Raw genomic sequence first — 57,671 nt, 5'->3', positions numbered from 1 at the left:
TACAGGTAGGGGATTTCTCTTCTATCACAGGAAAGGGTATAAAGGGTATTGTAAACGGGACCACTTATTATATCGGTAGCCCGAAACTCTTTAAGGAATTATTGACTACTGATTTTGATAAAGACTTAGAGAAAAATGTTACTAAACTTCAAAATCAAGGGAAAACAGCGATGATTATTGGGACCGAAAAAGAATTACTTGCAGTTATTGCAGTTGCTGATGAAGTTCGTGAATCAAGTAAGGAAATCATTCAAAAGTTACATCAACTTGGCATCAAAAAAACAATTATGCTTACAGGTGATAACAAAGGTACTGCGAATGCTATCGGAGGACAGGTTGGAGTTTCTGATATAGAGGCAGAATTAATGCCACAAGACAAATTAGACTTTATTAAACAGTTGAGATCCGAGTTTGGCAACGTAGCTATGGTAGGAGATGGTGTTAATGATGCACCTGCTTTGGCGGCCTCAACAGTTGGTATTGCAATGGGTGGAGCTGGTACAGATACAGCTCTGGAAACAGCAGACGTCGCTCTTATGGGAGACGATTTAAGAAAACTACCATTTACTGTAAAACTTAGCCGGAAAGCTCTAAATATCATCAAAGCTAACATTACTTTTGCAATTGCTATTAAATTTATTGCCTTACTATTGGTTATCCCAGGTTGGTTAACGCTCTGGATTGCCATTCTTTCCGATATGGGCGCAACCCTTCTAGTAGCTCTAAATGGTTTGCGACTAATGAGAGTGAAAGAATAAAGGGAAAAGTGCTAAAAAGGGATTTTCCAGAAAGATAGAAATTCCTTTTCTAAAATGGTCTCATTAATAGTATAACTTCTAAATATAGTAAAAAATCAGTTAGTGGGTTGATGTAATTGACTTTAATTTTGAACGTTATTTCTGCAATAGGGGCATTTATAGTTACCAATATTGATGATATTTTTGTTTTGATGCTGCTATTTTCACAGGTAAAAGCACAGGTGAAAACGAGTGAAGGTTTAAAAGGTAACCAGACAGAGAATAAACCTATATCCCCTAAGGATATAATTATTGGACAATATCTAGGTTTTACCTTGTTAGTAGTAGTTAGTCTCTTAGGAACTTTTGGAGTTATGTTAATTCCAGAGAAATGGGTAGGATTACTTGGACTAATTCCAATCTATTTAGGGATTATGTTGTTTATAAAGGGAGAAGATGAGGATGAGGATGAAAATGCAATTCTTTCAAGTTTAAATTCTGGAAAGTATAATAGTGTCTTTTTAAGTGTAGCATTTATAACATTTGCTAATGGAGGAGATAACATTGGAATATATGTTCCTTTCTTCTCTACTTTAACCATGAACCAACTAGCAGTATCGGTTATTACTTTCTTTATTATGGTTGCAATTTGGTGTTTTATTGGATATCGTTTGGCAGCTTTTAAACATGTCTCTGAAACCTTAGAGAATTACGGTAGGTGGATTATACCCATTGTCTTTATTGGTTTAGGAATCTATATCATGGTGGAGAACGAAACTTTCGGTGCCCTTTTGAGTTTAATAAATTATTAAAAAATAATCTTCAAAAGTCGCTCTAGTTAACAGTTGGGACTTTTGTTTTTCTTCTTTCAAATAATAGAACCTACCTTAACCAACTAACTATTGGATATAAGTAATTGCTTGTCTACCCAGTTGCACCCATGCAGCTTCAAAGTCTGCTATTTTTGGCCTTTTTATTCTTTGTGTTTGCTAGTGGATCATTAAAGTAAATATAGTATTGGTCATATCCTGTCACTAATACAGAGTGCAGCTTATGAAGCCCTATTATATTAATTTGCAACACAGGGGCTAACTACCATTTCAATAGAAAAAACTGAGGAGTTACCACAAAGGAACCCTAAAATTGGCAAGTACCAGCATGTTTGGATTGATTATCATGAATAACCAAATGGAAAATGTCTGGATTTATACAGATAATAAAACGACTAGAATAGTTACTAATAAGCCGATGATTCCTTAGCGTAGGGAATCATCGGCTTATTTTATGTCGAAATTTGCTTAGCGTGTGGTTTTATGACAAACTGTTGGTGGTACCCCTATATGGAGTCGGTTATTGAGAAGAAGAACGTACTTTTACTTATGACGGTAAGAACGTGCATAGAAAGTATATCTAAATAAAATTTACCAAGGTACAAAAACTAGAGGAGCCACCTTGATTAAGACAGGTGGCTCCTTTGTTTTCTATGAGTGTCAGTACTTTTATGAGTCGGTATCGCGTTGAGGTTTTTTTTCATCCTCATCCATGAGGCCCTGTGTTGACTTTTTAAATTCCCTAAGCGTTGTTCCAACTGCTTTACCTAATTCGGGAAGTTTTTTCGGTCCGAAGATAATAAGAGCAGCTGCTCCAACTAATACCCAGCTTCCAGGTCCTAACATTACTATCCCTCCTTAAAATTTTACGAAAAATGCGGTAAAGTACATGATAAGCATCCCTGCAGAAAATGCAGAAAGGTTTAACCAAGAGACAGAAGGTTCTCTGAATTTTTTATGGTCTTCAACTAGCATCTTTGTGATAACAAAGATGACTTGCAGGATAGCACCTGCTCCAATTCCTAAGAATAACGCTCCCCAGATTGGTGAGAAGACAAAGCCTCCAAACCAAGTACCCAAGATTGCTGGTGCACCAGCAATCAATCCTAAGAGAACGAAGTCCCTAAATCGTGGTTTCGTCTTTAATAACGGTGCTGCGATTCCGATTCCTTCTGTGATGTTATGCAATGTGAACCCGATAATTAAAAAGGTTCCGAGTGCTGCTTCCCCTAGGGCAAAAGAAGATCCGATGGCAAGACCTTCACCGAAGTTATGGAGTCCTATCCCTGTTGCCATGAGTAAGGCTATGGCATAAGGAGAATATCCTTTAGACTCCAGTTTCTTTTGTTGATACTGATCAAAGCCGATCAGTAGGAGGAATGTAAGAGCGGCTCCGATGATGACCACCATGTTTCCTTGAAATACAGAAGGTGCTTCAGCTCCTATCTCAAACCCATCAGCTAACGTTCCTACAAATAAAAAGAGCAGTAATCCAACGGTTAATGCTAAAATTGCATTGATCCATTTACGCTTAAAGCGTTTCATGAACGGATACCATAACAATCCTAATGTGATAGGAACAATTCCCACATAAAATCCAATAAAACCGTAATTCAAAAAGTTTTCCCAAGTGGGCAATGGCGTTAAAGCTGCAACAGGAACCTCACCTTCTGTGATGATGCCATTTTCCGTAATCAGTTTTATCAGATGGGGATCTCCTTTTACCCATGGGTAGTTGATCACGATATTCCCATCATCAAATCGTTCAAGTGTTTGACTAGGAGAGACAGTGAAATCCCAAACCGAATCATCCACCATAACCTGTGAAATCTTTAATGTTTCAGGTCCCGTGTTGCTCACGTCAAGCTCGAACCCAGAGACTGTTACTTTTATTCTCTCAATGTTTAATACTTCAATTGGAGCAGCAGGATCTTGTTCAACGCCTGCTCCATTTTTTAACACCCAACCAAGTACGCCGACTAACAAAATTAATGGAATAAGTCCAGCAATCAACCATTTAATCTTCATCTTCATCCCTCCTTTTACTCGACCTCAAAGAATCCCATCCAACCCAGTTCAGCGAATTCACTGACATGAGCATGGAACATATATTTCCCTTTGTATGGGAAACGGACTTCAACGATTCCACGTTCACCTTGACATTGCATAATCGTATCAGTGAATTGGGAGGGGTTGTCGTCTCTTCCAGTTGGATAATACGTAAAATAGTTAGCATGAAGATGGAACGAGTTCAATAAATCAAATTCCGTTAGATTGCTCAAATAAATTCGGACGAGTTCATCTTTTTTTATCTTTATCGGATGATTCATAAATGCAAACGCATAGCCGTTCACAGTGTAGAATTCGTTCGCTCCGTCTAAGTCCAAGTCATAAGCGTTCATGACCATGTTAAGCTCTTTCGCTGGTTTTCTAGGTGTCTTAGGATCAATGATAAAATTCCCATAAAGTCCTTTGTGAATATGACGAGCCAAAGGGAGTACATGGCAATGATAGACTTGTAGTCCGTAAGGTTTCGCTTCAAATTCATACGTGAAAGATTGACCTGGATAGATTGGTTCTATTCCATCCATTTCAGGTGGGTGGATGCCATGAAAGTGAATGGAGTGTGGATGGCTGCCTTGGTTAATAAAGTTGAATCGCAGCATATCACCTTCTGTACACCGGAAGGTTGGTCCTGGAATGGTTCCATTGTACGTCCATCCAGGAAACTTGATGCCCTTAGCGATTTCGATTTCTTTATCAATTGCAACGACTTCGTATGTTCTGAGAGTTTGACCATTAGGCAGGGTACTCACTTTTCCATAATCAAATTCAGTGAGCAATCGCTCAGCCATCTTATAACCGCTCGTTTTGGAATTATCCGTCATGTTCGCATGATTGGCATGACCATTGTTCTTCTTGTGATTATTGTGAGAAGAAGCGTTGGCTGTTCCTGTATATGGAGCAACCTTGTTTAAAAAATAACTCCCTGCAAGTCCTACGGCTCCAACTGATCCAATCTTCAAAATATCACGACGAGATATTTTTTGCTGTTCTTCCTTTTCGTTATCCATACTTTACCTCCTCTTAAAAAATTGCCTATATGCAACTTTTATGATAAATAACTACATTGAATGCCTATTGGGACTATCCTTTTAATAGAAAATTTAAAGATAATTTCTAATTTTTTACTATTTAGGTTTCACCTCGCGCTAATAAATTGGTATAAGCTCATAAAGTTTCCTTAGGACAACTTTAACTTCATAATATGTGCATATGTTCATATTGTCAACCATATAAAATAATAAAGAAATAAATATTTTTGAAACCGAATAGGACAATTTGAAGGTGAATACACTACTAATTTAGTAAAGGATGGCACTCATGGAGCAATGGACAATTGGAATGTTCTTATTGGTTTGTTTAGTAGTCGGGGGAGGTAGTGCGATAGGAATTTTCTATCTGTTCCAACGATCTGTTTACGGTATCTTTCTTCTATGTGGTGCATTATTAATTGGAGTAGTCTGTATAGAGATAATTCCACTAGCTATGAATGAGAGAGATATAGAAAGCTTAGCAGTTGGCAGTATGATTGGTCTGTCTTTATTTATAACACTCCATTTTTTCCTGCACTCTTTCGAGAAAGCAAATCATTCTGTATTGCTTATTTTTCTGGCAATGATTTTACATACCATTCCTTTCAGCCTTACTCTTGGGGCTATCATTCATAAAACTGAAATTTTCACATCGCTTACGATAATGTCCGGAATTCACCATATTCCAGAAGGGTTTGCAATTACCCTAGCACTTTTATCAAAAGGAGAAGCATCTTGGAAATCCCTCCTGTACTATGTACCTTTTGCTCTTCTTTTTATTAGCTTTATGTCATTAGGAAATTATTTTTCCATAACAGACCGAGTTCAAAGTGTGTTAATTGCTATGACTGGCAGTCTTATCTTTTTTACTTCCTTACACGAATTTATTCTTTCTTACTGGAACATGTTGTCCAGAAAACAGGCATACTTCTTTTTATTGACGGGAATTATTTTAAGTATTACTTTTCATATTATTGTGGAAAAATAATGAAAAATGTATTGATGTTAACTAATAAGTTTGTAATAATGTATATATGAACATATACACATATAAAGAAAGGATGATTCTTGATGGGAGCTCATCATAGCCACAGTCATGACCATGGACATCATCATCATGGCAGTAAGAATAAAAAAGCACTGAAACTTTCATTCATCATTATTGCCACCTATATGATCGTAGAAGTAATCGGGGGAATACTGACCAACAGTTTGGCCTTATTGTCCGATGCAGGACACATGTTAAGTGATGCTGTTGCCTTAGGATTAAGTTATTTGGCGTTAACATTTGGAGAAAAGCAGGCAACACTTTCGAAAACATTTGGATATAAACGGTTCGAAATCCTCGCTGCTTTCATAAATGGTGTCACATTAATAGGCATTTCCGTTTATATATTCTGGGAGGCCTACAAAAGAATTCAAAGCCCTCCTGAAGTGATCAGTGGCGGGATGCTAATTATCTCTGTGTTAGGATTACTTGTGAATATTATTGCTGCATATATTCTAATGAGCGGAGATAAGGACGAAAACTTGAATGTCAGGAGTGCCTTCCTACATGTATTGGGGGATCTCCTTGGATCGGTGGGGGCTATAACGGCGGCTTTACTCATCATGTTTTTTGGATGGAATTTGGCTGACCCGATTGCAAGCGTAATAGTAGCAGTCCTAATAATAATTAGTGGTTATCGCGTAACAAAAGATTCCTTTCACATTCTGATGGAGGGGGCACCAAGCAATATAAATGTGAAGGAGATTAAAGAGTCGTTGCTCCAGATTACGGGAGTAAGGGATGTGCACGACCTGCACGTTTGGTCCATCACATCCGAATTCCCTGCATTAAGTTGTCACATCGTTATCGATGCAGACGTGAATCAGCAGGATATTTTAAAAACAGCACAAACACTTTTACACCATAATTACCATCTTGAGCACACTACCATTCAAATTGATTTGATTGGAGAGAATTGTGAAGGGGATCTTTGCAACTGATTTATAAAAAATAAACGCTCGTATTGGGAGCGTTTATTTTTTATGGAGTTACACACTCCAAATTAACTATGTTTGGTATGTTGTATGGTCTGCTGCAATATGTCAATGACATGTTGATCATCATGCGAGTAATAAATAGTTGTTCCTTCTCTACGGAATTTCACCAATCGCAGACTCTTCAGTAAGCGGAGTTGGTGTGATACTGTGGACTGCAAGAGGCCTAAGTTCTCTGCGATATCGTTAACCGAAAACTCTCCATCAAAGAGCAGGTGAAGAATTCTCAGTCTTGTAGGGTCCGATAGTGCCTTGAATGTCTGAGAAACCATGTTCAATGTTTCTGAATCTAACTCAATGTTGCTCTTACTCATAACATAAACTCCTTAAAGTTAATACCTTTATTATATATGATTGTGCTGGGAAATACATAGAATCGGAATTATTGTTATGTAATAAAAGATGAGAAAAAATTGAAGGATTAGTTATTTTCTAATATTTTTTGATGAATAAAACCGGCATCACTTCCAACACCAAGTAACAAAGCGGAACCGCGTTGGGACTGCCAAGGCATTCCTAGGAAGAAAAGCCCCTTGATACTTGTAACTCCCCTTTCATGTAACGGCCTCTCTTTTTCTTGGATAATGTTAGGCATATCTATCCAGGAATAATCCGGGGTATATCCTGTAGCCCATATAATATTATCTGGATTAAGGGTAGTTTGATCAGCAAAGAGAATGGTTTGATCAGTTGCCCCCACGCTTCTTTTCTTAATAGTGATTTTCCCTTCTGCAACTGCATCATTTAACTCTGTACCAAAAATGACATTCCCTCTTTTTCGAAAGGCTTTTCCAACTAGCGTATTTTTATTTGCTCGAAGAATTTTGGTTCGATCTAGCCACCAAAAGATGCTTTTATTCGCAATGGTTAAGGGTAAGTGAGTTAGACTTTTACTTACAGAAAGGTAGGTGTCATAGCCTTGGTTTGCAATTTCTATTGCAATTTGTGCACCTGAATTTCCTCCACCTACTACCAACACAGAACCTGATGCCAATTGGGATGGGTTACGATATTCAGAGGAATGCATCTGGTTTATGGTAGTGGATAGTGTTTTAGCAATTGAAGGAATACTGGGAGTATGGAAAGGCCCAGTGCATACTATAACATTTCTTGCCCTAAGTGTAGAAGCATTGGTCTCTACAACAAAAAGATCCATTTCTTTCGTTAGTTTTTTCACTTGAGTGTTTAGCTGGATTGGAAGCTGGTAGTGGGTAGCATAACTCTCTAGATACATGGCGATTTCCTCTTTTGTAGGAAATTGGCTGGGACATCCTTCTACTCCCATGCCGGGTAAAGAGCTGTACGACTTTGGGGTAAATAGCACGAGGGAATCGTATCTTTTTCTCCAGGATTCCCCGATTCGAGAATGTTCATCTAGGAGTAAAAAGGATAGCGAAGTCTTCTTTAAATAGTAACCTAAGGATAAGCCTGCTTGGCCAGCTCCAATTACTAAAGCATCATAAATCATAATAAAGACCACCTTTATATATGCATATATACTCATATTTTAATGTTTATAAAGACTGAGAGCAATGAAATTTTGAATATATTTCGCTATTCAAGACATTTCTATGAACAAAGTTTAGGTAATCTTTCTTTCTTCTTCGGAGCATGATACGATTCCGTTGTTGTTACTTATTTTACAGTAAAGGATGAAACAGATTGCGAAACAAATCTACTTTTTTAGGAATGCTTAGCGTCCTTTTATTAATTCTTTCTTCATGTGGTTTTAGTAGTGAAAAGATTCCGGACCAGACAAATTGGAAACTAGAGGAGTTCTCCGCTGTCAATCAGGACGAAAAAGAGTACAGTTTAGAAGACATAAAAGGGAATGTTACTATTGCATCTTTTATCTTTACAAGCTGCACGACAGTTTGTTCCCCGATGACAGCAAATATGTCTAAACTGCAAAAGAAAACAGAAGAAGAAGGCTTGGATGTCCAATATCTCTCGTTTTCAGTAGATCCTGAGGTAGATACTCCAGAAGTGCTGAAAGAGTTTGGCAGCCGTTTTGATATCAATTATTCGAATTGGAATTTTGTTACGGGCTACACACAACAAGAAATAGAAGCATTTGGCCAGAAGAATTTTAAAACAATAGTAGCCAAGCCTAAAGGGGGAGGAGAAGTTGTACATGGTACGAGCTTCTATCTCATTAACCAGGAGGGAGTTATTATCAAGAGTTTTGACGGTTTAGATGTGCCTTTTGAGGAAGTCATCGAGCATGTAAAGATTGTGAATGAGAACTAGTTACATTAAGAAAGACACTTGCCAAAATGCTGCAAGTGTCTCTCTTAGTCTTCCTTTATTTTTGTTTCCTTTGTTTCATACTCAATAGAGTGAGTAAAAGAATAATTAATGAAAAGGCCGTTAATGCAAGGAATGGTATCGTAACGAATCCAAACCAATTAATATATTGTGCGTTACAGGGAACACCATTGACACACGGTTTAATCTCCGCAAATCCAGGAACCTTTTGAATTAAATAGTGATACAGCGAAATGCACCAACCTATTATTGCCATCGGAAGAGCAAATTTCTTGCCGGAGCTATCATTCTGGAAGGTTGAAATTCCAAGGATAAGGGCCATTGGATACATCAGAATACGCTGGTACCAGCATAATTCACATGGTATAAAGCCTCGTATTTCACTGAAATACAGGCTTCCTAGCGTAGCGACGGTGGCAACAAGCCAAGCCAAATATAGATAGATCTGGCCAGATGCCTCTTCGACCTTTTTCATTATTCATCACCTTCAAGCTCAGACTCAATTAATGACTTGATTTTCTCATAGTCAAATGGGTCAGCCAACACTTTATCATTCACCATGATGGTTGGAGTCTGACTGATTTTAAACTCCTCGGTGAGATCATTATCATGAGTTACAGCATCTATAATTTCCTGGCTTTTCAGATCAGTTTTAAATTGTTCCATATCAATGCCAGGTAGTTCACTAGCCACTTCCATCACCTTATCTGTTGTAATCCATAATCCGTCGTGATTAGCTGATGGCTGTGCATTGAAAAGCTTTTTATGAAACTCCCAATATTCATCCGGGTTCTGTTTTCTAATTGCTTCAGCAGCTGCTGCTCCTAAAGCGGACTCTTCGCCATGAAAAAGAACATTAATATAAACGAATTTAACTTTTCCGGAATCTACATAATCCTTGATAAGTTGAGGGTAAATATTTTCCCCCCATGCTTTGCAAGCAGGGCATTTAAAGTCCCCGAACTCTACAATCGTTACTGGTGCATCCTCTTGGCCAAGAACAGGTTGCCCTTCAATGGAAGGGGTGTTTTCCACGTATTTTTCTTCATTGTCATTATCTTGGTTTGTAATGATTACAAGAGCCGCAATAATTCCAATGATAAGTAGCGTTACGATAACCATTAACTTGAATGGTGATTTATTGTTTTTGGACATGTTAATTTCTCCTTTTCCTACTGAATACTAACTAAAATGGTAAGATAACTGGATATAATTAAAAACACTCCCAGTATAAACGTCAGTAATGGACCAGCCTTTTTCATGAATGAGTATATCATTAAGATGAAAAAAGTCGTCGCACAAATTAACAACAAGACACTTGTTAAGGACATTTCTAAACCTAGTACCATGTTCTCCGTGTACTTACCTTGATAAAAATAAGTAAACAATGTTGAAACTGTATCCTTTGTAATATCTGTTTCGTGGGGTGGAGATTGTTGTCCTAATGCGGCAGTTGCAGCAAAAATAAAGCCGATAATAATTCCCTCCACTTTTGTCCATGGTCTTGGATCAAAAGATGAATCTTTTCTTAAGATATTTTTTATTAAAATTCCATTAATAAAAGCGTAAGCTAACAATGGTAAGACCAAAATGTGCTTTAAAAGTAGGGTTTGTCCATATGTCAGCATCCAGGAGTTCGTATAGAACTCGTAATCTATTACATAGTTCATTAGATAAAGCCCAGAGAGAATTGTCACACTTAAACAAAGGATTGATAATGGAGTGTACCATTTTAAGAATGAAAGCCAGTTTGCATAATTAGTGGACTTCCAACCTACAACAAACAATATACCTACCCAAACCGTTACAGTTGTAAAATGGGTGGAGTGGGTGAGAAAACCAGTTATGGGATCATAGGAACTGGCATGACTTGCATAACCCAGAGCAAGTATCAATACAAGGGTAAGAGCAATTCCAATAAAAGCAAAGAGTGCACGCTTTCGAATATCGAACCACACAATAAAGATAAAGAGAAAGGTAGCTATAAAATAAGTGATGACCCAGGCTTTCCCTACTTCAAAAGTAAATAGAACATTCTGTAAGGTGTTCCAAATTCCAATATCTTTATAGAGATAGAGAACCAGAATTGCCACTGGGGTAAAAGATAGAATCGCAATCCCACCTGTAGCAAGTAGCATGACGTTTCTTGGAACGTAAATAGATGGACGGTATCGTTCAGGCACCGCATAAAGAATGAAACTTCCCATTAGGATCGAGAAGCACAAATAAAGAATGGTTTCACTTATTACTCCTAAGAAAAACATTGATTATTTTTTCCTCCTCAATAACCACCAGAGGCTAACAAGTATCGATATGGAGAATATACCAACGATAGATGGGAGGATATAGGAAGGCAAAGTATTATGCTCAATCCCTTCAATATTGCGATCCACTTCTTCAGTATGATTATCTTCCTGTTGCTCAGTTATTGTTTCGTCATTACTTACAGAAAAAGTAACCTCTCCTTCAATCGGATGTCCGTCAGCTCCAATTATTTTCCACAGTACTTGATAGTCGCCAGCTTCCAATGGCTGAGTCAATATCCCCTTCATTTGCTGCCCGCTAATTTCCACTTCTACAGGAACTTCTGTTTCTTTTGGATCGAGGACTGTCAATGTGCTATTCGCTTCTACTTTTGTTTCAAAATTAAGGATGACCTCTTCCAACTCATCACTTACTGTGTCTCCTTGAACAGGATCGGAACTTTCCAGACCTGTATGAGCTGAAACTTGATTAAAGGAAAAAATCGATAAGATGATCGTCAGGATAATTGCTTTGTTCATAAGGATGCCTCCAATATTATTCTTTATCGGATTCATTCTAACAAAGTAAGAACATTTATTCAAAAGGGTATTTGAATAAAGTTTTGACAATATTAAAAACATGGCATAACATAATCTTAGAACTAATAATCAAATGAACGTTTGAATAGGAGTGGGGAAACACATGTCAGAAAAATTGATTCAAACTGCTGAAAAGGACACTTGTGAAACTTTTTGCTTTGATGAACCAAAGGTTAATACCCTAAAAAATAGAATAGAAGAAGTAAACGGAGTGGAGTTGATTTTTAAAGCACTCTCCGATTCCACCAGAATAAAGATTGCTTATGCTTTAACTTTGGAGAAAGAATTGTGTGTTTGTGATGTGGCGAATATCATTGGATCTTCCACTGCCACTGCGTCCCATCATCTGAGATTGTTAAGGAGTATGAACCTGGCGAAGTATCGTAAAGAAGGAAAATTAGTGTTTTATTCATTGGCTGATGATCATATTCACCAATTAGTATCTATTGCATTAATACATTCCAAAGAAGAAGTGGTCAAGGAATAGAGAGTATTCCATACTTAGATATGGATGACAACAGGAATACCGGACGAAGGGTGAGAATTATGTCAACAGATCAACCAAAATCAAATAGTTGTTGTTCCAAGAATGATAGTATGCAAGATTCCTCCTCTTCCATTCCTCTTTTTCAGGGGAATTTGGAAAAGGACTCATGCTGCAATAATACAACACATCACAATGAAAATGTCCATCCTGCCTCATGCTGTAAGGAGGAAAAAAGGGATGATAAAAAGGTTTCAGCTTGTTGTAGCGGAAAATCAGATAATTCCCTAGTCGAACATCTTTCAGCTACACCAAATGTAGTCGAGAAACTGCAGTATGAAGTCAAAGGGATGGACTGTCCCTCTTGTGCAGCCACAATCGAGAAAAGTATTTCCAAAATAGAAGGCGTGAACAAGGTAAATGTCAACTACAGTGCAGGTAAGATGCAGGTGGAAACCGGGGTATCTTCTCTAAACGGGAAAATTGAAAAACAAGTAAAAAACCTGGGTTTTCATGTTGTATCGTATCAAGCTTCCAAACAAGTTCATACCTTTCAAGTAGAAGGGATGGATTGCGGTGCTTGTGCAGCAACCATCGAAAAACACCTTAGCTTGAATCCAGCGATTAAAGATGTTCGAGTGAATTTTTCAACTGGGAAAATGCATGTTGTACACGAGACAAATAATCAAGAGATTATGAAAGAGGTAAAAAGGGCTGGATTCGTTGCTTCCCCTATTTCCAAAGATGGTTCCACTCCAAATAAAAAGAGAAAAGAAGTGCCTTTAACAGCCATTTCAGGTGGATTCTTAGCAGTTGGTTTTTTTGGTGCCTATGCAGGATTCTATCCCATTCTTGTCACTCTTTTATATGCAGCGGCAATTGTTGTAGGTGGATTCAAACCGATCAGAAGTGCTTACTATGCAATCAAAAGTCGTTCCCTTGATATGAATGTTCTCATGTCAGCTGCGGCAATCGGAGCTGCTCTAATTGGAGAGTGGTTCGAAGGGGCTACAGTAGTGTGGCTATTCGCATTAGGGAATACACTTCAAAATAAGTCCATTGAGCGTACTAGAGAATCCATTCGTAGTTTAATGGATTTGGCACCATCAGAAGCAGTAGTGAAAAAAGGAAATCAATTGTTAAAAGTTCCTGTTGAAGACGTTTCAGTAGGAGACATAATTATCGTTAAACCTGGCGAAAAAATCCCATTGGATGGAGACGTTGTATCAGGTATTTCCACTGTTAATCAGGCTCCGATTACTGGCGAGTCCATTCCGGTTGATAAAGAAGTTGGAGACTCCGTTTTTGCTGGAACGGTAAACGAAAATGGATCGTTGGAAGTCCGAATAACTAAGCTTGTGGAAGATACAGCAATCGCTAAAATCATTCATCTTGTGGAAGAGGCACAGGAAAAGAAAGCCCCTACCCAAGCTTTTGTAGACCGGTTTGCAAGCATCTATACCCCGATAGTTTTTGTAATAGCATTACTAATCATAATAGGACCACCTTCACTTGGAATCGGAACATGGTCTGAATGGGCCTATAAAGGATTAGCATTGCTTGTTGTTGCATGTCCTTGTGCTCTCGTGATTTCTACACCTGTTGCGATTGTTTCGGCAATTGGAAATGCTGCTAAAAATGGTGTTTTAATTAAAGGAGGTACCTTCCTTGAAAAAGCTGGAGCCATTAATGCTATAGCCTTTGATAAAACAGGTACGTTAACAGAAGGGAAACCAAAAGTTTCTCAGGTCATCCCTTTAAACAGTACAGAGGAAAATCTGCTTGCAATAGCACGTACAATTGAAGAGCATTCTAACCACCCTATTGCGAAAGCCATCACCACTTATGCTGCCGAGAAAGAAATTCAAGTATTAAATGGGGAAACTTTCAAAACAATCGTAGGAAAAGGTGCTCAAGCTACCATTAATGGTCAAGAGTATTTTGTGGGGAATCCAAAATTGTACGAAGAATTTAATTTATCCCTTTCCGAACTAGAAAAACAAATCAAGCAATTACAGCATGAAGGAAACACGCTGATTCTTATTGGTACACGTACCGAAGTGCTCGGTATTATCGCGGTTTCAGATGCAATCAGAACCATCACTGTTCAAGCTATCGATAAGCTAAAACAAGTTGGAATTGATGAAATGGTGATGCTAACAGGGGATAATGAAGGAACCGCAAAGAAAATCGCATCCCAAACAGGGGTGAATCGCTATTTTGCAGAATTGATGCCTGAAGATAAAGTGGAAGCTGTGAAGAAACTTCAGCTTGAAGGGAAACGAGTAGCCATGGTGGGAGATGGAATCAATGATGCTCCCGCCCTAGCAACTGCTGATTTGGGAATTGCGATGGGTGGAGCAGGTACGGATACTGCCATGGAAACAGCGGATATTGTGTTAATGGCCGATAACCTTGAGAAACTTCCTCATACCATACGACTGAGTAGAAAAGCGTTAACCATCATCAAACAAAATGTGTGGTTTTCTCTTCTTACAAAGCTTGCGGCATTATTACTGATCTTCACAGGTGATCTTACTTTATGGATGGCCGTTCTAAGTGATACAGGAGCAGCATTGATTGTAATATTAAATAGTATGAGGTTGTTAAGACAAAAATAAGGAAGGTAATTCACCCTTATTTTCAATATATTCATACCATTATTGTAACAGTGAAAGAGGAACTGGCTGTGGAGTCAAATTACAAGTTCTAAGTTATTAATTTTCTCTACTCGCTTATAAGTCATAGACCTATTGCATTATGAAACAGATTTTTCACTCTGACGACGGATGCTTTTTTACTAAAAGCCCAATTAGCAATCGGGAACTTTCGTGGAACAAATTAACGCTCGTTTTTAAATTGGCCGAGGAAAATATCTTATTAAAGGAATTTTTAGATTATGAAATAATTAGAATTAATGCATTAAGGTAATCCAATTTGAAAGCACACATCATTAAAATAAATTGATGTGTGCTTTTTAGTTGTTTATGCACTTTTATTTTTTGAAATAAATAATAAAATCTGTGTAATGATAGCCAGAATAGGTAATTCCAATAATGGTCCAATAACTAATGTTAAAGCTATTAAAGGTTGGTCTGGAAATGCAGTCATAGCGATTGCTAAAGCGATTGGCGAGTTTCTTGCTAAAGTCGTTAAGCTTAAACTTGTTCTGTCGGAGTTCGAAAAGTTCATAAGCTGTCCAATTTTCTGACCAACTAAGAAATTTACAATAAAGTACAAAAGAATAGGGATGGTAATTTGCCACATTAAATCTAGATTATTAAAAAGTATTTGGCCTTGTGAAGCAAACATAGCAACAATTGCAAGGCTGAGAAAAATTATCGGCATCACGCTGAGATTGGATATAAGATTTTTTCTTAACTGTTGTTTACTTCTCAAGAACAATTTTGTTAGAAAAGCTAAAATCAATGGTATGAATAGTACAATTAAGATACTTTCGACTAGAAACGAAAGCTCTATAACACCTGTTGTTCCGCCAAAAACCAGAAGGTAGATAGGTAGCAAAATGACTTGTAAGATTAAGTTTAATGGTAAGATTGCAGTTGATAATGCAACATTTCCTTTTGCTATCCCTGTAAATATCAAGTACCAATCAGTGCAGGGTGTAACCATCAGCATAATAAATCCAATATACAAGGCTGGGTTATCACCTAAAAATGCCATCGCTAGCAGCCACGCTAGGATAGGTGTCCAAATGAAGTTTATGATGACTGAAATGTATGTAAACTTGATGTTTTTAAAAGCTTTTTTTATTTGCTCAATAGGAATTTGTAAGAAAGTAATATAAAGCATTGCTACTAATAAAGGAAAGATAAACCTTTCTGCATTTTCACTTATTAGTTCTACTTGTCCTAAACCTATATCAATAATCACTGCTAAGAAAATAATAAGAGTATATAGTTTTTCAAGTAAGTTCATTCTGTATCACAACCTAAAGAATAATAAAATGCACATTAGTCATAGCATAGCATGACTGTTTTGCTTATCAAAGTAGAGGGGCGTTTACTGATCAAGTAGCGGCTCTGCATTTATTTCGTCAGAGAATCTTCGGCTAACTGTGCAGGTTAATTCACTAGGAAATGATATAGTCAAGTAAAAAGTAGGTGTTGAAATGGTAATACAGTCGAATATGTCCCCTGAAGCAATTGCAGATGCTTGGGTAGAAACAGAAGAGATATTTATAAAAAATAATATACCTCTTACAAAGCAACCGTTTACCTTCATTACTGCAAGAATTAAATGCAACTGTTGGAAGTTCAAGTCTCACTTGTATAGAAGGTGGCTGACAAATGCCAGCTAAAAAGGAGTAGGTTACTCCTTAATTGTATATCTTCAACAGTTGGGAGCATTTGCGGGAATGGCAATCGCCCTTTGTTCAAGTTATGGGAGGTTACTTAAAGAAGATACGTCGGAAGATGGGAGGGGAATATAATAAATAAATCGTTAATTGCAGTGTTATTTATAACTACTTTAGCAATATATATGTTTACTAGTTGCGGTGTAGCTGACGGGGGAAGAGTGACTGCCAGAGATGTATTGAAACAAAACAAAGATGCAGACATTATTGAGTATGACGGCAAAATTTTTAGCAATGTGACAAATTTGGGTTGGTTCGAAAATGATAGGGAGAATATATCTTTTTCTAAAGATAACTACGTTGGTAAAATTCAAAAACAGACTACCAGTAGCTTGTTGTTTAATAATCTTAGTGCAACTAAATTACCAAAAGGGACAAAAGTTTATTCAATAGATGAAGAAGGTAGTGGAATGTTACTTGTTGAGTTTCAAGGAGAAGAACTTTATTATAGGGAACTTCTTGAAGGATAGTGAGGACTATTCAACTATTTGGGAGCTTTAATTGAAGGTCATAATACAAGTTATGTTGAATTCAATTCTTCCGCAATCGGGCGCCATTCTTGAAGAAGAATTGGCGCTCACTTTTTATTTTAGGGCCAGATTCTGGAATAAGGTAGGAATCGTAAGGCCACATCTGGAATTATAAGTTAAGTCAGTATACAGGTAGGATTTTGAAGCGAAAATGAAAGGGGTCGATTTTTTGAAGCTAAGACAATTGGCCGTCACTTTTATTATAAACAAAGAAAATGAAGTGTGGGGGGAATGTTGTAGGCCAAGCAATGAAAATGAAGGCTCAATAAAGGTAAATTTGATTATAAGAATAAAGGATAAAGTGCTTCTTTACGCACCAGTGGTTAAACAATTTCCCAAACTTCCACGAGAATGTGAAGTAACTAGTCTTGCAATGTTACTTCAATACAATGATATTGATGTGGATAAAATGGAATTAGCTTCAGGCATTAAGAAGAATCCGGTGTTGCTCGAGAAAAGAGAGGGTGTACCTAACTGGGGACATCCAAACGATGGCTATATTGGGGATATGTATACCTATAAGAAACCCGGATTTGGTGTTTATCATAGACCAATAGCTGAGCTGGCAGAAAAATACTTACCTGGTAAAGTAAAGGATATAACGGGAGCTGACTTTTCCGAAATTAAAACCTATTTATCCTTGGACCTTCCCATATGGGTGATCATTAATACAACCTATAAAAAGCTGCCGGCATCTTATTTTGAGGAATGGATAACGCCATTAGGACCTGAATCAATCACTTACAAAGAACATTCCGTGCTAATTACTGGATACAACGATGACCATATATATTTTAACGATCCTATCACTGGTATAAAAAACAGGAAAGAATCATACAGAAGTTTTAAGAAGAACTGGGAGCAAATGGGCAAGCAGGTCATAGTCCAGGTTCTCACTATCTTCATCATCAATTATAAATAGACCAGCAAGTCCTTTATATACATGTTCGCCAGTTTCATGGAGCAGATGGGGATGATACCATAATGTAGCAGCATTTTGTTCAATTTTGAATTGCGGATTCCACGTGGTTCCAGGCTGGATACCGGAATGAGGGCCTTCATCCTGGTCGCCGTCAACTTCTAGTCCATGCCAATGGACAGTGGTTGCTTCATCAATCTCATTTTTCACCTTGATCGAAACATCATCTCCAGTTTTTACACGAATCACGGGTCCTAGGTAATCGCCATTATATCCAAACGTATCTGTTGGTTTGCCTTCTATAAACTCCATGGTTCCTTTTTGGGCAACAAGAGTGAACTCTGCTTTTCCTGGGTCCGGATTCTCATCTTTTAGGATGGGGGGAATGGGAAGAGAGGTTCCTCCATCAGCGAATGAGTCATTCTTCATATCTTCAACCTCTCCGTTATCGTTACCTATCATACCATCATCCATCATTCCTCCCCCTTGTCCAGGCATGTTGCCGTTCATGCCGCCAAAAACCCTCATAAAAAACCAGCCGCCCACAATGAGCAGAATCAATAAGATAAGTGCGGGCATAACAATTTTTTTCACCATTTTTACCTCCTTTAATTCTTATCTAGCTTTTACATGACATTATTTTTAAATACACAATTCCTCGCTGTGTATTTTATAAGCGCCGGTTTATAATTACAAACAATACTGCTCACTGTAGTCAAATATGCATTTTCTATGGAGTTTAGTTCAAGAAACCTGGGGTAGAAACTAGTAAAGCCAAAGAAATTAGGGAGGAATAAAAATATGCTATTACCTGCATCTGACTTAGGGTTACTAGCAACTCACCTACCTAACCATGACGGCATGATATTGAAAGTAAAGCTTATGGCAAGAGAAGTAAAAGAAGAAAAATTACTTGAATTGCTAAATACTAAGGTAGGGATTTTAAGAAGCCATGTGCGTATCATGATGGATATGCTCGATCCTGACAAAAGTGATTTTGAGAAGCTTCCGGATTTCGATGAGCTTCCGGAGGGTCAGCTCGAAACTACATCTAGAGGGTCACAGCTGATGGACAAGCATATCGCATTAGAGATTAAGGTTTCAACAGAGGCAATGGCGAAGGAGAACTTCTTCTCAGCTCTTAAAATGAAGGACCATCAGGTCAAACAGACTCATATTGAATAGGCACTTCAGCAAGGGCAACTGCTAAATATGGTTACTGAATTCCTGAAAGAGATTGAAGCAGATGTAACGCCTATGGGTACGCCAGATGAACAAAAGAAAGTCATGAATCATTTCAGTTATATGATGGAAGAATAGATTTTGATTGGAGGTCGGGAGATGAATCCTAAAAATGATCATAGTACTGTAAACAATCATGACAACAGGCAGACCGCAAGAATGACAAGAGATAGTAGCCAGACTAGTCGAGCACCACATGTCAGTTATGAACATCATCAAGGACATAGCATGGTGGATTCCTATCAAGACCACACCGACCATCACGAGAACAAACCTAAAGGTGGGGCAACGTCATCAAAAATACAGGTTGATTGGACCTCGAACCCTCTTACGGTCAAAGTTGGTCAAGAAACAGAAATTCTTATTAACATCAAAGATTTCTCCGGGGAGGTTATCGAGGCTTTTTTAGCTGTGCATGAAAAAGAAATGCACCTACTGGCAATCAAAAAGGATTTGTCTGTTTTTCAGCATCTTCATCCGCATTATCGTGGGAAAGGCAAATTTCAGGTAAAGACAACCTTCCCAAAGGCAGGGGAATATAAATTATATGCAGATTTCCTGCCGGAGGGGGCAAATCAGCAGCTTGCGTCTCATGAGCTTGTCGTAAACGGTTCGGAAACAATGGAAGAGGTGGTTCCTGATAAGCTTTTGAAAAAGGAGATAGACGACCTGACAATCGAGCTGATTCTCCCAGAAGCGCAAGTAGATGAGCATATAAGTTTGATTTTCACCCTAAATGATAAGGAAGGAAACCCAATTACTGAACTTGAACCCTATCTTGGTTCTGCAGGACATGTCGTGATTGTCAGTGAGGATATGAATGAATTTCTCCATGTTCACCCAGTAGATGAAAACGAAAAAGGACCAAATGTCGAGTATATGACCAGCTTTCCCCAAGGTGGATTGTATAAAATTTGGGGGCAGTTCAAGTACAAACAAAAACTTTATACGGTGCCTTTTGTGATTGAAGTCAAGTAATAGGCATCAGTTTCAGCAATGGCACACAGGATTGTGTGCTATTGTTCAATTTTCTAGAAAGGAGGTACAAACGTGAAGGAGATTGAAGGGAAAATTGACAGGCCGCAAACGAACAAAGGACGACTGAAAATCATTACGATACTGGCTATTCCAGCAGTCATCGAAAATTTTTTCCAGACGGTCCTCGGCTTTGTCGATACATACTTTGTATCAAAAATCGGTCTGGCAGAAGTTTCGGCGGTAGGGGTCACCAATGCAGTTCTTGCGATATATTTTGCGTTATTTATGGCAATTGGGGTAGCAGCCAATGTAAGGATTGCAAACTTCCTTGGTGCTAACCTTCCGGAAAAAGCAAGGCATATTTCACAGCAATCAATCGTTCTTGCTGCCATATTTGGCATCTTAACAGGAATTATTACCTGGATTTTCGCTGAACCGCTGCTAAAACTGATGGGGATAGAAGCGGAAGTTTTAGAGGCAGGGGCTCTATATTTTAGGATTGTTGGAATCCCGTCGATTGTGATGAGTTTCATGTTTGTATTAAGCGCTATTCTTAGAGGAGCAGGCGATACAAAATCCCCAATGAAGGTCAGTATTGTCATCAATATTGTGAATGCCGTTCTGGATTATGTCCTCATATTCGGATTTTTGTTCATACCTGAAATGGGCATCGTTGGAGCAGGGATCGCAACCGTCATTTCTAGATTAATCGGCAGCATTGCATTATTTTACTATGTCAATAGAACAGCAACTCTTACCTTCAGAAGAGATTACTGGCGTATTGACAGGACACATCTGATGGAACTGACTACCCTTGGAGCACCGGCTGCAGGCGAGAGACTGGTCATGCGTGCCGGCCAAATTGTTTATTTCGGTTTCGTTGTTGCCCTTGGTACCAATGCATTTGCCGCCCACCAGATTGCCGGCAATGTCGAAGTATTTTCCTATATGATTGCATATGGATTTGCTACAGCAGCCACAATTTTGGTTGGCCAGCAAATCGGTGCGGGCAATCTTGAAGAAGCCAGGCATTATGCCAAACTATCCACCTATCTCACAGTAGGAGCGATGACCCTGCTCGGTGCCTTGCTCTTCTTCCTCGGTGACTGGGCTGGCAGATTTTTTACCGACGAACAGCAAGTTATTGATGATATAGGTACCGCACTAAAGATTTCGGGTATGTTCCAGCCATTCCTCGCTGTATTAATGGTGCTTACAGGAGCATTCCAGGGGGCAAACAACACGAAATTCCCGATGTACCTTACTGGATTCGGGATGTGGGCGGTACGAACCGTACTTGTCTATCTTCTTGGAATCAAGCTGGGCTGGGGACTCGCGGGAGTTTGGATAGCGATAGGAGCAGATATAGCATTTCGTGCAATAGTATTGGCAATACAATTTAAACGGGGAAAATGGATGGCACTCGAAAAGGCACCAGAACCAGAATCGCACTGTCACCCTCAAACAACAAAAGAAACCATGTCAGCTTGCGCAAATAACTATTAACAAGCATACAGTCTTCTTAATAGTTGGATTCTGGTTCATTCCTGCATATGGAATTGTCGGGGCAGCTTTTGCAAGTGTTTTTGCACTTGGAACTAATACTTTTGCTGTTCACCAAATTGCAGGAAATATTAACAGGTGCATATCAAGGTGCAAACAACACAAAGTATCCTATGTATCTGACCATCATAGGCATGTGGCTTATAAGAACTGGGACAGTCTACCTTCTTGCGATAGTGCTAGAAATGGGCTTGGCAGGCGTTTGGATAGCTATTGGAATTGATATAGTCTTTAGAGCAATTGTTCTATGGACTCGTTTTAACAAAGACCGCTGGGTATCTAGCACAAAAGATAAAGTTGCAGATTGCGATCCGAGAACCCGTAATGCTCAACTTTCTAAGTCAGTTAATAATTATTAATAGTTCTCAACTTGTCATGAATAAATATCAGGATGATACGATTAAAGGTAAAGATACTTTAATCGTATCATCCTTTTCAGTATATAGTAACTATTTTCCTAAGCATACATTATCTCCTTCTATTTTAACTGCTTCATTCATAGGATAAATACTAGAATGAGGAGGGAGCTAAAATGAATTCTACTAAACGTTCATCTAATAATATTTTGGTCTTCTATTTAAATAGTACTTTTTTGTCTATCATCATATCGCTTTTATTGGTAACTGTAATAAGTACTGCTTTTACAAATAAGCTTTCTTCAGAAATTATTGGCACTTGGTTATACAAGATAAATAATACAAATATTTTTTTAAGTGCACTTCAAAGCCAAAATCATTATATGATTGGAAAAGGAGTAGAGGTAGATAAAATACCGATTCAAAGTATGATATTTCAATTAGCCACTAATATTAAACCTAATGATGTCAGGAGTTTGTTAGGAAATGAAATTCCAGGCTTTTATGCATTTGACTACAGGATACATATTGCAGGAGAAGGGACGAACTATACTACTCTTCCACATGAATCCTCTCCTCCCATGGAAGTATTATTGAAGGAGAGGGAAATTGCACATGAACAATTAGAAGAAATAGAAGAAGAAATATCTCCACCTCCTGCACCAGAAAAAACGAATGAAAAGGAATTAGTTTACATTTATCAATCGCATAGTTGGGAATCATTTTTACCTTTGTTAAAGGGTGCCAAAACACCTGATGAGGCAACAAGTAATAATTCTAAAGTTAACGTTATAGCTGTAGGAAATATGCTAAAAGGGAAGTTATTAAGTCATGGAATAGTCGCCAAACATAACACTACTAATGTAACTGAACAATTACTTTCACGGGGCTGGAATTATTATAACTCATATCAGTACTCAAGAGAGGTGGTTGAAGAAGTATTAAGTTCCAATAATGAACTCAAATATTTGATTGATATTCACAGAGATTCTGTAAGAAAAGATAAAACTCATATTAAAATAAATGGTAAAGATTACGCTAAACTATTGTTTATTGTTGGAGAAGAGAATAAAAATTTCAAGGAGAATCTGGATTTCGCAAGTAATCTCCACTATGCTATAGAAGAACACTTTCCGGGTTTAAGTAGAGGTGTAGTTATAAAGAATAAATCCGAAGGTGACGGGATTTATAACCAAGATTTATCCGATAGATCTATTCTACTAGAAGTAGGGGGAGTAGATAATACTATGGTGGAGTTAGATAATTCTGTGGAAGTATTTGCTAAGTATTTTAGTGAACTGGTTTGGGAAGATAAAGATGTTGGTGATTTTTAACATACGAAGGTATACCAAGAATTGAGTATAGTATATGTTTGCTGATAATGTATTCTAATATATACTAGTTTAAACTGAGAAAATATATATAGGAAATTTATGATAGAGACAACAGTTTTTTAGCCTGCGCTAAGAGACTGTTTTTTTCTGCACAAAAAATGCTAGAAAATGTTACTAGCATGAGAAGAATTTGTAAGACAACGGTTATCTACTAAGCACTAGACAGTGTTAAGATAAGGAAGTTCGATAATAGATTCTGTTTTTCGACACAAAATGCATTCGAATCCTCATTAATTTGCTATCCATACATAGGAAGAGGAAATAATTATAACAGGAGTTTTCAAATGAATAAAAATAAAAGGTTTCTTGGATATTTTGTAGTTGCATTATTGTCAGTTAGTAATGCTTTTTTTCCTCACTCCACTTCAGCTGAAGAGATTGATAGTTTAAAGCAGAAAAAACAGGATGTTCAGCAAGAACGTCAGTCAATTGATAGAAGTATCGAGAACAATAATAAAAAAATTGATAGTATTATAGCTCAACAGAATGACTTGACAGCCCAAATTAAAAAGTTAGACATGGAAATATCCAATACGGATAAAGAAATAAAATCCGTAAATGGAAATATTAAAGAAACGAATGAAAATATTTTAAAGTTGACAAAAGACATAGAGGTACTGAAAGAAAAGCTGGAAAAGAGGGCAGCGTTATTAGAAGATCGGGCTCGTGCCTTTCAAACAAACGGAGGATATAATAACTATCTAGAAGTTATTTTGAATTCTGAGAACTTTGCTGACCTCATAAATCGATTAACAGCAGTAAGTACACTCGTACAGGCAGACCGCGATATAATTGACGAACAAAAGAAAGAACAGGATTCATTAACACAAAAAGAAAAAGAAGTACGGGAAGAATTAGTAAATTTGGAAACTCAAAAGAAAGAACTAGATAAGTTTATTGCAAGTTTAGGTTCACAAAAGGAACAAAAAAATGAACTTATCAACAGTCTTACAGCTCAACAGAAAAAAATAGAACAAATGCAGGTTGACCTTGAAGAAAAGAGCAATGAATTGTACGAGTTAGAGAAAGGTATTGAAGAGAGCATTATAGCTGAGCAGGAGCGATTAGTTGAATTAGCAAGGCAAAAGGAACGAGAAAGGAAAGCTGCAGAAGAACAAAAGCAAAAAGTAGCAACTTCTAAACCACAACAGGTAAATAGCCCAGTTCATATTCCTGTCAGTGAAGGAGTATGGACTGCCCCTACAAATGGGGTATTTACTACTGAATTTGGATATGATGTATTAAATGGTCAACCCCGTTACCATTATGGAATAGATATTGCTGCACCAAGAGGAACTTCAATTGTAGCTGTTGCTGATGGCTATGTAACAAATGCATCTTATAGTAGTTCTTATGGAAATTGGGTAATCATTACACATAGTGTTAATGGACAGACTTATACTTCCGTGTATGCTCATATGGATAATCTTTCTGTCAGTCAAGGACAATATGTGGAAAAAGGGGAGTATCTAGGAGGAATGGGCAACACAGGTTATTCTTTTGGAAACCACCTTCACTTCGAGCTGCATGAAGGTAATTGGAATAATGCCAAATCGAATGCGGTGAACCCGAGGAAATACATTTCTTTCTAAGTTTATGGAAGAAGTTAAAGGTTGCTTAACTGGATCTTTAATTTTTTGTGAAATATAGAATGAAATCGAGTAAGTCCATAATTTCTGCAAATTTTCTGGGTATAATAATTATATTAATTTTGGAGGAGGAAACAAAAATGAGTTGGAAAAAGCTAATATTGTTTGGTGCTCTTGCTGGATTGCTAGTATTATCTGCATGCTCGAATAACGGAAACGATACAGCTTCAAACGAAAATGAAGAGAAAAATTCAGAAGGTGAACACTCCGGAATGGACCATTCCGGAATGGATATGTCCGGTTCCGGTGAAGTCCCTGAAGGACTGGAGGAAGCAGAAAGTCCTGCATTCCCAGTTGGAAGTACAGCGGTTATTACTGAGGCTCACATGCCAGGTATGGAAGGTGCAGAAGCTACGATTGTTGGAGCATATGATACAACGGTATATACCATATCTTATGACCCAACCGATGGTGGAGAAAGAGTCGAAGATCATAAATGGATCATCCACGAAGAGATAGCGGATAGACAGGAAGAACCTTATGAAGCTGGTGCTGAAGTAAAGGTAGAAGCTGAACATATGGAAGGTATGGAGGGTGCAACTGCAGTTATTGATTCAGCGGAACAAACCACCGTTTATATGGTAGACTTCACTTTGAAAGACAGTGGAGAGGAAGTAACCAATCATAAGTGGGTAACAGAAAGTGAATTATCATCAGAAGAATAAAGCCATAAAAATAGCTTGTAGCGTTATACTACAAGCTATTTTTTATGGAAAAAGTTATTTTCTGTAATCATTAAGATAAAGAATTTTTGCATAGCCACTTTTTCTTCTGAACCAAATTAGAAAAATGGCAAGAAGAATGATTAATAAGGAAAGAATCTGGGCTGTCCTTAGGACCTCTCCTATCATAAGGCTATCTGTCCTTAAACCCTCAACAAAGAATCTTCCGAATGAGTACCAAATCAAGTAAGAGAGAAAAATTTCACCTCTTTTGATGGGGAGTCTTCTCAAAAATAACAAAACACCAAATCCAGCTAAATTCCAAAGTGATTCATACAAAAATGTGGGATGGTAGTAGGCTCCCGCAATAAACATTTGATTCGTGATGACATTAGGGAGATATAACCCCTCCAAAAAGGATCGTGAAACTTCAGTACCGTGTGCTTCTTGGTTAATAAAGTTCCCCCACCTTCCAATTGCTTGACCTAAAATGATGCTAGGGGCTGCTATATCTGCTAATTGCCAAAAGGAAACACGCTTTTTTCGGGTGTATATATAAGCAACTATGACACCTCCAAGCAGAGCACCATGTATGGCGATACCACCTTGCCATATCGCAAAGATATCTCCTGGATTATCTAAATAATAATCCAAATTGAATGCGACATAATATAATCTTGCACTGACAATTGCGATAGGAATTGCCCAAATTAGTAGATCTGAAAATATTTCCTTACTCAACCCTAATTTCTTTGCCTCTTGGGTTGCAAGGTACCAACCTAGAAGTACTCCAATCCCAATAATTATTCCGTACCAATAGATTGTAAATGGTCCAATTTCGAATGCTACTCTATCTATAGCCTGTAAAGAATTCATATCTGGAAGCTCCTATTCTATCAAGATTTAATCAATTAAGTTTAGCGAAAACTTGTCCAGAATTTGTGCATTATTTGTAACAGAAATTCAACGAATATTTATCTGCTTAAATTTATTTATAAGCAGGGTTATAATCGGGAGGTGAAATGGAATCGTGAAAATGCTTTTATACATTATTCTTATTTTTATAGCTGGTTTCATGGTAATAGATAGTCAATATAGGGAATCCATGGATGAAAAGGATAAGTTATTATCTACTATTAACATACTTAAAAATCAGGGAGTAATAATACATGAGTGGACGATTTATTCCCGTGAGGAACTTAATGTAAATAATTTGGATGTAATCAAGGAAATAGAAGCGAAGTTAAAGAAAGATTACACAAAATTCGAATGGTCCACCGACATGGAACAGGATCATCATTATTTAATTGTAGGAACTAATATGAAGAGTGACATCGAAAGGGAAAGAATAACGGTTACGGCTTATAAGGAGGATCATTCATATCAAGTAGTACAGACTTACAGTTATACAAGAGGAGGATGGTCAGAAAAGGATTATAGAAGCTTCGTTAATGATATTGAATTGAAGAACAGTATATACTTTACAGTGAAGGGAAGTTTATTAGATGTTGATATCAACTCGGATTTAAATGTAAAAGCAAATTTACTTTTGGAAAACCTATCTGCTGATAAAGTGGAAGGGCTTGAAGAAAAAAACCTTGTTTCGGTGTCAGCCTTTAACAAGGATTGGGCTTTCAGTTTACCTTCCACCAACAATAAGCGATTTAATCTTCAAGTGGCTTTAAGAAGGGAACCGTCCAATTCAAACTTACAAATTACAATCGGAATTCCTATCATTACAGAAGAATACTAGGAGAAAAATATATTTTTACATCTAGTTTTCCGCCAGACAGGCATAACCAAAGCCTCTTTCGTGGTGAAAGAGGCTTTGGTATCCTTATGAGTTGTGGTAATTTTACTCTGGTTTATTATTCGCTTCTGGATCTGGATTGAAATCAGGTTTAAAACCCTCATATTTTACTTGAGTCACCATTCCAGCTGCGGCATGGTGCAAATCATGGCAATGGAAGAGCCAGTTTCCTGGATTATCTGCTTTAAATGCGATTTCATATTCTTCACCGGGTTTTACATTGATGGTGTCTTTAATGACTGGAGATCCTTCTATTGGTTTTCCGTTTTTGCTTAGTACTTGGAAAAATTGGCCATGAAGGTGCATAGGATGGTCATCTGTGGCTGAATTGTTGACCAATTTCACTTTGACATTGTCTCCTTCTTTTACTATGATATTCTCTGTTTCAGGAAAAGTTTTTCCGTTGATGGTATACACCATCTCCTTCTTTTCCATCTCGGTATCTAAATTCATCGTGTACTCCAGATCGTACTGTTGGTTCATCTCAAAAAATCCACTTTTTGCTTCACCATAGTCATTAAAGTTAAACTCAGGTAGTTTTTCTTTTGGATTTGGCTTATCTTTGGATTCCGTATATCCTTCGTATTGTATTTTTGTTTTCATTCCTTCTGTTCCTGTCATTTCCCCATGGCATTCAAGGTACCAAACACCTGGATTGTCAGCAATGAATTCAATATCGTACCTCTCACCAGGTGCAATAGACAATAATTGATTTTCTAGTTCTTGTGGAGCGTTCAGTTCCTGACCATCAATTGCTACTACTTTAAATTGATGCCCATGAAGGTGTATTTTATGTGACATGAACCCTATGTTCGCAAGCCGTATTCGAACTTTTTCCCCTTCTTTCACTTTTAACGGCTCAATCAAATCTTCGCTTTTTCCGTTAATGGTGAAGATGTCGTAGCCGTCCATGTTATGGCCCATGCCCTCCATGGACATTGAACTGTCCTGATTTTCTTTTTCTTTATCATTCATTTTTCCATGGTCCATGTCTTCCATATCACTCATGGAAGAGCCTTTAGGGTCACTCATCCACTCGTCCAACATTAATGAGTAATCTCTGTCATATGTCTTATTAGCAGGTTCTACAATGAAAGAACCGTATAGGCCCTTATCAAGTTGATTGACACCGTCTTGATGTGTATGGTACATGTATGTCCCGGTAACTGTGGCAGTAAAGTTATAGGTAAAGGTCTCGCCAGGCTGAACAGCGTTTTGGGTCACACCGGGAATTCCATCCATTGCATTTGGGATAGGAAGGCCATGCCAATGAATGGAAACAGGATCTTTAAGTTCGTTTTTTAGATGAATTGTTATATCTTCGCCCTCCTGAACACGTATTTGAGAACCAGGAACAGAACCATTAAAGGTCCAGGCGTTTACCACTGTACTATTGTTTAATTGATGAGCTGCCTCTTTTGCAACCAATGTTATTTCATTCTCAGAGAATACTTCAGTTGAGGTAGTTTTTGTTTCAGGGAGTTTTTCTTTCTCTTGTTCAGTTGAAGAATCACTCATATTCATTTCACCATGATCCATGTTACTCATATCCGAACATGCCGCCAAAAATATTACCGTAAAAGATAGTAAAGCTATCAGCTTTAGTTTCATGATTATTCCTCCTTAAGTAGTTTCAAGGAGAATGTTATCAAAAATGATTGCAGAAATTATGGAATTCCATTATTAGAAAAAGTAACAATTTGTGACAGTCCAATAAAAAAAGTAAACAAGTTTTATTTGTTTACTTTTTTTTTGATTCTATTTCGAATGGTCCATGCAAATCCTGCTATTTGAAATAAGAAAATCAAAACAATAATGGCTATAAAAGGACCTTTCATCCAGTTAGGATTTTCCGGTTTGTGAAAATACAAAAAATAAAGAGTATGCAACAAAACCAAAAGATAAAGAGTGCTTGTTTTACTCTGTAAATAATTCCAGGCTGAATTACCTAATACTTTAATACTCAGATTGTTCGATGTAATCATTAGTATAAGGTAGTATAGCACCGCAATTATTCCGATTGCATTAGCGAGTGCGAAACCAGGATGCAATACCCATTCTTGACCAAATGGAGTGAAAATGAAAAACAATCGTGTAAAATCCCATTCAACCCATCCATCTAGAATGATAATCGTATGAATAAGCGCAAGAATTCCAGACCATACCCCTAACGATCTTCGCCATGCAACCAGCCCCTTCAAGACTGGGAGGATACGTACGATTGGCCCTATAACCATGACAAGTCCAAGCATGAATAAGGATACATCTGCGAATGCACGGTTCCAAGCATGCAGGGGAGCCCATTCATTTCTGGTTTGTACGATCAGATAACTTAGCAAAAAGGAACAGACTCCGATAACAATATGCTTACGGCTTCTATTCATTAGAGACGTTACCTTTTTCAACTAATGTATTCCAGCTTTCTCCAGTATTGTTGGACTGATAAATGTCATTATTCAAGGAGATGGCTGTTATTTCTGACCTATTCTCTGGATTAGTGGCAATGAACATAATGGGATTTTTACTGGAAATCCCTTCAGGTAGGGACAACTCGTCAGTTATTTCATTTTTAAAATTGTACTTTACTAATTTGGTTTCATTATTTTCTAGGATAAAGTAAATCAGACTGTCCTCCTGATATTCCACTGTTGTCACAGAATTTGAGCTGGTTAGCAACTTGAATTCATTACCAAAGTTAGAAGAAATAAATAATCCTTTATTGGTGGAGATAGCAACATCCTCTGAAGAAGTAGGGTGTGCAGCTATATTTCCGATGGCATTGGCAGATATTCCTTTCATGGAACTAGCTTCCCATGTTTCCCCTTGATCTACCGAATAATGAAGACCTTGTTTCAGGGAATTTTCGTGCTCATTAAAAACGTACAATGTTTGACTCTTATATCCGGCCGCAAGATAGTGGAAGTCAATTTCCCCATAAAAAGCAATTCTTTCTAAGGTAGCACCTTGATCACTACTTTTAATAAGCCCTAAGGGATTTTTTAAGTCGGAATCTAGCTCAGGGTGGCCGCTGGAAAAAAATTGCTCATCTGTTGCTTGGAATCCCATATAATCATGATTATTTTTACTAGTCTTGTACCATTTTCCTTCAGAAAAGCGTAAAAGGCCATGATGGGTTGCTAGAATTAAGTCTTTCTCATCACCCAAGTAACCAATCCCGTGGATATGATTTATGGTTTCTTCCTTTGCCTCTATAAAGTAGTCATTATTTTTATTTTGCTCTTTAGTTGAACATCCAACAACTAGCATACTTATAACTGTTATCATAATAAAATTCTTTATCTTGTTCATCTCTAAACCTCCATGGATTTACTAATTCGATTCAAATTTATCATTCCACCTATACCCAACTCCCCAAATGGTTTTTAAATGCCTGTCCACATTAAAACCAACTTGTCGCAGTTTTTCTCTAAGATTCCGAATATGGGAGTCAATGGTGCGGTTTTCCGTCTCTGCTTTCAATTCCCAAAGTGTAGAAAGTAAATGGTCCCGTGAAAAGACCTTATCCGGATACTTTAAAAATAGCTCCAGTAAGGCAAATTCTTTTGGTGTAATGGAAATAGGCTGTCCATTATATGATAATTTGTAAGAAAGAGAGTCAAGTGATAAACCTTTGAAGTGTAATGGCTTTTCCGTTGGCCCTTCTGTGGCCGATCGACGGAGCACAGCTCCAATCCTTGCTACAAGCACATCTTCATTAAATGGCTTGGAAATGTAATCGTCTGCACCGTTCTTTAAGCCCTTTATCATATCGGTGTCATCATTTCTAGCTGTGAGCATGATTATAGGTGTTTTACTAAAGTCTCGGATTGCAGCTAATGCTTCCCAACCGTCCATGGTTGGCATCATGACATCAAGAATAATGAGGTCCACTTCATGATCACTCAGAAACAGAATCCCCTCCAAAGCAGTAGTCTTTTTGATGCAGGTAAACCCGTGCGGGGTTAAATAGAGGGATAAAAGGTCTAGCATTCTTTGTTCGTCATCTATCAGTAGTATTTGTTTCATCTATTTTGCCTCCTTTAATAGAATCGATACAGTTGTACCTACACCAATTTCACTGTTCACCTTCAGCTCCCCATCATGGGCATCTACAATTTCCTTTACGATGGATAACCCAAGACCAACTCCACCTGTAAGGCGAGATCGGGATTTTTCCACTCGGAATAAGCGATCAAATATATATGGGATTTGATCATCAGGAATTCCTTTACCTTCGTCAGAGATGGAGAGTATGCAGATATTATCCTTTTTGCTTAATTCGATGGTTGTGGTCCCTCTGTCTGAATACTTCAGTGCATTGTCCAATATATTCTGTACTACTTGTTCAAATCGCAAAGGATCTATATTCACGAAGCAGTTCTGTTTGCAGTTAAACTTTAGACCAATGCCGGAATTGGAGAATACGGGATAAGTCTTCTCAAAAATAGTCTGCAAGAATTTCCCTAGTTGGATTTCTTCCTTTGCAATCGAAAAAGAATTCTGATCCATATTGGCTAATTCGAACAAATCCTCAAGTAGGTTTGATACTCGAATCGATTCTTCATGAATAATCTTCAGATATTCATTCCTTTGAGTATCCGTTAAATTATGCTTTTGACCAATATCAGCATAACCGATGATATAGGTGAGTGGAGTCCGTAGCTCATGGGATATACTTGCCAAAAATTCTTTTCGCTCCTGTTGCAAGTAGTTTAGGTTACTTGCCAATGTTTTAATGGATTTCGCCAACTCTCCAATTTCATCTTTGGATTTCACAGGAAGGGTTACCGTGAAGTCTCCTTCATTGATTCGCTTTGTTGCTTCTTTCATGGATACTAAGGGTTTGGTTAAAAGCTTCACTAAGATGAGGTTCGTAATTACCAGGAAAAATAAAATAATGATAACAGCAATCCCGAAATGGTGGTTTAAGTTGGTAATCAAGCTTTTCATTTGGTTAGTGCTTTTTAGCATAAAGACAGTTCCCCTAACCCCACTATTCGAACTGAATGGGGATGCAGTGGCTATATAGGATTGTGACTCCCAATCTGCTTCAATGATCATATCTTCATGCGTACTTGGCAAAATAATGGAGGTGATTTCGTCATTGATGGCAATGGAAGATTCGATAACATTTCCACTTTGGTCTGTTATCACCACTTCCGTATCGGTTTTCGATTCCATTAATACGATATGTTGAAGTGTATTGTCGATAAAAGATTCTTCCAGAACATCTCGATGGCTATCTCCTCTTGCCGATAATGACTTCAATTCATTATCAACGAGGGATTGAACGACATTTTGATGAAGGAAAAGCATGGAACCAGTTTCAATAATTAAAATACAAAAGAAGAACCAAAGCCCTAGCTTGGTTGAGAACTTCAAGTACATCACCTACTTTGTAATAGTTTTAGAATATCCGGAAATTATCGAGAAAGTTTGCAGATTGACAGAAAGCAACAAAAAAATTGTCATTATTAACTGAATTGGATGTATGTATTATAGGGGTAGTGAGTGGAAAAAACAAAATTAAAAACACGCCAATAAGTGGCGTGTCTTAAAAAGTACATTATGCAGTAATCATTCTTCTGCAAGCTTCTGCACATCGAAAACATGCGTCCGCACAAATTTGGCAATGTTCGTGTGTGTGTTTACTACATTCTTCTCCACAGGCAGCACAGATTTCGGCACATAATCTGCAGATTTCTTCCTTGAATGGGCTATCTGATTGAATAGCTGTCGCTGCAAGACTACAAGTATCTGCACATAAGCGATCTAGTCGGATACAGGCAGCCATCATTTTTACATCATTCTCGTTTAAACAAGCATTAAAACAAAAATTACAGGCTTCCATACAGGCCAAGCAGGCGTCCAAACATTCTTGATATTCATTTTTAATTAACAATGGAAAAACTCCTTTCAAGATTTATTAAACATTAATGGTGTACCCCTCCAGCTAACTTCCTAATACTTAAAAATAAAAATCCTTATTATCTGCACAGTATTGTAAAACTACAGCATACATGTCCCACCATCATTTGCATAGATATGTTAGAGGGGAGGGGTACGCGATGCATGTATTTTATTGGTATATTTTATTAACATTGATTATGGAAATAGGTATAATCCTAGTACTTTCAAGAATATTGAAGAAACGATTGCCTTCCATGGCGGGAATGATTTTATCCATGACTTATGCAATGACCATAAGTTTGATAGTTGGATTGACATTTGGCGTAATGTACCAAGGGGACTTATTCAGCTCCACAATAATTGCACTATTTTTAGGTATGGTTGCTGGTATACTCGCGGGTGTAGGACTCGGATTACTTACGTCTATTGAAGGAGCCATGTCAGGTTTAATGGGTGGTATGATGGGTGCTATGCTGGGAGAAATGATTTCAACTAAGGATGTATTCTTCTTGATAATCCTATTGTTAACGATAAGTGTTTGTTCGTTATTATTGTTTTTTGTGTTTTGTCAATCTAACCAAGATCAAAATAAGTTTAATAAATCGTGGTATTTAAAGCCACTTTTCTCAATGGTAGGAATTAGTGCATACCTGATTCTTGGTTTTCAATTAAGTCATGGTGCAGTAAAACCATCAGCAGATCATGGACATCAGCATCGTGCTACTGGCACAAAAGATCCAAAGGTAGTTTCTGTTCAGGCGGTAAACAATGCTTACACACCTGCATCTTTTGTGGCAAAAGTAGGAGAGGAAATCATTCTTCAATTAAACAACATGGATGGAGTGGAACATGATATAGAGATAAAAGGCTTATCAGTAAAAACAATGGAAAGTAGTCATCATAATTTAAAGGGACCTTTGCATCTGCACGCTCTTGCAAATAGTAAAAATGAGATTCGTTTCACCCCTCTTGAGATAGGGGAATATGAATTTTATTGCACGGTTCCAGGTCATAAGAAAGCTGGGATGGTAGGAAAGGTAATAGTTACAAATAAATGAATAAGTGTGTTTCTTCATAATATCTGCACATTTTTATCTTACAATTAAGATAAAAACAGTATGAAATGGTGTGGTTTAATGTACGAAATTATGAATGGGATTACAAACTCCATTACAGTCCCACTTTCGAATGTTGCGATTTCATTTAAAGAGGTTACACTTTTATATGCCTTTTTGTTAGGTATTGTGGGATCGATGGTTCCTTGCCAATTGACTGGGAATATTGGGGCAATAACCCTTTTTGGAAAAAAGTCGCTTGATAAACAAGTGGCTTGGGGGGATGTCATATTATTCACTTTAGGTAAAATTGTAGCCTTTACATCTCTTGGGCTTTTAATTTGGTTATTTGGTCGAGAAATTCAGTCTTCACTGACCCTTTATTTTCCCTGGATACGGAAATTGACTGGACCGCTGTTGATTGCGGTAGGACTATTTTTATTAGGATATCTAAAAATGAATTGGCACCTCCCTATACTCAATATTGCTGGTGAAAATATTAAATCAAAAAAATGGGGATCTTTTTTGTTAGGCTTCAGTTTTTCCTTAGGATTTTGTCCGACCATGTTCGTCCTATTCTTTTTAAGCCTTATGCCGGTTGCATTAACGGAATCATATGGTATGGTTCTTCCTTCCGTATTCGCGATAGGAACTACGGTGCCAATACTTATATTAATGTTTCTAATATGGTTTTTCGAAGCTGGTGGCATGGTAATGAAGAAAGGAAAACGTGTGGGAAGTATAATACAAAAAGTTGCCGGTGCATTTTTAGTTGTTTTAGGGATATGGGATACTTTAACTTATTGGACCATATAAATATTAAGTTTATGGTTAAGTAGAAATAATTTATAAATCGTAATGATTACTTATGGAAATACATCATTTAGAGGAGTAATGTCATGTATAAGAGAATAAAATTTTTGATGATATCTTTTATCATTATCAGTTTAATTAGTGGGTGTATTGCAGATCAATCAATAAATGAAGATAAGGAATACAAACAACTTACAATATTTACAACAATTTATCCATTAGAGTATTTTACAAAAAGGATTGGTGGCAGTTTGGTTTCCATTGAGAATATAGTACCTCCTGGCTCCGATGCACACTCCATTGATTTATCGCCTAGTGAGATGGTGAAAGTGGCAAAAGGAGATGCCTTTATTTATTCAGGTACAGGTTTAGAAGGTTTTGCCATGTCTATTATTGAATCTTTAGAGGATGAGCAGGTAATGATTGTAAATGCAACTGAAAATATTACGCTATTAAAAAGCTCAGCAAAAGATCAACATAGCGATGATGAAAAAAAACATGAAAATGAAAAGAGTGAAGTGGACCCTCATTTTTGGCTAGACCCTATACGTTCAATAGAAGTAGCTGACAATATCAAAAAATCACTAGTAGAATTATATCCAGAAGAAAAAGAGATTTTTGAGGCAAACTTTATTTCTTTGAAAAGGGATTTAGAAAAGCTGGATGCAGAATTCAATGAAATGATAAAAAGTGCCGAAAAAAAGAAATTTATTGTATCCCATTCTGCTTACGGATATTGGGAAGAAAGATATGGTCTTGAGCAAATAGGCATCAGTGGAATATCACCAAGTGATGAACCTTCACAACAACAGTTGATTGAAATCATTAACTTAATGGGAGAAGAAGGACTTACGCATTTATTCTTCGAGGAAAATTTGAACAATAAAGTTGCCAAAACTGTCCAAAATGAAACTGGAACAAGTCCGCTTTTCTTGCACAATTTAGAGTCACTTTCTGAAGACAGACGTGAAGCAAAAGAGGATTATCTTTCAATAATGAAAAATAATATTAAGGTGTTAGGTGAAGGTTTGGATTGAATAGAAGTACACAAATTTAAAATTCATATTTAAACCCGAAATAATGTTATTATGAAAATATTTCGATCAAAGCATATATAAATAACAATTAGAGAGAGAATGCATTTAATAATTAAAACTAGCAAAATGTAGATATTTACTGTCGAATGAATCTACAATTGCTAGTTTTTCATTAAATATTCAGAATTTTATGGTAATCACGAAAAAAATCTACTAGTAGGATTCAAATAATAAGCTGCTGAAAATTTAGGAGTATTGTAGATTAATACCTTTACAATCCATAACTTTCTGAGAAGAAAGGTAGTCCATAAACCTGGCTGACTGTTTGAAATAATGACCCACCGTTACATCGGAATATTCTTTGTCTATACAGTGTTGTTTAAAACGATTACTGAACCCTCTATGTCGCTCGCTCACACATGACAAAGAATGCGCTCAAAAATGCACAGATAAAAGTAAGACAAACAATCAAAGAGATTCAGAAACACCAATCGGTTGAGAATGTTTGGCGCTTTAATACAGTTATAATGGGAATCCAAAATTATTATTCAGCAGCTTCACACATCACTGATGATTTAACCGAGCTGAACTATCGTCTTCATAAAGCATTGTTTAATCGTTTAAAAGAATTGAGAAAAGAAGCTACGTTTCAGGACTTTCCAAAATCCTTACAGAAACGGTACAAGGGATATGAGTGTAAGCTCTTCAAAATAAAAGAAATGGTACTTATCCCAATTCATGCCCAACGTTGCAAGGTAAATCTGAACTTCTCTCAAACTATTTGTAACTACACTACCGTAGGTAGGGACAAAATTCATAAAAACTTGCGAGCAATCAATAAACAAACGCTTACTCGTGTGATGAAACAGTTCATACCGAGCCGTTCCATCGAATACAACGATAACCGAATTAGTAGATTTATTGCACAATATGGGAAATGTGCTGTTACAGGGGTTGAATTAGGACTCGATGAATGGCATTGCCACCATAAGACACCGTACCATCTCACCAAAGATGATTCATACGGAAACTTAATGATATTGCATAAATCTGTACATCTCCTTATACATTTGAGAGATTTAGAGAAAATACAAGTGCTTTTAAACTCACTTAAGTTAAATGAAAAGCAACTCATAGAAGTCAATAAATTGCGAAAGCAATGTCTGAACGAAGCAATCTGATTCTCCTTTGCATAATCATAAAAATCTTGAATGAATTGGATTAGTTGGAACGCCGTATGCTGGGAAACTCGCCTGTACGGTGTGAAGTGGGGGAAAAGCTGGAGATAACGTCAAAAGCTTACCTATCACTATAACAACTCATTATATGCGGAGTAGACGTAATACTGTGCAACACAACACTATATTTCTAAAGTGCTTGTGAAAAAATGTTCTAATGCTACCAGCCTCATACTGTAAGAGGGCTTATAAACTTTGTTATAATTAAATATATTTAAAAGCATAAAATTGGGAGGATTTCATGACTAAACAAGAAGGACCACCAAGTACCCCACGGTGGGTAAAAGTCTTTGGGATAATTGTTATTGTTTTAGTTTTATTATTTGTAATTATGAAAGTTACAGGTATCGGTGGAGAACATGGACCCAATCGCCACTTTTCACTTAATGGAGTTGGCAACGATGTTTCGATAATAAAACAAGGTATTATCGAATCGTGATGATGACACCACGCATCCGAAAGTTTGCACTTTTGATACATATCGTTTCTACTCTTGGCTGGATTGGAGCTATTGCTTGTTTTCTTGTTCTTTCTATTGTCGGTTTGAATAGTGAGAATGAACAGGTGGTTAGAGCATCTTACCTATCGCTGGAATTAATTACGTTGCTTGTCATTGTTCCGTTGAGTATATTCTCTTTGTTAAGCGGTCTCATTCAATCGTTAGGCACAAAGTGGGGATTGTTCCGTCATTATTGGGTTTTAATAAAATTATTGTTAACGCTGGTTGCAACTATCGTCTTGTACTTACAACTGGAGCCAATTAGTTATATTGCAAATGTAGCAGCAGAGACGATATTATTCAGCACCGACCTCCGTGAGTTAAGACTGTCCCTTGTTATACACGCTGTTGGTGGATTATTGGTATTACTTGTGGTCACAGGGTTATCGGTATACAAACCTCGTGGAATGACTCACTATGGTTGGCGAAAGCAGAACATAGTAAGAATGGATAAGTAGGTAAAGAAAACTCAATTACAATTATCATGTTTATAAGGTTAGAAATTCATTTAAAACAACAAAGAATCCAAAACCAAAACAACAGGAACAGTCATAGATGTGGTTGTTCTTGTTTAATTTATTCAACTATTCTGCTCCTTATCTACAGGATAGTGGAATACATTAAAGAGACTTTAGAATATAGATTTCCAAAAACACCTCGATACTCAGGAAATACCTGATCCAATAGAATTTGTGATTGTAATTTTGTTTGAGATGAAACACTTACAATTGCTTCCTGCTGTCTGGTGAGGTTTCTCAGTTTTAATAACTGATTTCCTCTTTTTCTATGAGGCTTCTCAGTTTTAATAACTGATTTCCTCTTTTTCTATGAGGCTTCAACTCTTCAGTGTAGAATAGCTCGCAAAGTTGATACGCATCTACAGTTCCCCCCATAATATACACATAGTCTTGTTCATCTAAAAAATGGACAGCGATCGTTTTATATGGGCCAGATGGTTGATGAACGCATGGCTATAAGATTTTGTAAGTATCAAGATTGTGAAAATTCCACCGAAACTGAGGGCATGTTTAAGAAGGAATCTATACTATTTAGTTGAAATAGTAATACTGGAGTTTGCTTTGTTTTATTCTCAGAAGTGAAGTGTTTTATCAGTTGTCATATTCTTGAAGTATGGAGGGGTTTCATTGCAAACATTTCAATATAACTGGATGGTCAGAGAAGAATGGTATCGGTGGTGTGAGGAGTTAAGTGAAGAAGATCTTTTACGCAACCGAACTGGCGGTGTAGGTAGTATACTACATACACTCTTCCATATAGTTTATGTAGAATGGAGTTGGATACGCCTTTTACAAGGTAAAACAGACTTTGAGGAGAGTTTCAATGATTATAAGAGCTTGAATCAGGTACGAAAATTGGACGCTGAATTTCGAACGGAAGTGGAGAACTTTGTGAACATCTGGGATGATAGTAGGAAAATCAATTATTTTACGATACCTTACAAGATGGAAGAATTGTAACGGATACCTGGGGTGAGGTTATACGCCATTTCATTGCTCATGAAATTCACCATATAGGACAATTATCAATTTGGGCAAGGGAAGTAGGGAAAAAGCCTGTGTCTGCAAACCTTATTGGACGGGGTCTTTCATCTCATTTGAATAATTAATGTAAAATAGATCATTTGGTATTAACTGGTGTTAGTTTAATAAGAATTAAGTGATTTTATGAATAAGGTCAGATTTTAGTTATTCCATTAAAGGGCGCTTATCCGGAAAAAGGATAAGTGTTTTTTTTATCAAAAAAAAGTGAAGATATTGAACTGAAATTGAGTTTTGAAAGAAATGAAACCTATTTCTAACTAAATCGTCTTAGCATTATACGGCAAATGGGGTGAGAAGCGTGTGAAAAAGATTAGGGATCAAGGTTCTTTAGAAGACAGAGATGCATGGTTGGAGTTTATTATGGATGAGTACGGAGAACGGCTCACAAAGTTAGCTTATAACTATGTGAAGGACTGGAGGTTAGCTGAAGATATTGTTCAGGATGTATTCATAGCGTGCTACAAGAAATATGAAAAAATAGATGAAATTATCTCATTTAAATCGTGGATTTTTCGATTGACTATTAACAAATCAAAGGATGTTTTGAAGAGTTCTGCATTTAGAAAAGTGGTCATTAATTCAAGCCTATTTACTCTTTTTTCATCAAAGGAATTGTCACCAGAAAAGAATCTATTGAAGCGCAACGAGGAAGAATTCCTTTCCTTGAGTGTATTATCTTTGCCTGTTAAGTATCGGGAAATTATTATTCTTTATTATTATGAGGAATGTTCAATTGAAGAAATTAAAGGAATATTAGGTGTGAACCCAAATACGATAAAAACGAGATTGAGCAGAGCCAGGGTAAGGCTGAAAAAAATGATGGAGAGGTGGGGATATGATGGAGAACAAGCTTAAACAGTTGCGGAAAGCGATGGATTCAACGACGCACAAAGGTATTCACTTTACGGAATTTAAAAAAAATAATATTAGAAAAGCAATCCTTACAGATGGAAAAGGGAAGCCAAACAGTCCCAATAAATTAGCCGTATTCCTCATTTCCACTTTTGCCATCTGTTTATTAGCCTTCTTCGTTTCAACAGAGTTTTTAATCAGGCAAAATAATGAAAAGATAAATGGCGGTCCAGGTGCTCCTGATATGTGGGAAATACGACATGAATATAAGGAGAATCAGAATATACTATTTAGCATATTCCCTGATCCTGAATTGGAAGCAGGAAAGCCTTATGGATATATCTTTAACTTCGCAGAGCCTTTTAAAACTTATAAAGGAAAAGAACTTTCCATTTCTGCGTTGAATAAGGAAACTGGTGAAAGAGTCCAAGTTTTATCTCCTCAAAAAATAATTGAACCTTCATCTGGGTACTCAAGTTTACAGCGTTTCACGGTTACATTTCAAGTACCCTATGGAGGCATATGGAAGTATCAGGTGTACTTGGATGGCAAAGCCTACGGTGATGTAGCTGTCAGTGTAGATGAAAAAGCAAAAGACGGCTCTATTATTTTACCTGAAGAAATACCAAACTTTGTTGAAGTAAGTAATTTTGAAAAAGTTGATTGGGATAAAAAAGCTGTGACGTTCAATGACAATATTATTGGAAATGAAAATAAATCAGGTGTTATTGGTGCTGATATGCCAAGCATAAACATCAATCAAAAGTGGATGTGGCACCTATGGGGTGTTGAAAACCCCCGAGAAACCGAACTAACGGTCGTTGGTTTTCACAGATATACAGGAACTGTCCATCAAATCATAACAACAGGTTGGACTATAGGTCTTGGAGGAGGGAATAATGGAGCAAATGCACACGCACCTTCAAGCGTGAACATTCCAAAGTCAGGAGAATGGGCAATATTGCTTTATACTGATGGAAAATTATTCGATATATTAGTTTACGAAATAAATGAATAATACGTATTCTTCTTTAACAAAAGTGGGCTTTTCTTTATAGTCTGTGCAAAACAGACTTATACCTTACATTTCAATCTTCAGCAAACGGGTGCGATCCTGTAACAAGGATTAGCGCTCTTTTTTTTTGCGAGGATGAAAAATAACTTATTGTAGGAATTTTTAGAATATGAAATAATTGGTATTAAAACAATATGGCAGCTCTTTGTTGAAAGAGGAGTTTTCCGGAGTGTAAACAGGGAGGGGATTTTTTTGAAATACTACTTTGAAAAAATAACGGATCATGTGTATGGCTTTCTCTTATGGGATGAATCGTGGAATTCCTATAATAACTGTTATTTAGTGATGGGAGATAATGGCTACACACTTATTGATTCTGGTAAAGAGGAGCACTTTGATTACCTAGAAGCCTCCTTGACAGAAATTAATCTAAATAAAGACGAGATTTTCGCATTCATAGCTACGCACGGTCATAAAGACCACATCGGTGGACTTTCCTTTTTAGAAAACATAAAAAGTTATATTCATAGTGAAGATCTCAGCCTGGTGCCGGAAAATCTGAAAACCACTCTTACAGGAACGCTCCCTGATAATGGTGCGGCTATCAACGGGTTGGAGTGTATCCTCCTAGGTCATCATACTCCAGGCTCTGTTGCTCTTTTTCATCAAGAAAGTGGTGTTTTGTTTTGTGGGGACCACCTTTGTTTCTTTGGTGACCCTTTGCCAAATGAAAAAATTGCGGGCAATGGGAAAGAAATGAAGGATAAATATGTAAAGTTCATCTCGGAGTGGGCAAAAAACGAGGAGATGAGAAGTAAGCACCATTTTGAGTTGTTTATGGAAGGACTTAAGAAACTTAGGGAGATTAGGCCAAGTATCCTTTGTACAGGGCATGGGGTTGTGATTAGGGATGATGTGGATTCTTTCTTATCAGACCTCATCCAGGGCAGTTTGTATAGTTAAAGAAATGTATAATTTTCTTGAAATCGAGTCTTCAACAATCGGGCGCCATTCTTGAAGAAGAATAGGTGCTCATTTTGTATTTTAGGACAATTAAATTGAAAAAGGATTAATTAGGTAACGAAGCAGGTTGAAGAAGCAAATATGATAAAATATAAATTCAGTGACTTCTAGGTGGGAGAGGAAATTATGATAATTACGCAACAATGGAATCAAGAAGATAGTGAATACATTCGAAAAAAAGTAATAGAACATAATCTTTCTAAACTACCTGACGATGTAAAACATCCTGTTAAGAATATTAGCTTTATTATAAAGGATGAGGGAGGAAAAATTTTAGGAGGAATAACAGGAACAATTTTTTGGTACACCTTACATATTGATTTCTTATGGGTTGATGAATCGCTGAGGGGTAAAGGGTATGGGAAAGAGTTATTACTAAAGATAGAGGATTTTGCAAGAGAAAATAATTGCAGACTAATTCAGCTTGATACATTTAGCTTCCAAGCACCTAATTTTTATCAAAAGTATGGTTATGAAGTAGTTGGTGTGATAGAAGAACATCCAACTAAAGAAAATCAGCAGTATTATCTTTCAAAGAGAATGATATATTAAGTATCTTAATCAATGAAAGGGCGCGATCCAGGAACAAGGATCAGCGTCCATTTTTATTATGGCCGCAAGAAATATCTAATTGAAGGAATTATTAGAATATGAAATAATTGGTATTAAGTAATAGGGCAGGATTGTGTAAGAAAACATACGAATAACGTAACTTTTGTTTTCTAAAAACGTATAGTTATTAAAGTATATAAAGTGGGGGTAGAGATTTGAAATCTAATTATCATACGGCTCAAAAAGAGGAAGTAGTGACACAAAAAGAAGTGAGTATCAGAAAATTACTGAACATAATAGGTCTTTTTATTTTTTCTGGAATAGCACTTACTAACTTAACAACTCCACTCCCTACAACCGATTACAGCGAAGAATATTTGTATTTTTTGGTCGGAAGTACCATTATTTATTATCTTTTAGTCAATATCTACTACATAGGAAATACAGGTAGAAAGGGTGTCCTTATAACTCTATTTCTATTAGGTTGTTTTAGCATATTTATGGCTTTTTATAATGAAACAAAAAATGAAACGAGCTTAACAGAAAGCATTCCTATTTTCGTAGAGGAAAGTAATTTTGAGATTATCGATTGGGAAAACAAAGCAGTTTTATTTCATGACAATATAATGGGAAATAAAAATAAGTCAGGTGTAATAGGTGCAGATATGCCAAGTTTAGAGCCACAAAAATGGATGTGGCATTTATGGGGGGTTAACGACCCCACTAACACAAAACTTACAGTTGTTGGCTTCCATAAAGAATCACAAACAATTCATCAAATAACAACAAACGGGTGGAGCATTCCACTTGCAGGACCCAATAATGGAGCTGATGCACACGCACCATCAACCGTTAAAATACCGAAGCCTGGTGAATGGGCGATGTTCCTTTATGTTGATAAAGAATTATTCGATATACTGGTTTACGATATTAAAAAGTAAATCGTAAATCTTCAACAATCTAGGAGCTATAATGGAATAACGCCTAACAAAATCTAATGCATATATACCCAGCTCATTAATGAGCTGGTTTATTTTTTACAAACAAAAAGCCCTCGGAACCCGCGAATGAAATTTGGGAAAGAATTGTATTGTAAACTTAAATATAAAACTTTATAATTATAGTATATTACTTCTCTCTTTTTTTATTTAGCAACCTTTTAAGGTTAGCGGGACCTTATATTACATAAACGTATGCATCCTTTGGGGTGATTGATCAACCATTACTGGTTAAACCAATCATTTCTAAGGGTGCTTTTTTGCGTTTAAAAAAACTTTTAGAAAGGGTGTTCATATTGGCACAGACAACACTTGTTGAATTAATTGGAGGAAAGAAAGACGTAGTTGCGGAATACCTGGCAAATCGTCCAGCGTTGCAAGTAATTACTAGACAAAAGCGCATTAAAGCGGAGGTTATTTTTAAGGACGGTGAACGTCGAATTTTCCCTTGTAGGGCTGAAACTAGAGAAAAGGCCGTAGCTGAAGTACTTCACTTTGTGGATTGTATGGAGCGTCAAACTGGTCAATCTGTTATTTGGAGCCTCTTAGGAGAAAAAGAATACTATATTGGTAGTTCACGTCCTGTAAAGAAGAAACAATCTATCGGTTCTAAACTCTTTGATTATTTCTTTGGTTTAGAGGATTAATATTTTCGGTTGTTAATTCGAGAAGAGAGAGTAATAAATATAAATTTTTAGGAGGAATTATTCAATGTCGATTAATAACGTCACCTTAGTAGGTAGAGTCTGTAAAGAGCTCAAACTTTCAGAGACGGGGAATGGGAAGCCAGTTACAAACATGACACTTGCATGTAAACGTGTTGGAGCTAAACCAGATCAATCCGGCAAGGTACCTTCTGATTTTCCTACAGTTGTTATCTGGGGAGAGCAAGCGAAGAATAGTTGTAAATACTTGGCTGAAGGAGATCTTGCTGGTGTAGTAGGAAGAGTGCAAACTCGAACATATGAAGATACTGCAGGTAAGACTCAATTTATTACTGAAATAGTAGCGGAAAAAGTACAATTTCTCGGTAAAAGTAAGAAAAACCTAGAAGCCTCTACTACTAATTCTAATGAGCACCAAGCTAACAGTCACTTTCAACACCAGGAGACTAATAATAACAATAACAGTTGGGGAGGATGGGGAGATTCATCAAATAATGATGATGATTATCCTTTCTAAACCGGAGTACCCAAGAGTATTTGACCTTATGGTTGAATACTCTTTTTATTTTTCTATTCAGAGAGGAGTTCATAGATTATGAGTAATATTGGGAATAAGATACGTGCAGGTTTTTTTGCCTCGCCCCCTAGACAAGGTGAATATTTAAAACAACTACTTAATTTTAAAGGTGATTGTTCTATCTTTGATCCTACTTGTGGGGAAGGTGCTATTTTACAGCAGCTTGCAAGTGGTCAAGAACATCAAATTACTACGTATGGAGTAGAGTTGGATAAACGACGTGCAGAAAAAGCTAATGATGCGTTGGACCACGGTATTCAGGCGCCGATTGAAAGCATGGTCATTAGTAATGATGTGTTCAGTATGGTGTACTGCAACCCACCTTACGACTATGCGATGAAGGGCGAGGGAGATGAAGAAGCGGATAGAAAAGAATATCTGGAGTTAGTTAGGAACACAAGGTACCTTGCACCAGAGGGTATTATGATTTTTGTTATTCCTTCCTACCGCTATTCAGATAAAAAAATCAGCCGCTTTCTTGCTACTCAATTTGATAACGTGGGTATCTTACGATTTTCCGATGAAGACTATGAGGATTTTAAGCAGTGCATCTTTATTGGAAGAAAGAAAAAAGAGAAATTTAAGGAGTATAACGAAAAATTGAACTCTTTTCTACAAAACATGGAGTTTGAGGAATTTGTAATGAAATCTGTTACTCCAATCAACGTAATGGTAGGAAAGAATGTATGGGATATCCCAAGTGGTCCTAATGAGATTCGTACATTTTATTCAAAAATAGAAAATAAGGCGAATTTCGTGGAAGCAATAAAAAATAATAAGGGGTTTCAAGCATTCAAAGAAAGAACAAAGCCTAAGAAGCTTGAAATTGGAGGAAATCCTATCATTAACATTGCTCAAGGACAAATGGCTCTGTTATTAGCTTCTGGAGCGGTTAATGGACTTATTGGTACAGGTGATAAATTACACGCTGTACAAGGTCTTGAGATTGTAAAGAAGGTAAAGACAGAGGATACACAACATTATGAGAGTGGTATGACTAAAATGACTAAAATTCGAACTGTACGGGAAGTTTCAGTTAAGGCAATAACGCCTACTGGACTTATCAAAAAGTTCGTTTGATTTTTTAGTGACATTTTAGTTGGTTACCGAGTGAGAGATGAGCATATGCTTGTCTCTCTTTAAATTTACTAAATTTTAAGGAGTGACCATATTTGAGTCAACTTAGCTTTTTTGATATTAGCCAGGAGAAATTAGCAGAAAATCGTTCTGAAGCTCAGCTGAATAATAAGGTTTCTTATGACGTAGGTGAGACTATTCAGGGGTCCAGAAAGCAACAAGCAGCATTAAAAAGATTATTTTCTGAGAGGAAAACTGAATCACTACTACTTGAGATAGAAAATGAGTCTCCTGTACTTGCTGCAGAATTAATTACGAAGCAAGAACTCTTCTCACAATTTTCTTTACAAGAGGAAAAAGAGAAAGGGACTGAGCCAGAGGTAGCAAGATTAAAACAATTAATTATTAATAGAGTAGATACGTCCCCTAAAGACACTTCTGATTGTAGGCTTATGTATCTCCATGCTGCACAAGAATTGTTAAAACGTTTTAATTCCCTTGTGAGTTGGAATGATGTGCAGAAATTCATTAGTGAAATTGGAACATTAATTAACAACGAGCATTATAGTATGAATGATATTGAGGAGAAAATAGACAGTGTTACTAATACCTTCGCTATAATGGAGGAATCTAGGAATACAAAAGTGCGTACCTATTTCAATTTATGTCGCCGTTTAGCTAGATATAAAGCTGTGAAAGAACATTTGGATAATGTTGGTGAAATGAAAATCTCTATCCTGGGAGACAAATTTACGAATCTCTTTATCAAGCAAACAAGTTTGAACAGCGCTATTAGATCCGCTCAAAAAGCGAATAATTGGGCAGACTTGTTAGATAAAAAAGCAACTGGTTCAAAAAAAGTTGGAAAATCAGCAAACAAACCAGTTTGGGAGCGAGCTTTACCAGACCGACCTGATCGCGTTGATGGTAGATTAAGCACTATAAATAAACCAGAGGAACTAGCATCCTTTTTTGGGTTTCCGGCCATCCAATTTGGTCATTATGTTGAAGATAAAAGTGCCTCTGAACACATATTCCGTTGCTCTGAAGCACTTATGGACTTAGCTGATATTTTAGCTGTCGCTGATACATCAATGTCTTTAAAAAACAGATTGAAGTTATCATTTGGAGCCCGTGGTCGAGGTAAAGCGTTGGCCAGTTACGAAAGAGGGCAGAAGGTTATTAACTTCACTAAGAATAAAGGAACTCTTGGTGTGTTAGCTCATGAGTTTGGGCATAGTCTTGATAATTTCTTGTATGACTTATCCCATGACTTCAAAAACGGGAAATCACACTATTTATCAGAGTTAGATAACTTAGGAGATAATCTTCCACAGCCAGTCATTGATGCAATGAAGGAATTAATGACAGCTATCAAAGAAGGAAACTCTACTGCTTATTTCCTTAATGAAAATCAGCCAGGAGTTAAGCCTAGGGAAACGTTGTCCGTTGGGCGCATTTATAGACAAGCGGATAATTTAGCTCATGCTGTAGAACTATTAAAAGCAGAGCAAGATCAGGAATTAAAAGAAGAGATAGAACTTCTAGAGTACTACAATCCATCTTCGACACAAAAAGAAGTAGAAAAAATAGAGAACAAATACTTTAAGGAGTTTAAAAAGCTTGTTCAAGCCCTTGCTTGGCTAGATCAACAAGTACATGGTAAAAGGCCAGATAAAATTCCTTATCCATCAAATACTTCAACATTCTATCAAAATGCCTTGGCATTAGATGGAGGGAAGGTAAAGTACTGGGCTGCTGATTGTGAACTATTTGCTAGAGCCTTTGAATCATATATAGAAAGCAAGCTCAAGCAAGAAGGTAGAAAATCTGATTACTTGGTTGTCGGTACAACAGATATAAGAGCATATCCTTGTGGCGAAGAGAGAAAAAATATTCATGAGAAGGTTGAAATTCTTATTAAGGAAGTTTCGACCTTACTATAAATACATTTATAGAGAAAACTTCGATCACACGAGGTTTTCTCTTTTTTAAGGAGGATATTATGCGGTTATTATTAAACAAAATCTATTCTGTAAGAGAAAAAGCTAATAAGCCAGGTATTTGGTTGCAATCATTGGTTTGTGAAACAGCGAATCTGAAATACGCGGATCATTTATACATTTTTATGGATGAAGATAAAAATGAAATTACTTTACGAAATTATTCAATAGAGGAGTATGACCATTCTATAAAAGTGAGTGGTAGGAATAACAAAAAGACCGGCTTAAAAAGACCAGTCGTAGATACAGCTGGAGAAAGATATGCAAGTATTTTGAATGTTAAACAGAAAATTGAAGTAAGGGTGTTTCGAGAAGGGGAAAGGAGTGAGATTGTCATTCGCCCGCTCCAATATCATTTAACAGAAACAGTTACCATTCCTAGTACACCTGACCAACGCTTTAGAGTATTGAGTGTGTGTGCTGGTGCAGGAATAGGGACCGAAGCATTGGTATCTACAGGGCTATATTCGTCTGTACAGGAGATTGAAATGGAAGAGGATGCTGCAGAGGTACTAAAATTTAATCATCCTTATTCATACTTGGTAAATGCTGATATGAAGGATGTTCATGAAGTGGTAGAAGCGGATCTAGCGTTCTTGACGATGCCATGCAATGAGCACAGTTCCCTTGGCGATCAGTCTGCAGGAGTCATGAACAATTTAGCAATTGCAGCTGCCAAGATAATAAAGAGTAGCCGAGCTAAAGTTCTCTTCTTTGAGAATGTCCCACAATATTTTAAGAGTGACACTTGGAGACTTCTCAAGGAATTGATTATGGATGAATATCCATATTTCAGCGAAAAACAAATTGAGGCATATGACTTTGGCAGTATAGCCCTCAGGAAAAGAGTATATTGTCTAGCGTTTCGTAACGAAAAGATGTTTGAGGACTTCCAATTTCCTAACGCACCAAAAGTAAAGAGAAAAAAGTTAAAAGACTTCATGGATTCCAAACATGTAACACATGAATGGAAATCTGTTGATGAATGGATGGGAAAGTTTAAAAGTAGAGCATCCTCTTGGAAGGATAGAAGTTTAGAGCGTACTTTTGTTAATAGAGAAGCTAAAAAGATAAATTCTATTCCGAAAAGATACCGCGCCCAATGTGCCTCGTCTAGCTATGTGTTAAGCGAAGATCAGAAAAGTTGGAGATTCCTTACTATTGATGAAATACGTAGGATTTTGGCTGTTCCAGAATCTCTTGTTTTTCCTAGCCATATTCCTATGACTAGGATTGCAGAATTCCTCGGACAATCTGTAGATTGTAGAGTGATCCAAGCAATCGGGAATGTCATAGGCAAAACATTGTATAAATTCGCAACCAGGAGCAGTGATGTTGTTCAAAGTATCAGTAAGAAGGCTGTCCAACCGTTAAGTGAAACGACAAATGGCCAGCTAGAACTAGTCATATAAAATATTTGATGAGGTGAGATAATGGATTTTGATGTTAATACAATGAAAAGATTAGCAGCAGAAGATAAATATATCGAGTTTGTCTTTAATGATTTAAAAAAGCGCAGCTCAGATATACCAGAAAAGGATATTTGGAGAATAGTATTTGATACTAATGTGATTGATGATAACTTATACATGGATACTTATACTAAGTATATTTAAGCAAAGTGATAAATAAAAGGAGCGAAAGCCAATTTAAATGGCTTTCGCTTTTTCTTTTCTCGTACATTTTTAGAAGAGAGTGAGCTTAATTCTGTTAAACGTAGTCTTTAACTAATTGATCTATAAATTGAAAATGCCAATCCTTCTTTAACAACCTAAAGACGAATTGTGCATCACTTAAATACTGCATCACTTCGTTTTTGTCATAGTCTAGATTGATCATACCTCTTGCAGCCTGTAAGTATAAATTGCCCAACATGGACATATCTTCAAGGGTAATAGATAGATCTATTCCTTCCTTTGCAACAAGAATTGTTTTTATATAATCTTCCTTATAGAAGTGCAGCTTTGCTAAATTAAAATAGACTTTTAATTTAAATTTTTGATAAGATTCAAGGGGAATATTTTCATTTAGTATTTCTTCATAAATTCTTTGGGCGGCATCATCCTCTTCATTTTCAGCTAAAACATTTGCTATTACATTTTTTATTTTCAAGACTTGAAATTGGGTGGAGTGAAGAGCCTTGCTTTTGACTAATTGACCTAATTTTTCTACACATTCTTCCCAGCCTATGTCTCCATTTAGTTGAGCAGCTCTATAATGATGCCAATCTATGAATTGATTAAATTGCTCACCTAGGTCCCGAACTTTTCTTAATCTCCGCTCAAAAGAGGTCAGTTCTAAAATATCCGAATACTTCTTTTGTCTTAGCAACATTTCTATGTTATCTTTCGTCTCAGTTATATACACTGTATTGTGACTAGCAATGTTTTGAAAAAAGTAGTCCATAGAAACATTTAAACGATTAGATAGATGATAGAGTATGTCTACGCTAGGGTATGCTCTGCCTACCTCTATACTACTAATGGTAGTTTGTGAACAAATTCCTTCCGCTAGTTCACTTTGAGAGAGTGAACGTTTCTTTCTTAATCGTTTTATTTCCAAACCAATCTCTTTACTAGTTATATTCATCCGACCACCTCCAAAATTACGACAAATGTATTAATTTGGGTATAAATGCTCAAAAACAAGAGAAAAACTCATATCTTTTTTGAAAAACAGGGTGCCATCCGGATTACATCAAAATTTTTTATATATTATAATTATACTAGAGCTTGGTAGTAATTAGGAGGATTATCATGAAGAAGTTGTTTTCTATTTTATTACTTTGTATAGTCTTGCTTTTTGTTAATCAAGACCTTGTATCCAAGGCCGAAGCATCTGGTTCACATGGCAGTGAAATGGGTTCGAATTCTAGAACTCAACCAGATATACCTTCTGAAGACTAAGAATTTATTTTCCCCTTCTGTTCTCAATTTCCATATCCCAAAAAGAACTGAGACAGATAGTGAAATAAAGCCTACCGAAACATTCAGGTAGGCTATTTATTTTTCAATTTATTTAGTTCTTGTCGAAAAAAAGAATAGTGAGTATAATATACTTATAAATTCTTTTTCCTTCTATATTTTTAGCAGCACCACGGTGTTAGCGGTTTTTAATAAATTAAGTAGCCTTTGGGCATTTAGGAAGAGTACATTAGTACTTTTTACTGGGTGTCCAAGGGCTTTTTTGCGTTTTGGCGAGTGCTAATAAGGAGGCTAGCATAGCTATACTCTTTTTTATATAGATATCAAACAATGAAGGAGGATTAGTATATTAATTTCAAAATAATCCAGAAGAGAGGTGAAGTCTAGCAAACAAGCTAGGCTATTTTTTATGAAAACAATCAACTATCATGCGATTGAAGAGACGAATGACAATCCCAAAATGGTGGAAGTGTACCTGGAACAAGCATGGCAAAATGCTTTTTGTTACGCATTAGCTTGTGAAATTCCTGAACACCATTGGCAACAGCCTAGAATTCTTATGACAATAATTGCTGGAAATGACTCCACGCTACAAAGTATGAAGGGTGCAATGGATATAGGAAGTAATGGAATTCACTTTGGCCACGGGAAGAAAACGTTGACCGGTTATGATTTTGAGCGAGAATTTCAGATTTCAGCTGAAAAGGGAGCATATGAAAAGTTTCCAATTACGATCAATCAAAACCGTAAAGCATTGGCTATTGTGCATAGCAAAGTCTTAGCAAATGAAGAGTATGTATTATCTTTTGATGGAGAACCAGAAGAGGATATAGCGAATTTGCTTGGTGGAAGTAAATATGGATTGCATATTTTAAATGAGTGGAAAAGTGTGGTTTACCACGAATTGTTAAGGTGCAAGCATATTGAAAAAATCCCCCTATACTTTGATGGCTCGCTATTTTCCAACGGATTATCTCTACTTAAGATTAATCTAACAGAAGAAGAGGCAGATAACTTAATTTCACGTATGATTAAAAACAAAATGTTATCTTTTCCTGTTGAAGGTTCAGGAGGCATGGTAGGTGCCATAGACGATTTAACTAATTACATGGTCGAGTTTTCTGATGATATGGTTAATAAATTGTCGCAAGAAGTAACACCTACACATGATCCGCTCCAGGATAGCAGCTTAGATCATTTTAAAAGCTATCCAAGGGAATTGTTTCCTGTTCAAGCTCATGTTGCTACAGCTGTATCTAAACGTTTGCATGAACAGAAAGCGGTTATTATCCAAGGGGAGATGAGCACCGGAAAAAGCTCCATGATGACAAGTATTGCTGATGGATTTAATCACATGAAAGAAAAGAAAGGTTATTTTGCTTGCTTGATGGTTCCACCATCCTTGACAGCTAAGTGGCCAGATGAAATAAGGGAGATTGTTCCTCATGCTGAGGTTCATGTAATAGAGAAAACGGAACAACTTATTCGCTTTCATAATCAATGGACTGCAAATGGTAGACCTAAACCTAGTAAACCTACATTCTTTGTCATTAGTTTTACGACGATGAGGGGAGATAGTAGGTTAATGCCTGCCGTTACTTTCCAAGAAAAAAAGACTCTTCTTCAAAAAACGAATGAGAGGACTCCTTATCGGTATGGTTATTATTGTCCAAGCTGCGGTCAAGCTCACCAAGTAATAGAGTCTACGAATGTAGTAGTTACTGAGGATGGTCAAGAAGTGGATGAACATACTAAACGCACAATGACAGCGGACGAGTTTGGTACTTCTAGAAGGTTAAAAAACAGCACCAAGCCACAAAATGCTTTTTGCAGTGAATGTGGAGAGAATTTTTGGAGCAAAAGGGTACCCACCCGTTATCAGTGCTTCAGCGAATGGAAAGAGCATGAAAAGAAATTAGTACATGCGATTGAGCAAAACAATAGAAAGCTAGTAGAGAACATCCAACAAACCCAAAAGGAACCTAACAAAGTGGTAGGGATGCCTAGAAAACTTGCAACTATTGAATATATCAGAAGAAGAATGAAAAACTTCTTTGATATATCTTTATGCGATGAAGTGCATGAATTAAAAGCCGGTATGACAGCTCAAGGTGTTAGCCTCGGTTCCCTCGCTGCTGTTTCTAAGAAAGTAATTGCTGGTACAGGAACCTTGTTTGGGGGGCGTGCCGAAGATGTCTATTACTTGCTCTGGCGTTTGTTCCCGCGTGATATGGTGGCTAGCGGTTATCAATACAGCGAAGTAAGAAGGTTTAATGAGGAATTCGGAAACATCGAAGAAACCATTTATGAAAGAATGGAATCTTCGGAGTTTAGTAACACGAATTCTAGAGGTGGCATTAGACGAACAGAAAAAATACTGCCTGGTATTTCGCCTTTCATCTATGGAAAATTCATGGTCCATAATGTAATCAATGTGAGGCTGAAAGATGTATGGCCGGATCCTGTAGAACTTGTTGATACTCCTACTATTTTTGTAGATATGGATGAGGAAACAAAAGAACACTACAAAGAGATGATTAGTACTTTTGAGCACGAAATTGATCAAAGAGATGATGGATTTAAGCTTTACCTTCCTATGACTGATTATGGTATTGCCTATCCAGATAACCCTTTCACTTTTCCAGATTGCACAATGAAGCAAGAGGAAGGGGACAGGGCGTTAATTTGGAAAGCTAAGCATTTATCCACGGATAGATTGCTTAATAAAGAGAAAAAGTTACAAGAGATCATCGAATCCGAAATGTCGGAAGGCAGAAAGAGCATTGTATATGTACGAGATACAGGTTCTTCTAGTCCAGGACGAGATTTGCGACCTCGATTAAAAGAGGTATTAGAAAAGGTTGGAGCAAAGGTGTGTGTTCTAGATACTGGAACAGTTAAAGGAAACCAACGTTCTAATTGGCTGAAAAAGAAAATGGAAGATGAGGACTATGATGTATGTATTGTTTCTCAAGAGTTAGTAAAAGTGGGGTTAGATCTTTTATGCACACCTACACTCATATACTATCAGTTCAGCTGGTCGCTCTTTACTATTAATCAAAGCGCTAGAAGAGCATGGAGAATTGGACAAGACCAGGAATGCCGCTTGTTCTATATTCAGTATAGAGAAACATTCCAAGAAACAATGGCTACCTTAATTGCTCAAAAAAATCGAGCTACAGCAGCTATTAATGGGGAAGTTTCAAGTGACGGACTATCCGCTATGTTAGGTGATGAAGGAGATCTCCAATCCATGCTAATCGAATCTGTTAAGAAAGGAAATAAAGTACTTAAAGGTTCGACAGAAGATTGGGTGAGTCAACACTCTGACCGGGCTAGAGAAATCTTATCTGGGATTGGTAAGAAAAAGAAGCAAAAGCCACTTTCTACCCGAGAGCAATTGCTCAATTGGGTGAGTCAGCATGTTGATACAGAATCAACTAAGAATGTCATTATTCGTAATGGCACTACGATAGCTGAAAATGTAAAGAGAGGGCTTATCTTAGGGTTTACAGTAAAAAACCAAGTTTTAGAGGTTGATATGACTACTGCATTCGGAATGGATTTTGTAGATGATGTAGCACTGCTGGACCATTTAACAGATCCACAACGTCAACATGACAACAGCATCGTCTCAAAAATAGTTGAAACCGAATCTGTTAGCAAGCGAAAAAAGGCACCGGTAGTGGATGGGCAGTTAGCATTCGACCTATTTTAAAAGGAGAGAGGATAACAAGTGAGTATGTTAATTATTGGGACACAAATTTTAATAATCTTATTCGCAGAGCTTTATTTAACAGAGAAATTTCTATATTGCCACTATAAGCAGAAACTTTTAGATTGTCCGTACTATCTTCCTCAAGAGAACTTTGTATTTGAAGAGGTCTATAACAATCCAATCTCGCAGAATACAACATTGGGAGCAGCACCAATCATGGAACATTCTGTTATTGAAGGGACACAAGCCGAAGAATTATTTCATGAATTGGTTCTGGATTTAGATGTAGATTTAAACATTACGAATGATAGTGACGAATTATCGTTGAAAGATTGGGTGCTAGAAGATGAAATAGACATTCTACCTTCTATGAATAGTAAAGGAACATCTAAAATTTCCGATGATAAAGAAGGCATTCATCTTTGGATGGTAAGTGTCTGTGGAATTGAAAGAGAGTTTATTCACGTTACCGATGGTAGTCGAATCTGGTTGAATATTGGAGATCTTGCAAAAGAGATTCGTCACGGTGACATATTATCATTACGTATAAAAAAGGAAAACAATTGTGTTGAGGTGTTAGAAGTTTTAGATATACAAAGGCTTCAACATGAGGATTATTGTATTCCAGATGAAGCAGAGTATTACTGTTATAAAGATGAAATTGAGATAGCAGAGGCAGTCTAATTTCAAAAAGAAGAGCGACTTTAATATGGGTATTACATCCCAGGTCGCCTCTTTCCCCAAATACATACAAAAACTTGTGTATTTGGGGAAGGATACTATTATTAGTTCTTTTGTACTAAAAAATAAGTTATATAGGAATATTTGTCGAAAATTGATGGACTTATATGCCCAAAAAAAATAAAATTAATTAGGGATATGGAAAGGGGAATAACCATGTTTTTACAAACGGAAAGTATAATGAACTATGTTGAACACTTGAAAGAAGAGTCATTGGCCGTAGAAATGATAGAATTAAAGTATAATGCACGCGAGAAACAAATTTCCATTGAAAGTTATGGTAGTCCTGATATTGTGCCAGCTGAGGACTACTATGAAAATGTACTGGATCACCTAGAATTCACTTACTTGAGCTGGCTGGCGCCTTTTATTCAAAAAATGAGAAGAGGTATCACTGTCACAATTCAAGTTGAACGTGACGGAAGCTTTAATGTAGATGATATTAAAGTTAATATCAATATGGAAATAGGAAAAGGAGTCTATGATGTGTTGGCAGCGGTATATCGCCCTTATCAGAGTCTTTCTCAATTCCATAAATTTGTTGAAAGTGTAGAATTTAAGGGTTATAAAAACAAATTGGTGAACATTATTTTTACGATTAATATTAACGCCAAAGAGTTTGCTATGGTGCTACAAAAAGGGAAGCCTAACGCTAAAATGGCAGAAAACTGGGCATCTATTACAGATATTGCCGAAGAAAAGAGTATGAAGCAATATGGTTTAAATGCTAAAGTTCCTGTAGTTAATGGAAAAATGGTTTGGGAAGTAAGAAAAGAAAAGATGAAGAAACTTTTCAAGGTTGCTGCTGAATGAAAAAATTTTTAATTTTCTTCATTATTTTATTGGGGTTCCAAGCAAGCTTTTCTAATAATAAGGTATCTGCTGTAAATAAGATATTGCCAGCCAAAAGGGACCCGAATACCATGCCAATAACACCTACAGATTCTTCTGGATTTTTTCAATCTATGATGACATCGCTTGATAGTTCGCTGCCTGCTGTTTATGAAGTTGGAATGAATGTAATCACCATTATCTTTATAGTTGCAGTAATTGGCTATGCTATGGCATTATTATTTAAAAATGGTCAGTGGATGAAATGGTCAGCGGGAATAATGCTATCCTCATTAGTAGTAATACTATTACTAAGAGGTGGGCCAATATTGTTTTATTCCACTACGGTAATGGGTGTACCAACTCTTATAAAAGATATAATGAGTTTTTTAACCGCTACTGGAGTATTTATAGCAGTCGGTATGCTCTTGACAAGCTTATTGTTTCGGTTCAACTACAAATTATTAAGACATCCGGACTACCACAGGTGGAGTAGAAGGCTGTTAGTTGGATCTATTTTAGTCGCTACGCTTTCTACCGTTATACCAGTAGTATTTATGGCAACATAAGTTTAAGTATGGGAGGTGCTATATGTTAAGTTTAGTAGTTAATAACGCAAAGAGAAATACGTCCACTTGCCAGACGGACTGTATGATGTACGATGGTTTTACAAACCAATGTGGTTATTGGAAGAATATTGAGGTAGATAATCCTAAAGTGTTCTTTTCTTGTGAAAAGAAGGTATTAACAAAGAGTGCCCAAAATTCTAAAGAACACTACTGGAAAGAGCATATGGAATC

Annotated in this window: 60 protein-coding genes and 2 pseudogenes (2 of these 62 cut by a window edge); 42 read left to right on the top strand and 20 right to left on the bottom strand. The window is 36.9% G+C overall.

Going from position 1 to position 57,671, the window contains the following annotated elements:
* Together HC179_RS15705 and HC179_RS15700 are read left to right on the top strand one after the other, a co-directional pair.
* Positions 1 to 758, top strand: the end of a protein-coding gene (locus HC179_RS15705; protein ID WP_168865156.1) for a heavy metal translocating P-type ATPase. It extends 1,414 nt beyond the left edge of the window; the window shows 758 of its 2,172 coding nt (coding positions 1,415–2,172); its start codon lies beyond the left edge, outside the window; its stop codon occupies positions 756 to 758.
* A gap of 116 nt (positions 759 to 874) precedes the next feature.
* Positions 875 to 1,549: a CadD family cadmium resistance transporter gene (locus HC179_RS15700; RefSeq protein WP_168865155.1), complete on the top strand. Its 675-nt coding sequence runs from the start codon at positions 875 to 877 to the stop codon at positions 1,547 to 1,549.
* Positions 1,550 to 1,636: 87 nt separating this feature from the next.
* Here HC179_RS15700 and HC179_RS21390 read toward each other — a convergent pair.
* The 4 genes and pseudogenes from HC179_RS21390 to HC179_RS15685 all read right to left on the bottom strand — a co-directional run.
* Positions 1,637 to 1,793, bottom strand: a pseudogene (locus HC179_RS21390) (C39 family peptidase); the annotation flags it as partial.
* 443 nt (positions 1,794 to 2,236) lie between these two features.
* Positions 2,237 to 2,413 carry a twin-arginine translocase TatA/TatE family subunit gene (locus tag HC179_RS15695; RefSeq protein ID WP_168865154.1) on the bottom strand — a complete coding sequence of 59 codons (177 nt, stop codon included), beginning with the start codon at positions 2,411 to 2,413 and terminating at the stop codon, positions 2,237 to 2,239.
* 12 nt (positions 2,414 to 2,425) lie between these two features.
* On the bottom strand, positions 2,426 to 3,595 hold the full coding sequence (locus HC179_RS15690; RefSeq protein WP_168865153.1) for a ZIP family metal transporter: 1,170 nt from the start codon (positions 3,593 to 3,595) through the stop codon (positions 2,426 to 2,428).
* 14 nt (positions 3,596 to 3,609) lie between these two features.
* Complete coding sequence (locus HC179_RS15685; RefSeq protein WP_168865152.1) at positions 3,610 to 4,641, bottom strand: multicopper oxidase domain-containing protein; 1,032 nt, start codon at positions 4,639 to 4,641, stop codon at positions 3,610 to 3,612.
* 310 nt (positions 4,642 to 4,951) lie between these two features.
* Here HC179_RS15685 and HC179_RS15680 point away from each other — a divergent pair, with 310 nt between their 5' ends.
* Together HC179_RS15680 and HC179_RS15675 are read left to right on the top strand one after the other, a co-directional pair.
* On the top strand, positions 4,952 to 5,650 hold the full coding sequence (locus HC179_RS15680) for a ZIP family metal transporter (RefSeq protein ID WP_168865151.1): 699 nt from the start codon (positions 4,952 to 4,954) through the stop codon (positions 5,648 to 5,650).
* A gap of 83 nt (positions 5,651 to 5,733) precedes the next feature.
* Positions 5,734 to 6,651 carry a cation diffusion facilitator family transporter gene (locus HC179_RS15675; protein WP_168865150.1) on the top strand — a complete coding sequence of 306 codons (918 nt, stop codon included), beginning with the start codon at positions 5,734 to 5,736 and terminating at the stop codon, positions 6,649 to 6,651.
* Between the two features lie 62 nt (positions 6,652 to 6,713).
* Here HC179_RS15675 and HC179_RS15670 read toward each other — a convergent pair whose 3' ends face one another.
* Positions 6,714 to 7,019, bottom strand: a complete 306-nt coding sequence (locus tag HC179_RS15670) for an ArsR/SmtB family transcription factor (protein ID WP_168865149.1) — start codon at positions 7,017 to 7,019, stop codon at positions 6,714 to 6,716.
* Between the two features lie 107 nt (positions 7,020 to 7,126).
* Positions 7,127 to 8,173 carry a flavin-containing monooxygenase gene (locus HC179_RS15665; protein ID WP_168865148.1) on the bottom strand — a complete coding sequence of 349 codons (1,047 nt, stop codon included), beginning with the start codon at positions 8,171 to 8,173 and terminating at the stop codon, positions 7,127 to 7,129.
* 221 nt (positions 8,174 to 8,394) lie between these two features.
* Between HC179_RS15665 and HC179_RS15660 the strand changes: the two genes are divergently transcribed.
* Positions 8,395 to 8,955: an SCO family protein gene (locus HC179_RS15660; RefSeq protein ID WP_168865253.1), complete on the top strand. Its 561-nt coding sequence runs from the start codon at positions 8,395 to 8,397 to the stop codon at positions 8,953 to 8,955.
* A 55-nt stretch (positions 8,956 to 9,010) separates the two neighbouring features.
* On the opposite strand, the gene HC179_RS15655 is transcribed toward HC179_RS15660, so the two are convergent.
* The 4 genes from HC179_RS15655 to HC179_RS15640 are packed head-to-tail and all read right to left on the bottom strand — an operon-like array spanning position 9,011 to position 11,756.
* A complete protein-coding gene (locus HC179_RS15655) occupies positions 9,011 to 9,448 on the bottom strand; it encodes a disulfide oxidoreductase (RefSeq protein WP_168865147.1) in 438 nt (145 codons plus the stop codon).
* Positions 9,448 to 10,128 (bottom strand): DsbA family protein, encoded by a 681-nt coding sequence (locus HC179_RS15650; RefSeq protein ID WP_168865146.1) that lies wholly within the window; start codon positions 10,126 to 10,128, stop codon positions 9,448 to 9,450. Before HC179_RS15650 ends, HC179_RS15655 begins: the two co-directional genes overlap by 1 nt.
* Positions 10,129 to 10,145: 17 nt before the next feature.
* On the bottom strand, positions 10,146 to 11,237 hold the full coding sequence (locus HC179_RS15645; protein WP_168865145.1) for a copper resistance D family protein: 1,092 nt from the start codon (positions 11,235 to 11,237) through the stop codon (positions 10,146 to 10,148).
* A 3-nt stretch (positions 11,238 to 11,240) separates the two neighbouring features.
* A complete protein-coding gene (locus HC179_RS15640; RefSeq protein WP_168865144.1) occupies positions 11,241 to 11,756 on the bottom strand; it encodes a copper resistance CopC family protein in 516 nt (171 codons plus the stop codon).
* Between the two features lie 163 nt (positions 11,757 to 11,919).
* Between HC179_RS15640 and HC179_RS15635 the strand changes: the two genes are divergently transcribed.
* Entirely contained in the window at positions 11,920 to 12,303 is a 384-nt protein-coding gene (locus HC179_RS15635; RefSeq protein ID WP_168865143.1) for an ArsR/SmtB family transcription factor, read from the top strand.
* Between the two features lie 59 nt (positions 12,304 to 12,362).
* Entirely contained in the window at positions 12,363 to 14,921 is a 2,559-nt protein-coding gene (locus tag HC179_RS15630; RefSeq protein ID WP_168865142.1) for a heavy metal translocating P-type ATPase, read from the top strand.
* A 364-nt stretch (positions 14,922 to 15,285) separates the two neighbouring features.
* On the opposite strand, the gene HC179_RS15625 is transcribed toward HC179_RS15630, so the two are convergent.
* Positions 15,286 to 16,239 (bottom strand): arsenic resistance protein, encoded by a 954-nt coding sequence (locus HC179_RS15625; RefSeq protein ID WP_168865141.1) that lies wholly within the window; start codon positions 16,237 to 16,239, stop codon positions 15,286 to 15,288.
* A gap of 193 nt (positions 16,240 to 16,432) precedes the next feature.
* Here HC179_RS15625 and HC179_RS15620 point away from each other — a divergent pair, with 193 nt between their 5' ends.
* From HC179_RS15620 to HC179_RS15610, 3 genes are all read left to right on the top strand, one after another.
* Complete coding sequence (locus tag HC179_RS15620; protein ID WP_168865044.1) at positions 16,433 to 16,621, top strand: hypothetical protein; 189 nt, start codon at positions 16,433 to 16,435, stop codon at positions 16,619 to 16,621.
* 218 nt (positions 16,622 to 16,839) lie between these two features.
* Positions 16,840 to 17,148, top strand: coding sequence for a hypothetical protein (locus HC179_RS15615; protein ID WP_168865140.1), 309 nt, complete (start codon positions 16,840 to 16,842; stop codon positions 17,146 to 17,148).
* 229 nt (positions 17,149 to 17,377) lie between these two features.
* Complete coding sequence (locus tag HC179_RS15610) at positions 17,378 to 18,130, top strand: C39 family peptidase (protein WP_223490616.1); 753 nt, start codon at positions 17,378 to 17,380, stop codon at positions 18,128 to 18,130.
* Here HC179_RS15610 and HC179_RS15605 read toward each other — a convergent pair.
* Positions 18,041 to 18,724, bottom strand: a complete 684-nt coding sequence (locus tag HC179_RS15605; RefSeq protein WP_223490615.1) for a multicopper oxidase domain-containing protein — start codon at positions 18,722 to 18,724, stop codon at positions 18,041 to 18,043. The two genes, HC179_RS15610 and HC179_RS15605, sit on opposite strands and share 90 nt — an antisense overlap.
* A gap of 204 nt (positions 18,725 to 18,928) precedes the next feature.
* Here HC179_RS15605 and HC179_RS15600 point away from each other — a divergent pair, with 204 nt between their 5' ends.
* The 7 genes from HC179_RS15600 to HC179_RS15570 all read left to right on the top strand — a co-directional run bounded on the left by HC179_RS15600 (position 18,929) and on the right by HC179_RS15570 (position 25,974).
* On the top strand, positions 18,929 to 19,312 hold the full coding sequence (locus HC179_RS15600; RefSeq protein ID WP_168865138.1) for a hypothetical protein: 384 nt from the start codon (positions 18,929 to 18,931) through the stop codon (positions 19,310 to 19,312).
* A gap of 156 nt (positions 19,313 to 19,468) precedes the next feature.
* Positions 19,469 to 20,347: a hypothetical protein gene (locus HC179_RS15595; RefSeq protein WP_223490613.1), complete on the top strand. Its 879-nt coding sequence runs from the start codon at positions 19,469 to 19,471 to the stop codon at positions 20,345 to 20,347.
* A gap of 72 nt (positions 20,348 to 20,419) precedes the next feature.
* Complete coding sequence (locus tag HC179_RS15590; protein ID WP_168865137.1) at positions 20,420 to 21,853, top strand: MATE family efflux transporter; 1,434 nt, start codon at positions 20,420 to 20,422, stop codon at positions 21,851 to 21,853.
* An 86-nt stretch (positions 21,854 to 21,939) separates the two neighbouring features.
* Positions 21,940 to 22,269, top strand: coding sequence for a hypothetical protein (locus HC179_RS15585; protein WP_168865136.1), 330 nt, complete (start codon positions 21,940 to 21,942; stop codon positions 22,267 to 22,269).
* A 173-nt stretch (positions 22,270 to 22,442) separates the two neighbouring features.
* A complete protein-coding gene (gene spoIIP, locus HC179_RS15580; RefSeq protein ID WP_223490608.1) occupies positions 22,443 to 23,600 on the top strand; it encodes a stage II sporulation protein P in 1,158 nt (385 codons plus the stop codon).
* A 344-nt stretch (positions 23,601 to 23,944) separates the two neighbouring features.
* On the top strand, positions 23,945 to 25,252 hold the full coding sequence (locus HC179_RS15575) for a murein hydrolase activator EnvC family protein (protein ID WP_168865135.1): 1,308 nt from the start codon (positions 23,945 to 23,947) through the stop codon (positions 25,250 to 25,252).
* Between the two features lie 137 nt (positions 25,253 to 25,389).
* Positions 25,390 to 25,974, top strand: coding sequence for a YdhK family protein (locus HC179_RS15570; RefSeq protein WP_168865134.1), 585 nt, complete (start codon positions 25,390 to 25,392; stop codon positions 25,972 to 25,974).
* 54 nt (positions 25,975 to 26,028) lie between these two features.
* Here the strand turns inward: HC179_RS15570 and lgt are convergent, their stop codons facing one another.
* Positions 26,029 to 26,847, bottom strand: a complete 819-nt coding sequence (gene lgt / locus HC179_RS15565; protein WP_168865133.1) for a prolipoprotein diacylglyceryl transferase — start codon at positions 26,845 to 26,847, stop codon at positions 26,029 to 26,031.
* Between the two features lie 160 nt (positions 26,848 to 27,007).
* Between lgt and HC179_RS15560 the strand changes: the two genes are divergently transcribed.
* Entirely contained in the window at positions 27,008 to 27,724 is a 717-nt protein-coding gene (locus HC179_RS15560; RefSeq protein WP_223493679.1) for a YwmB family TATA-box binding protein, read from the top strand.
* A 102-nt stretch (positions 27,725 to 27,826) separates the two neighbouring features.
* Here HC179_RS15560 and HC179_RS15555 read toward each other — a convergent pair whose 3' ends face one another.
* The 6 genes from HC179_RS15555 to HC179_RS15530 form a co-directional block, all read right to left on the bottom strand.
* On the bottom strand, positions 27,827 to 29,392 hold the full coding sequence (locus HC179_RS15555) for a multicopper oxidase family protein (protein ID WP_168865131.1): 1,566 nt from the start codon (positions 29,390 to 29,392) through the stop codon (positions 27,827 to 27,829).
* Positions 29,393 to 29,514: 122 nt separating this feature from the next.
* The gene (locus HC179_RS15550; protein ID WP_168865130.1) at positions 29,515 to 30,165 is read right to left on the bottom strand and encodes a hypothetical protein; all 651 of its coding nucleotides are present in this window, start codon (positions 30,163 to 30,165) and stop codon (positions 29,515 to 29,517) included.
* Complete coding sequence (locus HC179_RS15545) at positions 30,158 to 31,090, bottom strand: F510_1955 family glycosylhydrolase (protein ID WP_168865129.1); 933 nt, start codon at positions 31,088 to 31,090, stop codon at positions 30,158 to 30,160. Before HC179_RS15545 ends, HC179_RS15550 begins: the two co-directional genes overlap by 8 nt.
* 21 nt (positions 31,091 to 31,111) lie before the next feature.
* A complete protein-coding gene (locus HC179_RS15540; RefSeq protein ID WP_168865128.1) occupies positions 31,112 to 31,807 on the bottom strand; it encodes a response regulator transcription factor in 696 nt (231 codons plus the stop codon).
* Positions 31,808 to 33,163, bottom strand: coding sequence for a sensor histidine kinase (locus HC179_RS15535; RefSeq protein WP_223490606.1), 1,356 nt, complete (start codon positions 33,161 to 33,163; stop codon positions 31,808 to 31,810).
* A gap of 184 nt (positions 33,164 to 33,347) precedes the next feature.
* The gene (locus HC179_RS15530) at positions 33,348 to 33,632 is read right to left on the bottom strand and encodes a four-helix bundle copper-binding protein (RefSeq protein WP_168865249.1); all 285 of its coding nucleotides are present in this window, start codon (positions 33,630 to 33,632) and stop codon (positions 33,348 to 33,350) included.
* 217 nt (positions 33,633 to 33,849) lie between these two features.
* Here HC179_RS15530 and HC179_RS15525 point away from each other — a divergent pair, with 217 nt between their 5' ends.
* The 18 genes and pseudogenes from HC179_RS15525 to HC179_RS15435 all read left to right on the top strand — a co-directional run bounded on the left by HC179_RS15525 (position 33,850) and on the right by HC179_RS15435 (position 50,273).
* On the top strand, positions 33,850 to 34,749 hold the full coding sequence (locus tag HC179_RS15525) for a cupredoxin domain-containing protein (protein ID WP_168865126.1): 900 nt from the start codon (positions 33,850 to 33,852) through the stop codon (positions 34,747 to 34,749).
* A 78-nt stretch (positions 34,750 to 34,827) separates the two neighbouring features.
* Positions 34,828 to 35,562, top strand: coding sequence for an urease accessory protein UreH domain-containing protein (locus tag HC179_RS15520; RefSeq protein WP_168865125.1), 735 nt, complete (start codon positions 34,828 to 34,830; stop codon positions 35,560 to 35,562).
* 83 nt (positions 35,563 to 35,645) lie between these two features.
* Positions 35,646 to 36,596 (top strand): metal ABC transporter solute-binding protein, Zn/Mn family, encoded by a 951-nt coding sequence (locus HC179_RS15515; protein ID WP_168865124.1) that lies wholly within the window; start codon positions 35,646 to 35,648, stop codon positions 36,594 to 36,596.
* A 419-nt stretch (positions 36,597 to 37,015) separates the two neighbouring features.
* A complete protein-coding gene (locus tag HC179_RS15510) occupies positions 37,016 to 37,777 on the top strand; it encodes an HNH endonuclease signature motif containing protein (protein ID WP_205825350.1) in 762 nt (253 codons plus the stop codon).
* Positions 37,778 to 38,075: 298 nt separating this feature from the next.
* Positions 38,076 to 38,273, top strand: a complete 198-nt coding sequence (locus tag HC179_RS15505) for a hypothetical protein (protein WP_168865123.1) — start codon at positions 38,076 to 38,078, stop codon at positions 38,271 to 38,273.
* Positions 38,273 to 38,791, top strand: a complete 519-nt coding sequence (locus HC179_RS15500; RefSeq protein WP_205825355.1) for a DUF2269 domain-containing protein — start codon at positions 38,273 to 38,275, stop codon at positions 38,789 to 38,791. The genes HC179_RS15505 and HC179_RS15500 overlap by 1 nt, the downstream gene beginning before the upstream one ends.
* 687 nt (positions 38,792 to 39,478) lie before the next feature.
* Positions 39,479 to 39,960, top strand: a pseudogene (locus HC179_RS15495) (DinB family protein).
* A 235-nt stretch (positions 39,961 to 40,195) separates the two neighbouring features.
* A complete protein-coding gene (locus tag HC179_RS15490; protein ID WP_168865121.1) occupies positions 40,196 to 40,750 on the top strand; it encodes a sigma-70 family RNA polymerase sigma factor in 555 nt (184 codons plus the stop codon).
* Complete coding sequence (locus tag HC179_RS15485) at positions 40,731 to 41,765, top strand: hypothetical protein (protein ID WP_240948551.1); 1,035 nt, start codon at positions 40,731 to 40,733, stop codon at positions 41,763 to 41,765. The genes HC179_RS15490 and HC179_RS15485 overlap by 20 nt, the downstream gene beginning before the upstream one ends.
* Before the next feature lie 249 nt (positions 41,766 to 42,014).
* Positions 42,015 to 42,725 carry an MBL fold metallo-hydrolase gene (locus HC179_RS15480; RefSeq protein WP_168865120.1) on the top strand — a complete coding sequence of 237 codons (711 nt, stop codon included), beginning with the start codon at positions 42,015 to 42,017 and terminating at the stop codon, positions 42,723 to 42,725.
* Positions 42,726 to 42,911: 186 nt separating this feature from the next.
* The gene (locus HC179_RS15475) at positions 42,912 to 43,337 is read left to right on the top strand and encodes a GNAT family N-acetyltransferase (protein WP_168865119.1); all 426 of its coding nucleotides are present in this window, start codon (positions 42,912 to 42,914) and stop codon (positions 43,335 to 43,337) included.
* 215 nt (positions 43,338 to 43,552) lie between these two features.
* Positions 43,553 to 44,278 carry a hypothetical protein gene (locus HC179_RS21045; protein WP_240948550.1) on the top strand — a complete coding sequence of 242 codons (726 nt, stop codon included), beginning with the start codon at positions 43,553 to 43,555 and terminating at the stop codon, positions 44,276 to 44,278.
* A 353-nt stretch (positions 44,279 to 44,631) separates the two neighbouring features.
* Positions 44,632 to 44,982 (top strand): DUF6018 family natural product bioysynthesis protein, encoded by a 351-nt coding sequence (locus HC179_RS15460; RefSeq protein ID WP_168865118.1) that lies wholly within the window; start codon positions 44,632 to 44,634, stop codon positions 44,980 to 44,982.
* A gap of 64 nt (positions 44,983 to 45,046) precedes the next feature.
* A complete protein-coding gene (locus HC179_RS15455; RefSeq protein WP_168865117.1) occupies positions 45,047 to 45,517 on the top strand; it encodes a single-stranded DNA-binding protein in 471 nt (156 codons plus the stop codon).
* A gap of 78 nt (positions 45,518 to 45,595) precedes the next feature.
* Complete coding sequence (locus tag HC179_RS15450) at positions 45,596 to 46,657, top strand: DUF6094 domain-containing protein (RefSeq protein ID WP_240948549.1); 1,062 nt, start codon at positions 45,596 to 45,598, stop codon at positions 46,655 to 46,657.
* A 92-nt stretch (positions 46,658 to 46,749) separates the two neighbouring features.
* Positions 46,750 to 48,600: an LPD1 domain-containing protein gene (locus HC179_RS15445; protein ID WP_168865116.1), complete on the top strand. Its 1,851-nt coding sequence runs from the start codon at positions 46,750 to 46,752 to the stop codon at positions 48,598 to 48,600.
* A 59-nt stretch (positions 48,601 to 48,659) separates the two neighbouring features.
* Entirely contained in the window at positions 48,660 to 50,069 is a 1,410-nt protein-coding gene (locus HC179_RS15440; RefSeq protein ID WP_168865115.1) for a DNA cytosine methyltransferase, read from the top strand.
* 21 nt (positions 50,070 to 50,090) lie between these two features.
* Positions 50,091 to 50,273 (top strand): hypothetical protein, encoded by a 183-nt coding sequence (locus HC179_RS15435; protein ID WP_168865114.1) that lies wholly within the window; start codon positions 50,091 to 50,093, stop codon positions 50,271 to 50,273.
* 94 nt (positions 50,274 to 50,367) lie between these two features.
* Here HC179_RS15435 and HC179_RS15430 read toward each other — a convergent pair whose 3' ends face one another.
* Complete coding sequence (locus HC179_RS15430) at positions 50,368 to 51,246, bottom strand: helix-turn-helix domain-containing protein (protein WP_168865113.1); 879 nt, start codon at positions 51,244 to 51,246, stop codon at positions 50,368 to 50,370.
* A gap of 167 nt (positions 51,247 to 51,413) precedes the next feature.
* Between HC179_RS15430 and HC179_RS15425 the strand changes: the two genes are divergently transcribed.
* The 6 genes from HC179_RS15425 to HC179_RS15400 form a co-directional block, all read left to right on the top strand.
* On the top strand, positions 51,414 to 51,563 hold the full coding sequence (locus HC179_RS15425) for a hypothetical protein (RefSeq protein WP_168865112.1): 150 nt from the start codon (positions 51,414 to 51,416) through the stop codon (positions 51,561 to 51,563).
* A gap of 427 nt (positions 51,564 to 51,990) precedes the next feature.
* Positions 51,991 to 55,299, top strand: a complete 3,309-nt coding sequence (locus tag HC179_RS15420; RefSeq protein WP_168865111.1) for a helicase-related protein — start codon at positions 51,991 to 51,993, stop codon at positions 55,297 to 55,299.
* 18 nt (positions 55,300 to 55,317) lie between these two features.
* Positions 55,318 to 55,983 carry a hypothetical protein gene (locus tag HC179_RS15415; RefSeq protein WP_168865110.1) on the top strand — a complete coding sequence of 222 codons (666 nt, stop codon included), beginning with the start codon at positions 55,318 to 55,320 and terminating at the stop codon, positions 55,981 to 55,983.
* 213 nt (positions 55,984 to 56,196) lie between these two features.
* Positions 56,197 to 56,853 carry a hypothetical protein gene (locus tag HC179_RS15410; protein WP_168865109.1) on the top strand — a complete coding sequence of 219 codons (657 nt, stop codon included), beginning with the start codon at positions 56,197 to 56,199 and terminating at the stop codon, positions 56,851 to 56,853.
* Between the two features lie 110 nt (positions 56,854 to 56,963).
* Positions 56,964 to 57,440, top strand: coding sequence for a hypothetical protein (locus tag HC179_RS15405; protein ID WP_168865108.1), 477 nt, complete (start codon positions 56,964 to 56,966; stop codon positions 57,438 to 57,440).
* A gap of 22 nt (positions 57,441 to 57,462) precedes the next feature.
* A protein-coding gene (locus HC179_RS15400) for a hypothetical protein (protein ID WP_168865107.1) crosses the window boundary here: on the top strand, positions 57,463 to 57,671 show its 5' portion. Its footprint extends 319 nt past the window's final position; the window shows 209 of its 528 coding nt (coding positions 1–209); it begins with the start codon at positions 57,463 to 57,465; its stop codon lies off the right edge, out of view.

This window comes from Bacillus sp. RO1, from assembly GCF_012524115.1.
GTDB lineage: Bacteria > Bacillota > Bacilli > Bacillales > Bacillaceae_I > Sutcliffiella_A.
This window is presented reverse-complemented; position numbering and strand designations above follow the sequence as displayed.

Coding starts and splice junctions, on each gene's coding strand:
- HC179_RS15695 (WP_168865154.1), bottom strand. CDS start 2,413: ATGTTAGGACCTGGAAGCTGGGTATTAGTTGGAGCAGCTGCTCTTATT.
- HC179_RS15690 (WP_168865153.1), bottom strand. CDS start 3,595: ATGAAGATTAAATGGTTGATTGCTGGACTTATTCCATTAATTTTGTTA.
- HC179_RS15685 (WP_168865152.1), bottom strand. CDS start 4,641: ATGGATAACGAAAAGGAAGAACAGCAAAAAATATCTCGTCGTGATATT.
- HC179_RS15680 (WP_168865151.1), top strand. CDS start 4,952: ATGGAGCAATGGACAATTGGAATGTTCTTATTGGTTTGTTTAGTAGTC.
- HC179_RS15675 (WP_168865150.1), top strand. CDS start 5,734: ATGGGAGCTCATCATAGCCACAGTCATGACCATGGACATCATCATCAT.
- HC179_RS15670 (WP_168865149.1), bottom strand. CDS start 7,019: ATGAGTAAGAGCAACATTGAGTTAGATTCAGAAACATTGAACATGGTT.
- HC179_RS15665 (WP_168865148.1), bottom strand. CDS start 8,173: ATGATTTATGATGCTTTAGTAATTGGAGCTGGCCAAGCAGGCTTATCC.
- HC179_RS15660 (WP_168865253.1), top strand. CDS start 8,395: ATGCTTAGCGTCCTTTTATTAATTCTTTCTTCATGTGGTTTTAGTAGT.
- HC179_RS15655 (WP_168865147.1), bottom strand. CDS start 9,448: ATGAAAAAGGTCGAAGAGGCATCTGGCCAGATCTATCTATATTTGGCT.
- HC179_RS15650 (WP_168865146.1), bottom strand. CDS start 10,128: ATGTCCAAAAACAATAAATCACCATTCAAGTTAATGGTTATCGTAACG.
- HC179_RS15645 (WP_168865145.1), bottom strand. CDS start 11,237: ATGTTTTTCTTAGGAGTAATAAGTGAAACCATTCTTTATTTGTGCTTC.
- HC179_RS15640 (WP_168865144.1), bottom strand. CDS start 11,756: ATGAACAAAGCAATTATCCTGACGATCATCTTATCGATTTTTTCCTTT.
- HC179_RS15635 (WP_168865143.1), top strand. CDS start 11,920: ATGTCAGAAAAATTGATTCAAACTGCTGAAAAGGACACTTGTGAAACT.
- HC179_RS15630 (WP_168865142.1), top strand. CDS start 12,363: ATGTCAACAGATCAACCAAAATCAAATAGTTGTTGTTCCAAGAATGAT.
- HC179_RS15625 (WP_168865141.1), bottom strand. CDS start 16,239: ATGAACTTACTTGAAAAACTATATACTCTTATTATTTTCTTAGCAGTG.
- HC179_RS15620 (WP_168865044.1), top strand. CDS start 16,433: ATGGTAATACAGTCGAATATGTCCCCTGAAGCAATTGCAGATGCTTGG.
- HC179_RS15605 (WP_223490615.1), bottom strand. CDS start 18,724: ATGGTGAAAAAAATTGTTATGCCCGCACTTATCTTATTGATTCTGCTC.
- HC179_RS15600 (WP_168865138.1), top strand. CDS start 18,929: ATGCTATTACCTGCATCTGACTTAGGGTTACTAGCAACTCACCTACCT.
- HC179_RS15595 (WP_223490613.1), top strand. CDS start 19,469: ATGAATCCTAAAAATGATCATAGTACTGTAAACAATCATGACAACAGG.
- spoIIP (WP_223490608.1), top strand. CDS start 22,443: ATGAATTCTACTAAACGTTCATCTAATAATATTTTGGTCTTCTATTTA.
- HC179_RS15575 (WP_168865135.1), top strand. CDS start 23,945: ATGAATAAAAATAAAAGGTTTCTTGGATATTTTGTAGTTGCATTATTG.
- HC179_RS15570 (WP_168865134.1), top strand. CDS start 25,390: ATGAGTTGGAAAAAGCTAATATTGTTTGGTGCTCTTGCTGGATTGCTA.
- lgt (WP_168865133.1), bottom strand. CDS start 26,847: ATGAATTCTTTACAGGCTATAGATAGAGTAGCATTCGAAATTGGACCA.
- HC179_RS15560 (WP_223493679.1), top strand. CDS start 27,008: ATGCTTTTATACATTATTCTTATTTTTATAGCTGGTTTCATGGTAATA.
- HC179_RS15555 (WP_168865131.1), bottom strand. CDS start 29,392: ATGAAACTAAAGCTGATAGCTTTACTATCTTTTACGGTAATATTTTTG.
- HC179_RS15550 (WP_168865130.1), bottom strand. CDS start 30,165: ATGAATAGAAGCCGTAAGCATATTGTTATCGGAGTCTGTTCCTTTTTG.
- HC179_RS15545 (WP_168865129.1), bottom strand. CDS start 31,090: ATGAACAAGATAAAGAATTTTATTATGATAACAGTTATAAGTATGCTA.
- HC179_RS15540 (WP_168865128.1), bottom strand. CDS start 31,807: ATGAAACAAATACTACTGATAGATGACGAACAAAGAATGCTAGACCTT.
- HC179_RS15530 (WP_168865249.1), bottom strand. CDS start 33,632: ATGGAAGCCTGTAATTTTTGTTTTAATGCTTGTTTAAACGAGAATGAT.
- HC179_RS15525 (WP_168865126.1), top strand. CDS start 33,850: ATGCATGTATTTTATTGGTATATTTTATTAACATTGATTATGGAAATA.
- HC179_RS15520 (WP_168865125.1), top strand. CDS start 34,828: ATGTACGAAATTATGAATGGGATTACAAACTCCATTACAGTCCCACTT.
- HC179_RS15515 (WP_168865124.1), top strand. CDS start 35,646: ATGTATAAGAGAATAAAATTTTTGATGATATCTTTTATCATTATCAGT.
- HC179_RS15510 (WP_205825350.1), top strand. CDS start 37,016: ATGACAAAGAATGCGCTCAAAAATGCACAGATAAAAGTAAGACAAACA.
- HC179_RS15505 (WP_168865123.1), top strand. CDS start 38,076: ATGACTAAACAAGAAGGACCACCAAGTACCCCACGGTGGGTAAAAGTC.
- HC179_RS15500 (WP_205825355.1), top strand. CDS start 38,273: ATGATGACACCACGCATCCGAAAGTTTGCACTTTTGATACATATCGTT.
- HC179_RS15485 (WP_240948551.1), top strand. CDS start 40,731: ATGATGGAGAACAAGCTTAAACAGTTGCGGAAAGCGATGGATTCAACG.
- HC179_RS15475 (WP_168865119.1), top strand. CDS start 42,912: ATGATAATTACGCAACAATGGAATCAAGAAGATAGTGAATACATTCGA.
- HC179_RS15455 (WP_168865117.1), top strand. CDS start 45,047: ATGTCGATTAATAACGTCACCTTAGTAGGTAGAGTCTGTAAAGAGCTC.
- HC179_RS15450 (WP_240948549.1), top strand. CDS start 45,596: ATGAGTAATATTGGGAATAAGATACGTGCAGGTTTTTTTGCCTCGCCC.
- HC179_RS15440 (WP_168865115.1), top strand. CDS start 48,660: ATGCGGTTATTATTAAACAAAATCTATTCTGTAAGAGAAAAAGCTAAT.
- HC179_RS15435 (WP_168865114.1), top strand. CDS start 50,091: ATGGATTTTGATGTTAATACAATGAAAAGATTAGCAGCAGAAGATAAA.
- HC179_RS15430 (WP_168865113.1), bottom strand. CDS start 51,246: ATGAATATAACTAGTAAAGAGATTGGTTTGGAAATAAAACGATTAAGA.
- HC179_RS15425 (WP_168865112.1), top strand. CDS start 51,414: ATGAAGAAGTTGTTTTCTATTTTATTACTTTGTATAGTCTTGCTTTTT.
- HC179_RS15420 (WP_168865111.1), top strand. CDS start 51,991: ATGAAAACAATCAACTATCATGCGATTGAAGAGACGAATGACAATCCC.
- HC179_RS15410 (WP_168865109.1), top strand. CDS start 56,197: ATGTTTTTACAAACGGAAAGTATAATGAACTATGTTGAACACTTGAAA.
- HC179_RS15405 (WP_168865108.1), top strand. CDS start 56,964: ATGCCAATAACACCTACAGATTCTTCTGGATTTTTTCAATCTATGATG.